General features: G+C 64.1%; 49 protein-coding genes (1 of these 49 running past the window's edge). 27 read left to right on the forward strand and 22 right to left on the reverse strand.

Going from position 1 to position 57,248, the window contains the following annotated elements:
- The coding region (locus Q3C01_RS31200) for a peptide ABC transporter substrate-binding protein (protein ID WP_458149129.1) at positions 1–1,300 on the forward strand (1,300 nt) is incomplete at its 5' end.
- 18 nt (positions 1,301–1,318) lie between these two features.
- Here the strand turns inward: Q3C01_RS31200 and Q3C01_RS31205 are convergent.
- Complete coding sequence (locus Q3C01_RS31205) at positions 1,319–2,206, reverse strand: LysR family transcriptional regulator (RefSeq protein ID WP_458149130.1); 888 nt, start codon at positions 2,204–2,206, stop codon at positions 1,319–1,321.
- 147 nt (positions 2,207–2,353) lie between these two features.
- Here Q3C01_RS31205 and Q3C01_RS31210 point away from each other — a divergent pair, with 147 nt between their 5' ends.
- Entirely contained in the window at positions 2,354–2,746 is a 393-nt protein-coding gene (locus Q3C01_RS31210; RefSeq protein WP_458149184.1) for a tautomerase family protein, read from the forward strand.
- 76 nt (positions 2,747–2,822) lie between these two features.
- Here the strand turns inward: Q3C01_RS31210 and Q3C01_RS31215 are convergent, their stop codons facing one another.
- The 5 genes from Q3C01_RS31215 to Q3C01_RS31235 all read right to left on the reverse strand — a co-directional run bounded on the left by Q3C01_RS31215 (position 2,823) and on the right by Q3C01_RS31235 (position 7,733).
- Positions 2,823–3,965 (reverse strand): GNAT family N-acetyltransferase, encoded by a 1,143-nt coding sequence (locus Q3C01_RS31215; protein ID WP_458149131.1) that lies wholly within the window; start codon positions 3,963–3,965, stop codon positions 2,823–2,825.
- A 374-nt stretch (positions 3,966–4,339) separates the two neighbouring features.
- Positions 4,340–4,822, reverse strand: a complete 483-nt coding sequence (gene greA / locus Q3C01_RS31220; protein WP_458149132.1) for a transcription elongation factor GreA — start codon at positions 4,820–4,822, stop codon at positions 4,340–4,342.
- A 66-nt stretch (positions 4,823–4,888) separates the two neighbouring features.
- Complete coding sequence (locus Q3C01_RS31225) at positions 4,889–5,269, reverse strand: hypothetical protein (protein WP_458149133.1); 381 nt, start codon at positions 5,267–5,269, stop codon at positions 4,889–4,891.
- Between the two features lie 275 nt (positions 5,270–5,544).
- Entirely contained in the window at positions 5,545–6,063 is a 519-nt protein-coding gene (locus tag Q3C01_RS31230; protein ID WP_458149134.1) for a hypothetical protein, read from the reverse strand.
- Between the two features lie 122 nt (positions 6,064–6,185).
- Positions 6,186–7,733, reverse strand: coding sequence for an acetolactate synthase large subunit (locus Q3C01_RS31235; RefSeq protein WP_458149135.1), 1,548 nt, complete (start codon positions 7,731–7,733; stop codon positions 6,186–6,188).
- Positions 7,734–7,996: 263 nt separating this feature from the next.
- On the opposite strand from Q3C01_RS31235, the gene Q3C01_RS31240 reads away from it, so the two are divergent.
- The 6 genes from Q3C01_RS31240 (at position 7,997) to Q3C01_RS31265 (ending at position 14,000) form a co-directional block, all read left to right on the forward strand.
- Entirely contained in the window at positions 7,997–8,572 is a 576-nt protein-coding gene (locus Q3C01_RS31240; protein ID WP_458149136.1) for a L,D-transpeptidase, read from the forward strand.
- A 236-nt stretch (positions 8,573–8,808) separates the two neighbouring features.
- Positions 8,809–9,627, forward strand: a complete 819-nt coding sequence (locus Q3C01_RS31245) for a DUF2927 domain-containing protein (protein WP_458149185.1) — start codon at positions 8,809–8,811, stop codon at positions 9,625–9,627.
- 58 nt (positions 9,628–9,685) lie between these two features.
- Positions 9,686–10,057, forward strand: coding sequence for a cupin domain-containing protein (locus Q3C01_RS31250; RefSeq protein ID WP_458149137.1), 372 nt, complete (start codon positions 9,686–9,688; stop codon positions 10,055–10,057).
- 164 nt (positions 10,058–10,221) lie between these two features.
- A complete protein-coding gene (locus Q3C01_RS31255) occupies positions 10,222–12,402 on the forward strand; it encodes an alkaline phosphatase family protein (RefSeq protein WP_458149138.1) in 2,181 nt (726 codons plus the stop codon).
- 167 nt (positions 12,403–12,569) lie between these two features.
- The gene (locus tag Q3C01_RS31260; protein ID WP_458149139.1) at positions 12,570–12,830 is read left to right on the forward strand and encodes a DUF3551 domain-containing protein; all 261 of its coding nucleotides are present in this window, start codon (positions 12,570–12,572) and stop codon (positions 12,828–12,830) included.
- Between the two features lie 195 nt (positions 12,831–13,025).
- Positions 13,026–14,000 (forward strand): alpha/beta hydrolase family protein, encoded by a 975-nt coding sequence (locus tag Q3C01_RS31265; RefSeq protein WP_458149140.1) that lies wholly within the window; start codon positions 13,026–13,028, stop codon positions 13,998–14,000.
- 67 nt (positions 14,001–14,067) lie between these two features.
- On the opposite strand, the gene Q3C01_RS31270 is transcribed toward Q3C01_RS31265, so the two are convergent.
- Positions 14,068–14,271: a hypothetical protein gene (locus tag Q3C01_RS31270; RefSeq protein WP_458149141.1), complete on the reverse strand. Its 204-nt coding sequence runs from the start codon at positions 14,269–14,271 to the stop codon at positions 14,068–14,070.
- Between Q3C01_RS31270 and Q3C01_RS31275 the strand changes: the two genes are divergently transcribed.
- Together Q3C01_RS31275 and Q3C01_RS31280 are read left to right on the forward strand one after the other, a co-directional pair.
- Positions 14,266–15,531: a cytochrome P450 gene (locus Q3C01_RS31275; protein ID WP_458149142.1), complete on the forward strand. Its 1,266-nt coding sequence runs from the start codon at positions 14,266–14,268 to the stop codon at positions 15,529–15,531. The genes Q3C01_RS31270 and Q3C01_RS31275 overlap by 6 nt on opposite strands.
- 25 nt (positions 15,532–15,556) lie before the next feature.
- Positions 15,557–16,831 carry a cytochrome P450 gene (locus tag Q3C01_RS31280; RefSeq protein ID WP_458149143.1) on the forward strand — a complete coding sequence of 425 codons (1,275 nt, stop codon included), beginning with the start codon at positions 15,557–15,559 and terminating at the stop codon, positions 16,829–16,831.
- Positions 16,832–17,159: 328 nt separating this feature from the next.
- Here Q3C01_RS31280 and Q3C01_RS31285 read toward each other — a convergent pair whose 3' ends face one another.
- Positions 17,160–18,080: a LysR substrate-binding domain-containing protein gene (locus Q3C01_RS31285; protein ID WP_458149144.1), complete on the reverse strand. Its 921-nt coding sequence runs from the start codon at positions 18,078–18,080 to the stop codon at positions 17,160–17,162.
- 122 nt (positions 18,081–18,202) lie between these two features.
- On the opposite strand from Q3C01_RS31285, the gene Q3C01_RS31290 reads away from it, so the two are divergent.
- The 4 genes from Q3C01_RS31290 to mdlC all read left to right on the forward strand — a co-directional run bounded on the left by Q3C01_RS31290 (position 18,203) and on the right by mdlC (position 23,113).
- A complete protein-coding gene (locus Q3C01_RS31290; protein ID WP_458149145.1) occupies positions 18,203–19,381 on the forward strand; it encodes an acyl-CoA dehydrogenase family protein in 1,179 nt (392 codons plus the stop codon).
- A 9-nt stretch (positions 19,382–19,390) separates the two neighbouring features.
- The gene (locus Q3C01_RS31295) at positions 19,391–20,494 is read left to right on the forward strand and encodes a CaiB/BaiF CoA transferase family protein (RefSeq protein WP_458149146.1); all 1,104 of its coding nucleotides are present in this window, start codon (positions 19,391–19,393) and stop codon (positions 20,492–20,494) included.
- 15 nt (positions 20,495–20,509) lie between these two features.
- On the forward strand, positions 20,510–21,361 hold the full coding sequence (locus Q3C01_RS31300; RefSeq protein WP_458149147.1) for an HTD2 family dehydratase: 852 nt from the start codon (positions 20,510–20,512) through the stop codon (positions 21,359–21,361).
- A 129-nt stretch (positions 21,362–21,490) separates the two neighbouring features.
- Positions 21,491–23,113, forward strand: a complete 1,623-nt coding sequence (gene mdlC / locus Q3C01_RS31305; RefSeq protein ID WP_458149148.1) for a benzoylformate decarboxylase — start codon at positions 21,491–21,493, stop codon at positions 23,111–23,113.
- A gap of 193 nt (positions 23,114–23,306) precedes the next feature.
- Here mdlC and Q3C01_RS31310 read toward each other — a convergent pair whose 3' ends face one another.
- Positions 23,307–24,101, reverse strand: a complete 795-nt coding sequence (locus tag Q3C01_RS31310; protein WP_458149149.1) for an SDR family oxidoreductase — start codon at positions 24,099–24,101, stop codon at positions 23,307–23,309.
- Positions 24,102–24,136: 35 nt separating this feature from the next.
- On the reverse strand, positions 24,137–24,832 hold the full coding sequence (trhA, locus tag Q3C01_RS31315) for a PAQR family membrane homeostasis protein TrhA (RefSeq protein WP_458149150.1): 696 nt from the start codon (positions 24,830–24,832) through the stop codon (positions 24,137–24,139).
- A 183-nt stretch (positions 24,833–25,015) separates the two neighbouring features.
- On the opposite strand from trhA, the gene Q3C01_RS31320 reads away from it, so the two are divergent.
- Entirely contained in the window at positions 25,016–26,485 is a 1,470-nt protein-coding gene (locus tag Q3C01_RS31320; RefSeq protein ID WP_458149151.1) for a YcjX family GTP-binding protein, read from the forward strand.
- Entirely contained in the window at positions 26,482–27,510 is a 1,029-nt protein-coding gene (locus tag Q3C01_RS31325) for a YcjF family protein (protein ID WP_458149152.1), read from the forward strand. The genes Q3C01_RS31320 and Q3C01_RS31325 overlap by 4 nt, the downstream gene beginning before the upstream one ends.
- A 42-nt stretch (positions 27,511–27,552) precedes the next feature.
- Here the strand turns inward: Q3C01_RS31325 and Q3C01_RS31330 are convergent, their stop codons facing one another.
- Positions 27,553–29,061: a glycosyltransferase family 39 protein gene (locus Q3C01_RS31330; RefSeq protein WP_458149186.1), complete on the reverse strand. Its 1,509-nt coding sequence runs from the start codon at positions 29,059–29,061 to the stop codon at positions 27,553–27,555.
- A 428-nt stretch (positions 29,062–29,489) separates the two neighbouring features.
- Between Q3C01_RS31330 and Q3C01_RS31335 the strand changes: the two genes are divergently transcribed.
- From Q3C01_RS31335 to Q3C01_RS31350, 4 genes are all read left to right on the forward strand, one after another.
- Complete coding sequence (locus Q3C01_RS31335) at positions 29,490–31,220, forward strand: adenylate/guanylate cyclase domain-containing protein (protein WP_458149153.1); 1,731 nt, start codon at positions 29,490–29,492, stop codon at positions 31,218–31,220.
- A gap of 140 nt (positions 31,221–31,360) precedes the next feature.
- A complete protein-coding gene (sorA, locus tag Q3C01_RS31340) occupies positions 31,361–32,560 on the forward strand; it encodes a SorA family sulfite dehydrogenase catalytic subunit (RefSeq protein ID WP_458149154.1) in 1,200 nt (399 codons plus the stop codon).
- Positions 32,561–32,566: 6 nt separating this feature from the next.
- Positions 32,567–32,875 carry a SorB family sulfite dehydrogenase c-type cytochrome subunit gene (sorB, locus tag Q3C01_RS31345; RefSeq protein ID WP_458149155.1) on the forward strand — a complete coding sequence of 103 codons (309 nt, stop codon included), beginning with the start codon at positions 32,567–32,569 and terminating at the stop codon, positions 32,873–32,875.
- 210 nt (positions 32,876–33,085) lie between these two features.
- On the forward strand, positions 33,086–33,286 hold the full coding sequence (locus Q3C01_RS31350) for a cold-shock protein (RefSeq protein ID WP_027527932.1): 201 nt from the start codon (positions 33,086–33,088) through the stop codon (positions 33,284–33,286).
- Positions 33,287–33,459: 173 nt separating this feature from the next.
- Here the strand turns inward: Q3C01_RS31350 and Q3C01_RS31355 are convergent, their stop codons facing one another.
- The gene (locus Q3C01_RS31355) at positions 33,460–33,921 is read right to left on the reverse strand and encodes an Lrp/AsnC ligand binding domain-containing protein (RefSeq protein WP_283039853.1); all 462 of its coding nucleotides are present in this window, start codon (positions 33,919–33,921) and stop codon (positions 33,460–33,462) included.
- Between the two features lie 113 nt (positions 33,922–34,034).
- Here Q3C01_RS31355 and putA point away from each other — a divergent pair, with 113 nt between their 5' ends.
- The 3 genes from putA (at position 34,035) to Q3C01_RS31370 (ending at position 39,227) form a co-directional block, all read left to right on the forward strand.
- Positions 34,035–37,034, forward strand: coding sequence for a bifunctional proline dehydrogenase/L-glutamate gamma-semialdehyde dehydrogenase PutA (putA, locus tag Q3C01_RS31360; protein ID WP_458149156.1), 3,000 nt, complete (start codon positions 34,035–34,037; stop codon positions 37,032–37,034).
- Positions 37,035–37,143: 109 nt separating this feature from the next.
- Positions 37,144–38,349 carry a CaiB/BaiF CoA transferase family protein gene (locus tag Q3C01_RS31365; RefSeq protein WP_458149157.1) on the forward strand — a complete coding sequence of 402 codons (1,206 nt, stop codon included), beginning with the start codon at positions 37,144–37,146 and terminating at the stop codon, positions 38,347–38,349.
- 230 nt (positions 38,350–38,579) lie between these two features.
- On the forward strand, positions 38,580–39,227 hold the full coding sequence (locus tag Q3C01_RS31370) for a glutathione S-transferase family protein (RefSeq protein WP_458149158.1): 648 nt from the start codon (positions 38,580–38,582) through the stop codon (positions 39,225–39,227).
- Positions 39,228–39,237: 10 nt separating this feature from the next.
- Here the strand turns inward: Q3C01_RS31370 and Q3C01_RS31375 are convergent, their stop codons facing one another.
- The 3 genes from Q3C01_RS31375 to Q3C01_RS31385 all read right to left on the reverse strand — a co-directional run bounded on the left by Q3C01_RS31375 (position 39,238) and on the right by Q3C01_RS31385 (position 42,132).
- Positions 39,238–39,405 carry a hypothetical protein gene (locus Q3C01_RS31375; protein WP_458149159.1) on the reverse strand — a complete coding sequence of 56 codons (168 nt, stop codon included), beginning with the start codon at positions 39,403–39,405 and terminating at the stop codon, positions 39,238–39,240.
- Between the two features lie 23 nt (positions 39,406–39,428).
- Positions 39,429–40,964, reverse strand: coding sequence for a hypothetical protein (locus tag Q3C01_RS31380; protein WP_458149160.1), 1,536 nt, complete (start codon positions 40,962–40,964; stop codon positions 39,429–39,431).
- 94 nt (positions 40,965–41,058) lie between these two features.
- Positions 41,059–42,132: a hypothetical protein gene (locus Q3C01_RS31385; RefSeq protein WP_458149187.1), complete on the reverse strand. Its 1,074-nt coding sequence runs from the start codon at positions 42,130–42,132 to the stop codon at positions 41,059–41,061.
- 284 nt (positions 42,133–42,416) lie between these two features.
- Here Q3C01_RS31385 and Q3C01_RS31390 point away from each other — a divergent pair, with 284 nt between their 5' ends.
- Both Q3C01_RS31390 and Q3C01_RS31395 read left to right on the forward strand, forming a co-directional pair.
- Positions 42,417–42,788 carry a Crp/Fnr family transcriptional regulator gene (locus Q3C01_RS31390; protein ID WP_458149161.1) on the forward strand — a complete coding sequence of 124 codons (372 nt, stop codon included), beginning with the start codon at positions 42,417–42,419 and terminating at the stop codon, positions 42,786–42,788.
- The gene (locus Q3C01_RS31395) at positions 42,785–43,597 is read left to right on the forward strand and encodes an MBL fold metallo-hydrolase (RefSeq protein ID WP_458149162.1); all 813 of its coding nucleotides are present in this window, start codon (positions 42,785–42,787) and stop codon (positions 43,595–43,597) included. The genes Q3C01_RS31390 and Q3C01_RS31395 overlap by 4 nt, the downstream gene beginning before the upstream one ends.
- Positions 43,598–43,791: 194 nt before the next feature.
- Here Q3C01_RS31395 and Q3C01_RS31400 read toward each other — a convergent pair whose 3' ends face one another.
- From Q3C01_RS31400 to Q3C01_RS31425, 6 genes are all read right to left on the reverse strand, one after another.
- Positions 43,792–44,289 carry a TPM domain-containing protein gene (locus Q3C01_RS31400; RefSeq protein ID WP_458149163.1) on the reverse strand — a complete coding sequence of 166 codons (498 nt, stop codon included), beginning with the start codon at positions 44,287–44,289 and terminating at the stop codon, positions 43,792–43,794.
- Positions 44,290–44,292: 3 nt separating this feature from the next.
- Positions 44,293–45,198: a TPM domain-containing protein gene (locus tag Q3C01_RS31405; protein WP_458149164.1), complete on the reverse strand. Its 906-nt coding sequence runs from the start codon at positions 45,196–45,198 to the stop codon at positions 44,293–44,295.
- 133 nt (positions 45,199–45,331) lie between these two features.
- Positions 45,332–45,940, reverse strand: a complete 609-nt coding sequence (locus Q3C01_RS31410) for a LemA family protein (RefSeq protein ID WP_458149165.1) — start codon at positions 45,938–45,940, stop codon at positions 45,332–45,334.
- A gap of 208 nt (positions 45,941–46,148) precedes the next feature.
- Complete coding sequence (locus Q3C01_RS31415) at positions 46,149–48,470, reverse strand: xanthine dehydrogenase family protein molybdopterin-binding subunit (protein WP_458149166.1); 2,322 nt, start codon at positions 48,468–48,470, stop codon at positions 46,149–46,151.
- Positions 48,471–48,678: 208 nt separating this feature from the next.
- Positions 48,679–49,554 carry a dihydrodipicolinate synthase family protein gene (locus Q3C01_RS31420; RefSeq protein ID WP_458149167.1) on the reverse strand — a complete coding sequence of 292 codons (876 nt, stop codon included), beginning with the start codon at positions 49,552–49,554 and terminating at the stop codon, positions 48,679–48,681.
- Between the two features lie 256 nt (positions 49,555–49,810).
- On the reverse strand, positions 49,811–53,110 hold the full coding sequence (locus Q3C01_RS31425; RefSeq protein WP_458149168.1) for an autotransporter outer membrane beta-barrel domain-containing protein: 3,300 nt from the start codon (positions 53,108–53,110) through the stop codon (positions 49,811–49,813).
- 61 nt (positions 53,111–53,171) lie between these two features.
- Between Q3C01_RS31425 and Q3C01_RS31430 the strand changes: the two genes are divergently transcribed.
- On the forward strand, positions 53,172–53,879 hold the full coding sequence (locus Q3C01_RS31430) for a tetratricopeptide repeat protein (protein ID WP_458149169.1): 708 nt from the start codon (positions 53,172–53,174) through the stop codon (positions 53,877–53,879).
- Between the two features lie 173 nt (positions 53,880–54,052).
- On the opposite strand, the gene Q3C01_RS31435 is transcribed toward Q3C01_RS31430, so the two are convergent.
- On the reverse strand, positions 54,053–54,883 hold the full coding sequence (locus tag Q3C01_RS31435) for a VOC family protein (RefSeq protein ID WP_458149170.1): 831 nt from the start codon (positions 54,881–54,883) through the stop codon (positions 54,053–54,055).
- A gap of 916 nt (positions 54,884–55,799) precedes the next feature.
- On the opposite strand from Q3C01_RS31435, the gene Q3C01_RS31440 reads away from it, so the two are divergent.
- A protein-coding gene (locus Q3C01_RS31440) for a TOMM precursor leader peptide-binding protein (RefSeq protein ID WP_458149171.1) crosses the window boundary here: on the forward strand, positions 55,800–57,248 show its 5' portion. It continues 798 nt past the right edge of the window; 1,449 of the gene's 2,247 nt are visible here — the first part of the coding sequence; its start codon is at positions 55,800–55,802; its stop codon lies beyond the right edge, outside the window.

Consider the following 57,248-nt stretch of genomic DNA (forward strand, 5'->3'; position numbering starts at 1 on the left):
GGCATACACCACGGGATCCTACAAGGACATCACAGTCGAGAAGATCGACGACCACACCGTCAAGGTGAAGTTCAAGAGCCCGACCCCGTTCTGGGCCGACCCCTTCGTCGGCGCGGTCGGCCAGATCCTGCCGAAGCATCACTTCGGCGACTATGTCGGCGCGAAGTCGCGCGAAGCGCCGGGCAATCTGAAGCCGATCGGCACCGGCCCGTACAGGTTCATCGAGTTCAAGCCGGGCGACATGATCCGGGCTGAACGCAACCCCGACTATCACGTGAAGAACCAGCCGTATTTCGACACGCTCGAGGTCAAGGGCGGCGGCGACGCGGTCTCTGCCGCGCGCGCGGTGCTTCAGACCGGCGAATACGACTATGCCTGGAACCTGCTGGTCGAGGATGAGGTCCTCAAGCGCATGGAGACCAGCGGGAAGGGCAAGGTCGACGTCACGCCCTCCGGCAACGTCGAGTTCATCATCCTCAACACGACGGATCCGTGGACCGAGGTTGACGGCGAGCGTTCGAGTGTCAAGACGAAGCACCCGACGCTGTCCGATCCGGCCGTTCGCCAGGCGATCAACCTGCTGATCGATCGCGAGGCGATCCAGAAATTCATCTACGGCCGCGGCGGCATCGCGACGGCGAGCTTCGTCAACCAACCTGCGCAGTTCAAGTCGGGCAAGCTCAAATACGCGTTCGACGTCGACAAGGCGAACAAGATCCTGGACGAGTCCGGCTGGACAAAGGGCGCGGAGGGCATCCGCGAGAAGGACGGCAAGAAGCTCAAATTCGTCTTCCAGACCTCGATCAATGCCCCACGCCAGAAGACGCAGGCCATCATCAAGCAGGCCTGCCAGCGCGCCGGCATCGAGATCGAGCTCAAGTCGGTCGTCGCATCGGTGTTCTTCTCGTCGGACGTCGGCAATCCCGATACCTACTCGAAATTCTATGCTGACATGGAAATGTTCAACACGACGCAGCCGCAGCCAGATCCGGAGCGGTTCCTGAACCAGTGTGTCTCCTGGGAGATCGCCAACAAGGAGAACAAATGGCTCGGCCGAAACATCTCGCGCTGGTCCGATCCAGAGGCCGACAAGGCCTACAAGGCTGCGCAGAATGAGCTCGATCCGGTCAAGCGCGCCGCGCTGCTGATCAAGGTCGACGAGACCTTCTGCGAGGCAAACGTGTTCCTGCCGCTCCTCTCGCGCAACATCGTCGGCGGCGCCGTCAATGGCCTCATGGCCGATATCTCGGGTTGGGACGTCACAACGTGGAATCTGGCGAGCTGGTATCGTAGCGAGTAGCTCGAGCCAGCATCGCGATCAGTCCAACTCAAAGGAGGACTTGGCTGCCTTTACCGACGAGGTGATGAACCGGTGCACCTCCTGAACCCTGCGCGTTCCGTGCGTGTCAGGATGTGACGTCAGCCAATAGCTGCGAACGAAGCGGACATCAGGAAGCAAGCGCCGCAACTCTGGGTAACGCCTTGCAGCATAGTCATGTAAAATGCCGATGCCATGCCCGGCTCGGACTGCCTCCATCTGGGCAATGACGCTGCCGCACTCGTAGCGGCGAGACATCAGCCGGCCGAGAACGGAGGCGTAGTCGAGAGCCCGGCTGTAAGCGAAGTCCTCGATGTGCGTCACGAACAGACGACCTGCCAAATCGGAATGAGCCTTTATCGTCCCCTCGCGCTCGAGATAGCTCTTTGAGCCGTAGACGCTCAGCGTGTAGTCGGTCAGCTTGGACAGGATGAGCCGGCCCTGCTTCGGCCGATCCAGTGTGATCGCGATATCCGCCTCCCGACGCGACAGCGAGAACGTGCGCGGGAGTGGCACGAGTTGAATGATCAGTCCCGGGTGGCGCGCGGCCAACGCGCCCAGATGCTCGGCCAGGAAGTAGTTGCCAAGTCCATCTGGTGCTCCAACTCGCACCGTGCCGGTGATGGCATCTGCACTGCCGCCGATGCTGGCACCGACCTTGAGAAACTCGCTTTCCGCGCGCTCTGCGGCTTGGACCAGTGCCTCCCCTGCGGCAGTTAGCGTGCAGCCGGATGTGTGGCGCTCGAGCAGCTGCGCCTTGAGGCTCTTCTCCAGCGCGGTCAACTGACGCGCGACCGTCGCGTGATTCAATCGAAGATTTTTTGACGCTTTCAGGATCTGCCCTGCGCGAGCGACTTCCAGGAATATCCTCACCCGCTCCCAATCCATTTCCTACACTTCCTGCACAATGGAGCCGCAATTTGGTTCGTTGATGTGCAATTTTATGCATGTCATATGATCTGCGATCAAGCGTTCAATGCAGGGATGCCCCACCCTAGACCGTTGCTTCCCGAAATCAGAGAAAGGAAAGTCCAGATGCCGCTGCTTCGATTCAATATTCTCGAAGGCCGAACAGACGCCGAGATCGAGAAGCTCCTCGATGCGGCTCACGCCGCCGTCGTCGCCGCATTTCACGTGCCTGATGGCGATCGCTATCAGCTCGTATCGGAATATCGTCCCGGCAGGATGATAGCCCTGGACACCGGTCTTGGAATTGCGCGTACCGACAAGGTTGTCCTGGTCGAGGTCAGATCCCGAAGCAGGCCCCAGGAACAGAAGCTGCAATTCTACAAGCTGCTCTGTCAGATGCTCAAGGATGCCTGCAGTCTCGAAAGCTCGGACATCATCGTTTCTTTCGTCGAAAATGGAGACGCTGACTGGTCGTTCGGATCAGGCCGCGCTCAATTTGTGACTGGCGAACTTGCGTGAGGCTTAGGGGCAGCCGCGTGCGCTGGGGGTCGCATCGGATGCCACGACGGCGGCGAGGCGAAGACGGTCAAAGAAATCAGCGATAAGTCGACAGACGCGGCCGCAAGGGTGCTGACCACTGGACCCAAAGCTGCCTGGCCACGGCGAAAGTGCGTGGATGTCGCTTCAGCTCCCGCACGGCTTGGGCGCGCAGCACATGGGGCATGCCGCGCCAGGACAGGGCGATGCGGACATCCGTCAACCAGAGCGGCCTGGCGCCGAAACGCCGCTTGTAATCGGAATTGCCGATGCTGAGATCGAAGTGCCGCACGCCTTGCCGATGCAGGGCCGCCATCGTCTGTTCGATGCAGAGCTGACCCGGCGAGCAGTTCGACCATTGCCCGCCGGCGTTGGTGTTGCGCAACAGCGAATAGTGCGCGCCGTGCCTCAGTCCCAGGGTGGTGGCCACGACCTCGTCGCCGCAGACCAGCGCCGAAACAATGGCGTAGCCGTCTCCGAGCCCGCGGCGGACCACGTCGCGGTAGAACTTCGCGTTACGGGGCTCGTCGAGGACGAACTTCTCTCCCAGCTCCTTCATGCGCTTGTTCTGCTGGCGATCCATCACGTCGAGAATGCGCAGCGCCTCGTCGACGTCCGTAACCATCTCGAACCTCGCTCCGCGATGGCGGGCGAAGACGCGCCAGCGGCGCGCCAACTGGATCTTGGCGATTGAGGCGCGATAGTCCTCGAAACCGTCGCCGAACTCGACGAGATTGCCGTTCACCGAACAGAGGGTCGCCCGCTGGGTCGCCGCCAGCGGGTTGGGGCGCCCACGGATCTCGATCGGCATCTTCTCCAGGTTGATCAGATCGGGACGCTCGGGCAACCCGCGCAACGCTGTCAGGAAGTCGGAAGCGATCATACGCAGACTCGCGGAATCGCGCGGCGAGTCGGATGCCAGGATCGGCGCGTTGTAGTCGCTGCGGCCGAAATCGGCGAATTCGACGACGCGCGCGGGGCCGCGCCTGCCGCACACCAGCGGAACCAGCGCAACGTCGCGCCGCGTGTCGGCGGCCACGATGAAGGCGATCAGAGGCGTGAACTCGAAGGTGCGGTACCATGCATCGAGCCAGTGCCTATGCTGGAAGACCGTGGCGCAGCCGCCGTCACCCCACCGCGCGGAGGCTTCAGCCCAATCACGGACGAACTCAACCCCGAAAGCCGATCCGGCCTGGTCCATAGTGTTCACTCATCGTCAAACCGATTGTGCTCGCCCCAGTGGCTCTGTCGCGTTTCACGGGCGAGGATTGCTATGGCAGACCGATGGCCAACCATTTGAGCGCAAAGAATGTTTGAAATGTAAGGGCGATGCCGACCTCGATGTCCTCCTGCCTGTGGCAAAGAAGCTCGGCTCTCCGGTCACACTGAAGCGCTGCCGAAACGGATCAAACCGCCAGAGACTAACGTGAGCCAGCAGCTCCATCGCGACGAAGAGCGGCTGCGTATACCATCCTCAAATGGGCGCTGGTAGAACGCGCGATGTCGCACCTCTTTAGGGTTATTGGGAACTGTTAGGCCGCTGCAATTCCCACACACGGCTTGCCGCACATGCCCTTATGCGATCGACAGAATCTCGATCTCCTGACTGCTCGCACCGACGACGTCTCCGACCGCCTTCCCGATCAGCGATTTCGCGACCGGAGCCACGAACGAGATCGACCCGGCCTTCGGATCGGCTTCGTCCTCCCCGACGATGCGATAAGTCTGCACGCGGCCGTCGGCCCGGCTGAACGTCACCGTGCTGCCGAAGGCGACCGTATCGGTCGACGCCGGATTGGGAACCAATTGGGCCGTGCGCAGCCTTTCGGCGAGGTAGCGGACGTCGCGCAAGGGAACCGCCGATTGCCGGCGCTTTTCGTTGACATCTTCGATGCGCTGCGCGGCCTCGTAGGCCTCGCGCGCTTGCCGAAGCTGCAACTCCAGAGCCTGCAATCCTGATTGGGTCACCAGGTTGGGATGCGGAGAAATCGGGCGATCCGGCAACAACGTCTCGGACGCGGTTTCGGCACTCTCTTCTTTGGTAAAGGCGACGCTCAATCCAGGACCTCGTCGATGTTGAGGGGCGGCGTAACGTGGTCACGCCGCGCCTGCCGCGAACATGCGCTACTTCTTATCGAACGGGATGTAATGCTGATACTCCTTTGGCACCGAGCTGCGGTAGCGCGAGGGAACCGTGCCGGTGTCGATCGAATGATCGATCTCCTGCTGCCGTGTCATCTGCTTCTTCTTGGCCGGCTTTTTCTCAGTGGTTTTCTTCGAATCTGCCGATGGGGTCGTTGCGGTCGCGCCGGCCGCGGGCGTCGCTGTCGCGGGCGCGGCGGTCTGGGTCGTGCCGGCCGGCGCAGTCGTGGTTGCGGCAGGCGCAGGGGTCGTGGCTTGAATCGGCGGCGTGGTTGCCGCGTCGGTGCCCTGAGCCAGCGCGATCGGCGTCTGCAACATGAGGGCGAATGCGATACTCGCAGCGGGCAAATATGACCTTTGCATCAGAACCTCCAAAGTTCCTGATCCGAATGTCGAAAGCTAATCCTGCGCGCTGGGCGTACGCAAGTCACCGAGCATAAGCCGAAAGGCGGGCGCGCACTGTGGCCGGATTCACACAACAGGCATTGCCATACCGCGCGATGAGATCAGGAAGAATTGTCATCGCGTCTAGGTTGTTGTTCGAGCATGATCTCCGCACAAATGCGTTCCGCGTTTGTCGCGAGGGAAACCGCTTCACACGTTGCGCTAACGCGGCCCTTTCGGGTCCGGATCATGCTCTAGTGCGGCGCGCCGGGCCCGGTCTCCTTCAGCCGTTCCGTGAACCAGATGGTCTGCGTCCGGTCGAGCACGCCACCGACATAGATTTCCGCGGTCGTTACCTTCGCCCTGGCAAGCACGAGCAGCACGCCGATCTGGTAGGCGAACCAGATATCGGGATTGGTGAGCGCCTTCAGCTTCTGCTGGTCGTGCTCGATCGCGGTGTGATTGCTCGCATTGCGGATTTCGACGGCGAGCAGGTTGTTCGGGATCTCGCGCTGATGCACGACGACGTCGGGGTAGATCGATTTTCCCAAATGATCGTCGGTCGAGATGATCGTGCCGCGCGGCAGGTGCAGCGTGCGCTCGCCGAGCCGGTCGTAGTTGCAATCGACCGCCCAGCCGGAAAACTGCTTCTCCAGATAAACGGCAAAGCGGTGGGTCACCGCGCGCTCGCCGACATCCCTCTCGAACAGGAAGTCTTCGTGGACGTAAAGTTCCCGGAGTGCCGCGATCAACTTGTTCAGCTCGGTCTGCATCGTGCTCCCCGCCCCAAGCGCTCTCATATTTCTGCGTTACGAGACCTCATGGTGAGGTGCACGGAACGCGCGTCTCCGGACGATGCTCCGCATCGCCGAGCGGGAAGCAATCGAAGCTTACCTCACATCACGACTTCGATCAGCCGCGGCCCTGGCTCGGCGACGGCTTCGGCAAGCGCCTTGTTGAACTCGTCGGCGCCGGTGACGGCGCGGCCCGGCACGCCCATGCCCTTTGCCAGCGCCACGAAGTCGAGGGTTGGGCGATCGAGCCTGAGCATGTCGGTCGCGCGCTGGCCGGGCTCGCCGGCGCCGACACCGTCGAACTCGCCGCGCAGGATCTGGTAGATGCGATTGGCGAACACGATGGTGACGATGTTCAGTCCTTCGCGGGCCTGCGTCCACAGCGACTGGATCGTGTACATCGCACTGCCATCACCGACCATGCACATGATCTTGCGGTCAGGACAGGCGATCGCAGCACCGATCGAGAGCGGCGTCGAGAAGCCGATCGAGCCGCCCATGTTCTGGATCCAGTCGTGCGGCGCCGCCGCCGCCGTCGGCGGGAAGAAGCCGCGCCCCGTGGTCAGGGATTCATCGATCAGGATTGCATTCTCGGGGATCGCATAGGCGATCGCCTGGGCGATGGTGGTGAAATTGAGCGCGCCGGTCGGCTTCACCAGCTCCTGGAGCTGCTGCGGCTTGACGTCGTGCGAGGTGGCATGCAGCGCGCCGGCAAGCGCTTCCAGCGCCGCGACCGAGTTCTCGCCCCATTCGGTCATGCGATGAACCTCGCAGCCCTCGGGCTTGAGCAGGCTCGGCTTGTTCGGATAGGCGAAGAAGGCGACGGGATCATTGGCCTCGACCAGGATGATGTGACGAAAATCCTTCAGCAGGGGCAGCGCCTGGTCGATCACATAGGGGATGCGGTCGATCGAGAAGCGGCCGCGGCCGCGCGCCATGCGCGGACGGAAGGTCGGGCCCATCACCTGACATCCGGTCTTGCCGGCAATGCGCTGCGCCAACGCCAGCCCCTGCTCGCTCAACGCGCTGCCGACCATCAGCATCAGCGTACGGCTGCCGTCATTGCGCAGGATTTTGGCGGCAAGCTCGACCGCCTGCGGCGAATAGGACGGGCGCTGCTTGTCCGCCGGCACCTCGGCGATGTCCTCGGCCTCGTTCCAGGCGGTGTCGGCAGGCAGGATCAGGGTCGCGATCTGCCCCGGCGCGCTTTTGGCGGCGGCGATCGCCGCGGCACCATCGGCGGCGACCGACTTGGCGTCCGGCGAGGTCCGCACCCAGGACGACATCGGCCGCGCCAGGCCCTCGATGTCGGAGGTGAGCGGCGCGTTGTAGCCGATGTGGTAGCCGGCGTGCTGGCCGACGATGTTGACGATGCCGGAATGCGCCTTCTTGGCGTTGTGCAGGTTCGCAAGACCGTTGGCGAGACCGGGGCCGAGGTGCAGCAGCGTCGAGGCGGGCGCGCCCTTCATGCGGTAATAGCCGTCGGCCGCGCCAGTCACCACGCCCTCGAACAGGCCGAGTACACAGCGCATGCCGGGAACACGATCGAGCGCCGCAACGAAGTGCATCTCGGACGTCCCGGGATTGGTGAAGCAGATGTCGACCCCGCCCTTGACCAGCGTCCGTACCAAGCTTTCCGCACCGTTCATCGTTTCAGCTCCCGCGGCCTTTTTACGTTGGATCTGTATCGATCAACCATTGTTCGCCGTCCCCGTCAAAGCAATAGCGGACATTGCTGCCCTGCCGGGTGCCACGACGGGGTTTCTTGCCTAATGCGGCTTTGCGATCCTGCGCGCTCTCCGCGTTTGGCAATCGTTAAGGATTGTGCCTGCTCACGCTGCCGTGGCTTGCGAAACGCCGGCAAATATGGCCTGTGGTCGTCCATTGAATCGATTTTTTGCTGGGGGAAAGAATGAACCGGTTTTTTGCCGCACCGATCGCCGCCATCGCGGTCCTGACCATCAGCGCAGGCGGGGCGTATGCGGCGGGTATGTTTGACTTCACCGGCACCGCCTCCACCGGCTATCTCGGCGGCGGGGCGAGCCCGATCCCCCGCACCACCGTCATGTATCCCACCAACTACGCCCCCGGCACGATCGTGATAAACACCGGTGAGCGGCGGCTCTACCTCGTGTTGTCGAACGGCCAGGCACTGCGCTACGGTATCGGCGTCGGCCGCGACGGCTTCCGCTGGGGCGGCGTGCATCGCATCTCCGCCAAGAAGGAGTGGCCGGAATGGACGCCGCCGGCGCAGATGATCGCCCGCCGGCCCGATCTGCCGCGCCACATGCGTGGCGGTATCGAGAACCCGCTCGGTGCCCGCGCGATGTATCTGGGCTCGACGCTCTACCGGATCCACGGCTCCAACGAGCCGGAGACGATCGGACAAGCGGTTTCCTCCGGCTGCTTCCGCATGACCAATGACGACGTCACCGACCTCTATGGCCGCGTCTCGGTCGGCACCACGGTGGTGGTGCTGAACAACTAGGGTCACTTCGTAGGGTGGGCAAAGACGCGAAGCGCCGTGCCCACCATTTCTCCATCATCTCGGGAAAAGAGGTGGGCACGCTTCGTGCCCACCCTACGCGCGCTGCAACCGCTATCGCGTTGAGATGGCGGGGCACGGCGCTGTCGCGCCTTTGCCCACCCTACGCAGTTGGAACCCGGACCCGCGACCGCTGCGCTCTTGTGCGCGAGGTGCGAATACGGCAGCGTTGCATGACGATGAACGCTTGTCGCCCGCTTTCGCCCTTTTGTCGCACCGCCCTTCTCGCGCTGGCGGTTTTGACCTGCGCCGGCGACGTCTGCACCAATGCCACCGCCGGCGAGCTGCCGGCGATCGCATCGCGCCAGCGCAGCGAGAAGAAGAGCTTTACCGACGGCGAGATCGTCGACGGTTTCCTCAAGACCGCGTTCGGCGCCGAATATCACCTCGCCGGCCGCGTCGACCGCATCCGCAAATTCGACGCCCCGGTGCGCGTCTTCGCCGAGAGCGAGGGCCGCGCCGACCGCAGGGCGCAGCTCGCCAAGGTCGTCGCCGACATTGCGCGACGCGTGCAGCATCTGGACATCGCCATGACCGACGATGCTGAAGCGGCCAATGTCCGCGTCAAGATGGTGCGCGACCGCGACCTCTATCGCACCATCTCGACGTTCTATGGCGCGGACAAGGCGCGCGAGATCCGCTCCTCGCTCGATCCGCAATGCCTCTCCGGCTTTCGCAAGAACGAGAAGTTCGAGATCGAGCATTCCGACGTCATCCTGACGGTCGACAATGGCGACTTCGTCTTCCTCGACTGCGCCTATGAGGAGCTGTTGCAATCGCTCGGGCCGATCAACGACACCGCGAGCGTGCCCTGGACCATGTTCAACGACAATGTGTCGATGGGCTATTTCGATGTCTATGATCAGTACATCCTCAATCTGCTCTACGATCCGCGCATCAAGGCAGGCATGACGGTGCCGGAGGTCCGCAGCGTTCTGCCCGAGGTGATCGCCGACGTGCGGGCCTGGGTGAAACAGGTGAATAATCTTGCGGAGTGACAGGCCAGCGAGTTCGCTGCGCCCTCTCCCCTGGATGCTGACGAGAAAAGGACATCGGATGAGTGAGAGCAGCGGCGGTCAGGCAAGCGAGCAACAAGCCGGCTTTGCGGGTGTCACACGCAAGGTTCTCGAACGCCTTGCATTGCCGGGTGATCAGCGCGAGCTCGTCGTGGTCGAGGTGACCTATCCACCCGGTGGCGTCGCGCCGCTTCACCGGCATCCGGTCGGCGGCGTGATCTTCATTGTCGAAGGCGTTGCCGAGTCGGCCTATGGCGACGATGAGCCGCGACAGTATCGAGCCGGCGAAACCTTGCAGGATCGCTCCGACAGTCCCCACACTCTGTTTCGCAATTGTGACCCGGGGCGCCCGCTCCGCTTTCTGACTATCTACGCTCTCGAACCCGGGCGCTCCTACACAACGAGTCCCTGAGATCGAGCTGAGCAGAACCACAAGCCGCCCTCCTCGCGCGCTGTCGCCGAATTTTACGCGTGTCGCGCGAGCGTCACATGTGCGTCAGCCAATCGCGATAGTCGGTACGTCCCTCCCGAGAAAACTCGCGCAAGTTGCGCCAGACATAATGATGGGGCGTCCATATGAAATCGAAAGGCTTTCTTTTCTCGATATCCGCGATGTCGCTCGCCGCATCGCTGGGCGTTGTGGCGCCAGCACGCGCCGGACAGGACAATGATCATGGTCACGACGGGAACCGTCACGGCCGCAAGTCACCGCAGGTGGTGTTGATCTCGCTCGACGGCGCCAAGCCCGACTTCATCCAGAAGTTCATCGAGGAGGGTGTGCTGCCGCGCGACGGCGGACTGGCGCGGCTCAGCCGCCACGGTGCGGTGGCGATGCAGAACGTGACGGCCTCGCCGTCGCTCACCGCGGTGTCGCATATCGCGATCGCGACCGGATCGACGGCCGTGCACAATGACATCCCGTCGAATACCTTCGAGGCCGTCGTCGCGCCGATCTCATCGAGCCTGAGCGGCTTTGCGGCTCCGATCGGCGGCTATCAGGAGAGCCCGCTCGGGCCCTCGCCGCAGCCGACAGCGTTGCCGCTGTGGGTGCAGCTGCGCCAGCAGGGCAAGAAGGTCGCCACCGCGACCTGGCCGGGCGGCGATGGCGCCGACATCTCGATCAACAACACGGTGGTGCAGCCGGCCCAGCCGATCCGCGTCACCAACTACACCGTGCCGTTCGGGGCGTTCGGCGGCATCGGGGCCCAGGGCTTCTCGCTGTCCAAGGGGGATTTTGCGCCCGATCCGACCGTCGCCACGGCGCTTCAGGCGGCCGGCCAGTTCTCGTACAGCCCGGTGCTGGCGACGTCGGCGCCGATCGAGACGTTCTCGTGCGCCTCGGCGGCGCCCACAACCTGCACCAGCGCAGCGACGCTCGACGTCAAATATGCGATCCGGGCGGCGGCCATCGACACCAGCAACGACGGCAAGGTGAACTACGACACGCTGGTGTTTTTCGACGCGACACGCGGCATCACGTCGGGACCATTCCACGCGCCGTCGACCGGACCGGCCTATGCCAAGTTCGGCGGCGAGAACGCGCCGTTCTTCTTCGAAGGCAGCGGAGCCAAGGTCGGCGCCGCCTACTTCGTCTCGCAGCTCGCGCCCGATCTCTCGGTCGTGCGCTTCGCCCGCTACGGCGCCAACTACATCCCGCGCAACACGCCGGTGCTGGCCGACGTCGACGACATCAACAACAATATCGGCTTCTGGCGTCCGCAGGGCGACTTCCGCATTCCGGAGCGGCTGAGCCCCGGCTTCACCAACTTCCCCGACGTCGAGATCGAGGCGATGTACGAGGACATGGTGAAGACCTTCGTGCGCTACCAGGCCGATATCGGCGAGCGTGCGATCCTGAACCATCCCGATGCCGACCTGGTGATGGTCTATATCGAGGAGCCCGACGGCTCCGAGCATCAGTTCCTGCTCACCGACCCCCGCCAGGGTACCAGCCCGAACGACCCGAACTCGATCGGCGCCAACCAGGATCCGGCCAAGGTCGCGCGCTACGCTTCGTACATCCGCTTCGCTTACCAGGCTGCCGACAAGGCCGTGAAGAGAATCGCCGACGCTGCGGACCGCGACAGCAACGTCATCGTGGTGTCGGACCACGGCTTTGCGCCGTTCCACACCTCGGTGAGCATGCTCAACATCCTGCGCAATGCCGGTATCGACACCACCAAGGTGGGAGTCCGCACGTCCGGCCCGGCGGCCAACATCTATGTCAACCTCCAGCAGCGCGAGTCGGGCGGCACCGTCGATCCCGCGGCCTATAACGCCCTGGTCGCACAGATCGCCGATGCGGTGAAGAACGCGGTCGATCCCAACCCGCGGTTCAACTACTCACTTCAGGACGGGCGCATCTTCACGGTGGTCGAGAGCCGGCCACTGCAATGCGAGGCCACGACCGGGCAGTGCACCAGCAAGACCATCGGTCAGGATTTCGGCGACGTATTCGCGCTGATGGCCCCTGGCTACAACTTCGACGGCATCCAGAGCCCCGGCGTCGCCCGCCTCGGCGATGCGCCGTTCAATTCGGCCTCGACCACGCTGTCGATGCCGAATTTCTACGGCGCCCATGGCCATGATCCCGAGCTGCCGGTGATGAGCGCGACCTTCATTGCCTCCGGCCCCCAGATCCGCAACGAGACGATCCGGCGCATGCGCAATGTCGACGTGGCGCCGACCATCATGCAGATCCTGGGCGTGAAGCCTCATCACGTCGACGGCGAGGTGCTGCGCGAGATCCTGCGCTGACAGGCCGGCGATCGCACAACAAATCCGATGGGACGCCCGCCGGCGTCCCATCGGAACCGGCATGGTGGGAGCTTGCGGAGAACTCCTTCATCGCCTGAGTGTCATGATGTCAGACATCTGCTACATTGCCCGATGCCTGCACGTCGCAGGTTGAAAGACGTCACATCATGCGCATGCTTCATCTGCTGATCCTGGCGGGCGCAGCGATGCTGGTGGTCGCACCAGCCGCGGCGCAACGCTACGACCCGCGCTACCCGGTGTGCCTGCAGACATGGCATGTGCGCGGCCTCACCATCATCGACTGCAGCTATGTCTCCATGGATCAATGCCGGGCGACGGCATCGGGACTTGCGGCCATGTGCCTGCAGAACCCGTATTGGCAGGGAGTGCCGGTGCGCGGTTCGCGGCGGCAAGGCCGCGGCTATTAGGCCGCGATGAGGATCAGCGCGCAGCCCCAGCGAAACCCATGGTTTACCGACGTTGCGAGAGACGTGATGGGGCATCGCCCCTCGCGTCCGAGGCACCCCTTCCGATCGGCGTCGACTTCGTCGGGATGTAGCGCACGATGAGAAACGGGCACATTTGACTTCATCGAAGCGCCAACCTCCTGGGCCCATAGGATCATGATGCATCAGCCTACGTTCGTCTTCGCCATCTTGTTTTTCTTCGGAGTGACAACCTCGCAAGCTGCCGGCGTAAGAAACTTCGACATTCCTGCCAGCCCGGCCGGACCGGCGATCAGATTGTTGGTTTGGACCCCTTGTGCCGAGCCGCCTCAAGAGATGGATGCGCGTGGAGCTACCTTTTTCGCTGTGCCCGGATGTCGGATCACTGGAGAAAAGCTCCCACTCATCGTGATGTCACATGGCAGGAGAGGATGGTTCGGCGGTCACCACGACACCGCAGCTGCCTTGGCGGATGCTGGGTTCGTTGTTGCAGTGCTCAACCATCCTGGCGATACCTGGCGTGATACGAGCCGCACGGACAGTCTCTCGGTTCTCGTCGAGCGACCCACAGACGTCAAGCGGTTGATCGACTATATGCTTGATGGCTGGCCGGATGCGTCACGCATCGATACCCAGCATATAGGGCTCTATGGTTTTTCATTTGGTGGCTACACGGGTCTCGTCGTCATCGGCGGCAATCCCGACCTGCGGAAAGGCTTGCCTAACTGCGCGACGTCGAGCCTGAAGGCATGCAAGCAGCTCGAAGACGGTGAGCTGGCCGATCAACCGATCACCCATGACCCGCGAGTCAAGGCCGCCGTCATCATCGATCCCTTTCCCACATTCCTCTTCGCTGAGGAGAATCTCAAAGGAATAGCGGTGCCGGTCCAGTTATGGAGTTCTGACCCGGCGCAGAGTGGCGACGGCCTATCTGGGTGCTGCGCGGCAGCTATCAATCAAAGGCTTCCGACGAAGCCGGACTACCATTTCGTGGAAAATGCGAAACACTATTCGTTCCTCGCCACGTGCACCCCGAAGGAGACACAAGAGACTTCTGCAATCTGTACCGATGCGCCGGGTTTCGATCGCGCCGGCTTCCATAGACGGCTTCACGCAGATGTCGTCGAATTTTTTCGCAAGGCATTTCACTGAAAGCGTCAAGCCATAGAGTTCTGACCCTAGACCTTACCCCCGCCCCATATGCCCTTCAGCGCCGCGGTCAGCAGCGTCGGAGCCGCTGGCGGGGGGAGCCGGTCAGCGGGTAGCCGGCGAGATTCGCCGCTTCCGCCTGCTCACAAATCCGGATGTGGCAAAACTCGCCCTTGCCCCGACGCACGCAACGGGTTGTAATTGCGGGGACAAATACCGCAGCGCAGAATTCAACAATAACGCGCGCGGCTGCAAGGGAGAACAGGTCATGCATGGGACCATCGAGAGCCCAGTCACGCGCGAGGGCTTACACGAGCGCGCCGCATCGCTGCCGCTGGAGCAGTTCGATCCCGGCCATCCCGAACTGTTCAGGAGCGATGCGTTTTGGCCCTATTTCGACCGCCTGCGCCGCGAAGACCCCGTGCATTATTGCAAGGACTCGATGTTCGGCCCGTACTGGTCGGTGACACGGTACAACGACATCATGGAGATCGAGACCAACCATTCGGTGTTCTCCTCGGCCGCTTCGCTCGGCGGCATCACCATCCGCGATATCGATCCTGACCTGCGCCGCGAGAGCTTTATTGCCATGGACCCGCCGCGTCACGCAGCCCAGCGCAAGACCGTGGCGCCGATGTTCACGCCGACGCATCTGGACGAGCTCGCGCTAAACATCCGCAAGCGCTCGGCCGAGTGCCTGGACAATCTGCCACGCGGCGAGGAATTCGACTGGGTCGACCGCGTTTCGATCGAGCTCACCACGCAGATGCTCGCGGTGCTGTTCGACTTCCCCTGGGAGGACCGCCGCAAGCTGACGCGCTGGTCGGATGTCGCGACCACCATTCCCGGCTCCGGCGGCCTCGTCGCCACCGAGGACCAGCGGCAAGCCGAGCTCCTGGAATGTGCGACTTACTTCGCGCGGCTGTGGAAGGAGCGCATCGAGCAACCACCGAAGAGCGATCTGCTCTCGATGCTCGCGCATGGCGCGGCGACGCGCGACATGGACGCCAAGAACTTCCTGGGCAACCTGATCCTGCTGATCGTCGGCGGCAACGACACCACGCGCAACACCATGTCGGGCTCGATCTATGCGCTCAGCCAGCATCCGGAGCAGTATCGGAAGCTACGCGAGAATCCGGCGCTGCTCGACAGCTTCGTCCCCGAGGTGATCCGCTGGCAGACGCCGCTCGCCCATATGCGCCGCACCGCGCTCGCCGATTTCGAATTCCGCGGGAAGGAAATCAAGAAAGGTGACAAGGTCGTGATGTGGTACGTCTCGGGCAACCGCGACGAGGAGGCAATCGAAAAACCCTACGAATTCATCATTGACCGCGCCCGGCCGCGCACGCATCTCTCCTTCGGCTTCGGCATCCACCGCTGCGTGGGCCTCAGGCTTGCAGAGCTGCAATTGAAGATCATCTGGGAAGAGATTTTGAAGCGCTTCGATCATATCGACGTAATCGGCGAACCCAAGCGGGTGTACTCGAGTTTCGTGAAGGGTTACGAGACGCTGCCGGTCAGGATTGCGGCGTGATTCACGAAAACTGGAGCAACCAGCCATGAACATCCAAACTCCAGTCAGGACCGACAACGCCGCACGCATGCGCCGGGCCCACGAGGAAGCCTATGCGACACCGTTGAAGGATTACCACCCCGGTGCGCCCAGGCTGTTCCAGGACGACACGCTATGGCCGTGGTTCGAGCGGCTGCGCAAGGAAGAGCCGGTGCACTACTGCACCAACGCGCCGATCGAGCCGTACTGGTCGGTGGTCAAATACAACGACATCATGCATGTCGACACCAATCACGGCATCTTCTCCTCCGACTCGACGCTCGGCGGCATCTCGATCCGCGACGTGCCGGCCGGTTACGACTGGCCGAGCTTCATTGCGATGGACCAGCCCACGCACTCGGCGCAGCGCAAGACGGTGTCGCCGATGTTCACGCCGACGCATCTGGACGAGCTGGCGAAGCTGATCCGCCAGCGCTCGCAGTCCGTGCTGGACAATCTGCCGCGCAACGAGACCTTCAATTTCGTCGAACGCGTCTCGATCGAGCTGACGACGCAGATGCTGGCCACCCTGTTCGACTTCCCCTGGGAGGAACGGCGCAAGCTGACGCGCTGGTCCGACGTCTCCACCGCGCTGCCAAAGAGCGGCATCGTCGCATCCGCCGAAGAACGGCGGAAGGAGATGGACGAGTGCTACGCCTACATGTCCAAGCTGTGGAACGAGCGCGTCAATTCCGCGCCGCGTAACGACCTGCTGTCGCTGATGGCCCATAGCGACGCCACGCGCTTCATGGACCCCGACAACCTCATGGGCAACATCATCCTGCTCATCGTCGGCGGCAACGACACCACGCGCAACACCATGACCGGCTCTGTGCTGGCGCTGAACGAGAACCCCGAGCAATACGACAAGCTCCGCGCCAATCCGGCGCTGATCGATTCCATGGTGCCGGAGGTGATCCGCTGGCAGACGCCGCTCGCGCACATGCGGCGCACGGCGCTGCAGGACACCGAAATCGGCGGCAAGGAGATCAAGAAGGGCGACCGCGTCGTGATGTGGTACGTCTCGGGCAATCGCGACGAGGAGATGTTCGAGAAGCCGAACGACTTCATCATCGACCGGCCGCGGCCACGCACTCATCTGTCCTTCGGCTTCGGTATCCACCGCTGCGTCGGCATGCGGCTTGCCGAGCTGCAGCTCCGGATCGTCTGGGAGGAGATGCTCAAGCGCTTCGACCGCATCGAGGTGGTCGGTGAACCCCGGCGGATCTATTCGAGCTTCATCAAGGGCTATGAGACGCTACCGGTGAGGATTCCGGGGTAGCGTGCGCGAGGAGTGGCAAGCGCTTGCCGAATCTCCGCTGTCATGCCACGCGAAAGCGGAGCATCCAGTACGCCGCAGCTTCCCCGTAGTTTTCACCGCCTCTGGAATACTGGATCACCCGCTTTCGCGGGTGATGACAGCAGAGAGTGAGGCAATGAGCGGATCGCTCCTGACCCTCATTGCCAGGCTATAAAATTCCGGCATGACAGGTCGCACAAGATGCGAAGTGAGGACAACGCGCTTCCGGTCTAAATCCCCGTGAGATGTCGAACGGAGCGATCGGTGCGCTCCCTCTCCCCGCACGCGGGGAGAGGGAGAAAGCACGCGCTCAGGCGAGTTTGATATCCCAGACGCCGTCCTTGCGGCAGGCGGCCACTTCCTCGCGCAGGAGCGCGGTGATGGCAACGGTCGCCGTCGACGCCGGACGATCGATCGGAGAGGCAACAATGAGCTCGCGCGTCATCGGCTTCGAGACACCAGCGGTTTCAAGCCGTCCGTCCGAGACCTCGCCGTGCAACGAAGAGGGTGGCAGCAGGGCGAAGCCGAGGCCCTCCTCGACGAGGCTCGTCAGGACACGGAACGAATCCGCCTCGAGCTGGACGTTGAGCTTGATCTTGCGCTGCGCGGCCGCGTGCTCGATCAGCGCCCGGAGCCCATGCGAATGACTGGGCAGCACCAGCCGCTGCCTGAGCAGCCAGCCGATGTCGACGCTCTTCTTGCGGGCGAGCCCGCAGCCGCGCGGGCCGACCGCAACGATGTTGTCGCGCCCCAGGCTCTGCACGGTGAGGTGCAGATCAGCCGAGCGGCCGTAGAGGATCGCAAGATCCATCTCCCCGCGATGCAGCCATTCGACCAGATGGCCGCTGTAGCTCTCGACGATGCGCAGCGTGATGCCCGGATAGGTCTCGACGCAGCGGCGGGCGAAGCGCGCCGACAGCACGCAGCTCACGGTTGGAACCAGGCCGAGCACGACGTGGCCCGAGAGCGGGCCCTGCGCCGACTGGATGTCGTCGCGGATCTGGTCGATCTGGCGAACGATGCCCGAGGTGCGCGCGAGCAAGAGGCGTCCGGCCTCGGTCAGCACCATGCCGCGGCCGTTGCGGGTGAACAACTCGGTACGCAGCTCGTGTTCCAGGAGCTTGATCTGCCGGCTCAGCGCCGGCTGCGCCACGCGCAATGTGTCGCTCGCCTTGGAAAGGCTACCGAGCTCGGCCACGCAACTGAAGGTCCTGAGCTGACGGAAATCCATGCTTGCCAATCTTTGAACGCTACTCCATACGCTATAGCAAATGAGCATAGGGGGTTGGCGTTGTTTTCACAACGCCGGACGCTTGGCCGGCGTTATCTTCAACGCGACCGACGGGAAACGCCATGAGCCAACAAAAACACGACGACCATCACACCGATGACCACGCCGATATCCGCGAAGCCGTCGCAAAACTCTGCGCGCAGTTTCCCGGCGAATACTGGCGCAAGCTCGATCGCGAGATGGCCTATCCAAAAGCCTTCGTCGATGCGCTCACAGAAGCCGGCTACCTCTCGGTGCTGATCCCCGAGGAATATGGCGGCGCGGGATTGAAGCTGTCGGCGGCCGCCGCGATCCTCGAGGAGATCCAGCGCGCGGGCTGCAACGGCGGCGGTTGCCACGCCCAGATGTACACCATGGGCACGGTGCTCCGGCATGGCAGCGACGCGCAGAAGGCGAAGTATCTGCCGAAGGTCGCGACCGGCGAGTTGCGCCTGCAAGCCTTCGGCGTCACCGAGCCGACCAGCGGCACCGATACCTCCTCCCTCAAGACCTTCGCGCGTCGCGAGGGCGATCATTACGTCGTCAACGGCCAGAAGATCTGGACCAGCCGCGCCGAGCATTCCGACCTGATGATCCTGCTGGCGCGCACCACGCCGAAGGAGAAGGCCAAGAAGCGCACTGACGGCCTCTCGGTCTTCATCGTCGACATGCGCGAGGCCAGGGGCAAGGGTCTGGAGATCCGCCCGATCCGCACCATGATGAACCACGCCACTACCGAAGTGTTCTTTGCGGACATGAAGGTACCGGCGGAAAACCTGATCGGCGAGGAAGGCAAGGGCTTTCGCTATATCCTCTCTGGCATGAATGCCGAGCGCATCCTGATCGCGGCGGAATGCGTGGGCGATGCGAAGTGGTTCATCGCAAAGGCCTCGAATTACGCCAAGGAGCGCGCGGTGTTCGGCCGGCCGATCGGCCAGAACCAGGGCATCCAATTCCCGATCGCGAAGGCTTACGCCTCGATGCGCGCGGCTGAGCTGATGGTGAAGGAGGCGACCCGCAAATACGAGGCCGGACTCGACTGCGGCGCGGAGGCCAACATGGCAAAGATGTTGGCGGCGGATGCGTCTTGGGAAGCGGCGAATGCCTGCATCCAGACGCATGGCGGCTTCGGCTTCGCCGAGGAGTACGACGTCGAGCGAAAATTCCGCGAGACGCGGCTCTACCAGGTCGCACCGATCTCGACCAACCTGGTGCTGTCCTTCATCGCCGAGCACGTGCTCGACATGCCCCGCTCGTACTGAGGTCGCATCATGAGAGCACTTGACGGGATCAGGGTGATTGCGGTCGAGCAGGCGGTCGCAGCGCCGTTCTGCTCGTCGCGCCTGGCGGATGCGGGCGCGGAAGTCATCAAGATCGAGCGTCCCGAAGGCGATTTCGCCCGCGGCTATGACGCGGCAGCAAAGGGCCAGAGCAGCTACTTCGTCTGGCTCAACCGCGGCAAGCAATCGGCCGTGGTGGACCTCGCCACCAAGGAAGGCCGCGCAGAGCTTGAAAAGCTGATCGCGAGCGCCGACGTGCTCATCCAAAACCTCAAGCCCGGCTCGATGGACAAGCTCGGTTTTTCGCGCGAGCGATTGCTGCGCGACTATCCGAAGCTCATCTCCTGCACCATAACCGGCTACGGCGACGAGGGTCCCTACGCGCATCGCAAAGCCTACGATCTCCTGATCCAGGCCGAGAGCGGGCTCGCCTCGATCACCGGCAATCCCGACGGAGCCTCGCGCGTCGGCATGTCGATCGTCGACGTCGCGACCGGCGCCACCGCCCATGCGGCGATCCTGGAAGCGCTGATCGCACGGGGACGCACGGGTAAGGGCTCCGACATCCGCATCTCCATGTTCGACGTGATGGCGGACTGGTGCACAGTGCCGCTGCTCAATGCGGAAGCCGGCAATCCGCCGAAGCGGATGGGCCTGCGCCATCCCTCGATCGCGCCGTACGGCGTGTTCACCTCGAAAGACGGCAAGGATATCCTGATCTCGATCCAGAGCGAGCGCGAATGGAAGACACTGTGCGCGGAGGTGCTGGACCAGCCGAACCTGCCGGGCGATCCGCGCGTCGCCAACATGGTCGAGCGCGTGCGCAACCGCGATTTCACCGACAAGACGGTTGCAGACAGCTTCGCGAAGATGACGCGCGATGAATTGTTGAGGCGGCTGTCGGATGCCGACATCGCGTTTGCCGAGGTCAACACCATGGCTGACCTCGCGACCCATCCGCATCTGCGCCGCATCGAGGTCGATACGCCGAACGGGCGCGTCAGCTATCCGGCGCCGGCGCCGATCGTCGTCGGTGAGACGCGCAGCTACGGTGCCGTGCCCGCCATCGGCGAGCGGTCCGGTCAGAAGAAGTAACAAGAGCGAGGCGTCATGACCGAAAAGCTCGACATCGATCATTTGCGGCAATGGATCGGCCGCACCCAGGAGGCCACCGACACCGTCACCGCGCAGCTCGTCAAGGGCCTGCGCGCGACGCTGTTCCAGGACGTTGGCGAGCCGCGACCGGGCGACGCAGCGCCGTTCACGGTGCATTGGTGCCTGGCGCAGCCGGTGTTTCCGATGTCGATGCTCGGCCCCGACGGCCACCCCACGCGGGGCGGTTTCCTGCCGCCGGTGCCGCTGCCGCGCCGGATGTGGGCCGGCGGCGAGATCGAGTTTTTCGAACCCTTGCGCGTCGGCGATGAAACGACCCGGAGCTCTCGCATCGCCGACGTCACGGTGAAGACCGGCTCGACCGGCACGCTATGCTTCGTCGCGGTCGAGCACACCATTACCTCGCCGCGCGGGGTCGCCGTCCGCGAGCGGCAGGACATCGTCTATCGCGAGATCACGAGCAACCAGCCCGGAGGCGCAAAGGCCCCGCCTCCGCCGCCCAAGTCGCAGCATCGCGAGACGCATGTCTCGGATCCCGTATTGCTGTTCCGCTACTCCGCACTGACCTTCAACGGCCACCGCATCCATTATGACCGCGACTACGTCACCAAGGCCGAGGGTTATCCGGGGCTGATCTTCCATGGCCCGTTGCAGGCGGCGCTGATTATCGAGATGGCGGCAAGGCTGCGCGGCGGCAAGGCGCCGAAGGAGTTCAGCTACCGCGGCGTGCAGCCGCTGTTCGAGGGGACGGAATTTTCGGTGAACGCGAACGAGACCGATACCGGACTGGAGCTGTGGACGGCGAACGCGGAAGGGCAGCCGACGATGAAGGGGACGGCGGTGTGGTGATTATCTAGTGCCGTCATTCCGGGGCGGTCCGCAGGACCGAACCCGGAATCTCGAGATTCCGGGTTCGATGCTTCGCATCGCCCCGGAATGACGCTACCCTAAGCAATCAAGAAATCGGGGACGGAGACAATGCCAAAGAACGGAAAAACCGGCAGCAAATCCGTCTCCGTCAAGCAGGCAACGCTCGACCTGCTGCGTGGCTTCGGCATCAGACGCGTGTTCGGCAATCCCGGCTCGACCGAACTGCCGTTCCTGAGCGACTGGCCCGACGACATCGACTACGTGCTGGCGCTTCAGGAGGCTTCCGCCGTCGGCATGGCCGACGGCTACGCGCAGGCAACGCGCAACGCGGGCTTCGTCAATCTGCATTCGGCGGCCGGCGTCGGCAACGCGCTCGGCAATATCTATACCGCGCATCGCAACCAGACGCCGCTCGTCATCACCGCGGGCCAGCAGGCGCGCTCGATCCTGCCCTTGCAGGCGTTCCTCTATGCCGAGCGTGCGTCCGAATTCCCGCGGCCTTACGTCAAATACAGCGTCGAGCCGGCGAGGCCTGAGGATGTGCCGGCCGCGATCGCGCGCGCCTATCACACCGCGATGCAGCCGCCCTGCGGCCCCACCTTCGTCTCGATCCCGATCGACGACTGGACCCATGCGACGACGCCGGTCGAAGCGCGCAAGGTCAGCCGCGAGCTCGGGCCCGAACCTGAGGCAATGAAGGCGCTGGTCGCGGCGCTCAATGCGAGCAAGCACCCTGCCCTCGTCGTCGGCCCCGGCATCGACCGCGCAGGCGCCGTCGATCTGATGGTGCGCGTCGCCGAAAAGGCCAAGGCGAGCGTCTGGGTCAGCCCGTTCTCGGCGCGCTGCTCCTTCCCGGAGCGCCACCCGCAATTCGCAGGCTTCCTGCATGCCTCGCCCGGCCAGCTCTCGGATGCGCTGCGCGCACACGACCTCGTCGTCGTGGTCGGCGCGCCGGTGTTCACCTTCCATGTCGAAGGGCACGCCTCGATCTTCGACGGTGGCACGACCATCTTCCAGATCACCGACGATCCGGATGCCGCCGCGGTGACGCCGGTCGGCACCAGCATCGTCACGACCATGAAGCCGGCGCTAAGCATGCTGCTCGACATGCTGCCAGAGAGCAAGCGCGCGACGCCAAAGGGTCGTACGCTGCCACCATCACCGAAGGCGGCCGATCCGCTGCCGGTCGAATTCCTGCTGCATTCGCTGTCCGAGGCGATGCCGGAAGGTAGCTCGCTCGTCGAGGAAGTGCCCTCGCACCGGCCGGCGATGCAGAAATTCATGCCGATGCGCGGCCAGGACAGTTTTTACACGATGTCGAGCGGCGGCCTCGGCTACAGCCTGCCGGCTGCGGTCGGCATGGCCCTGGGCAAGCCGAAGACCCGCACGGTGTGTTTGATCGGTGACGGCTCGGCGATGTATTCGATCCAGGCTCTGTGGACCGCCGCGCAGCGCAAGCTGCCGCTCACCGTCGTCGTCATCAACAATTCCGGCTACGGCGCGATGCGCTCCTTCAGCCAGGTCATGCAGGTGCGCAACGTGCCGGGGCTGGAATTGCCCGGCATCGATTTCGTCAAGCTCGCCCAAGGCATGGGCTGTGACGCCGTACGGGTGACCAAGGCGGCGGAGCTTGGTGAAGCGCTGAAGCGCGGGATGTCGTCGAAGGGCACGAGCCTCATCGAGGTCGTCGTGGATTCTGCGGTGCCGCTGCTCTACGCGCAGAAGAGTTAGGCCGCGAGGTGCCTAGACGGCACCACACACTCACTCGTCGTCCCGGGGCGCGCATAGCGCGAGCCCGGGACCCATAACCACAGGATGCGGTTTGGCGAAGACTGGCAACCCCGATCTCGCGCCGCAACTACTCCCTGGGGTTATGGGTCCCGGCCTTCGCCGGGACGACACCGAAGGTGTGGCGGCGCCTGCCCTACTTCCCAAACTCCTCGCGCATCTTGGCCTGGATCTTGGCCATGCCGCCGATCCAGCGGTCGTAGTTCTCGGTCTTCTTGCGCATGTAACCGAGCACCTGCGCGTGCGGCAGGATCAGAAACGTCTCCTGCGCGATGCCGGCGAGCGCGTCTTTCGCGACCTGCTCGGGCGCGAGGTCGCCGTCGCCACTTTGCGGGCCCTTGGGGATCGAGCGCAGCATGTTGGTGTCAACGCCCTGCGGGCAGAGGATGGAGACGCGGATGTTGTGCGCCTTGTGCGAGATCGCGAGGTTCTCGGCAAAGCCGACCGCGGCATGCTTCGTCGTCGAATAGGCGGGGCTGCCGACCTGCGAGAGCAGGCCCGCGGCCGAGACCGTGTTGAGGAAATAGCCGCCGCCACGGGCTTTCATACGCGGGACGAGGTGCCGCGCCGCGTAGACGTGGGCCATGACGTGGATCGCCCAGCTCCGCTGCCAGGGCTCATCCGAGGAGCCGCCGGCATTCACTGACAGGGGATCGAAGCCGCCGCCGATGCCGGCATTGGAGCAGAACAGCTCGATCGGGCCGAACTGCCGCTCGGTTTCCTCGATGACGTGGGCGATGTCCTTTTCCTGGGCGACGTCACATTTGAATGCGGCGCCGTTCACGGTCGCCGCCACTGCTCGCGCGCCGGCGGCCTCCATATCCGCGACCACGACTTTGGCCGCGCCTGCCTGATGAAACACCTCGCACAGCGCCTTGCCGATGCCATTGGCGCCGCCGGTGACGACCACGACTTTGCCGGCCACCTGCATCCGACGTCTCCTCTCATACCGCGTGTTGTTCGCGCTCAGCTCAGGACGAGATCGAGCACCGCGGTATAATGGCACGCCGCGCCGGCCAAGACAAAGCCGTGCCAGATCGCATTCTGGAAACGTAGGCGCCGCCAGGCGTGGAAGATCACCCCGAAGGAATAGAGCGCGCCGCCCGCGACCACGAACCACAGAGCCATGGTCGGCAGCGCGTTGACCACGGCGTCGTAGAGCATCAGGCCACTCCAGCCCATGGCGAGGTAAATGCCGACGGCGACGCGGTCGAAGCGGCCGGGCCAGCCGAGCTTGAGCACGATGCCGAGGATCGCCACGCACCAGACACCGACGAGCAGCGCCAGCGCGAAGGTGCTGTCCTTCAGTTCCAGGATGAACGGCGTGTAAGTCGCAGCGATCAGGAGGTAGATCGCGGAGTGATCGAACCTCCGTAATATCCATTTGGCCGGCGACACCGGCCAGAGATTATAAGTCGCAGACAGCACCAGCATCGAGAGCAGGCCGGCGACGTAGATCGAGACACCGACGATGTCGACCGCGTTCGCATTGACTGCCGCCAGCACCACCAGAACGGTCGCCGCGACGACGCCCAGAAGCACGCCGATGGCATGGATGACGCCGTCAGCGATCAGCTCGGCGCGGTCATAGTCCCAGCCGATCACGTCGGCTGCGGCATGGACGGAGGTCGACGCGAGTTGTTTCAATCTGAAAACGGTCATGGCAGTCCGAAGGCGACGCTGTGGCACTCTTACGTGGGTCTTTCGTGGTCGGCGAGCCGTTCAAAGGCTGGTTCACCCCAAAACGCGGTGGAAGTATGAAGCTTGATTTTCGTCAGGCAGTTGCCACTTTTGTGACTAGTCCAATTTGCCTATTCCGCCGGCACGAGATCCCTCGCCTTCCCCATGGCATTCAGCATTCAGGATATGGTCGAAGAGGCGCGCCTGTCGGCCCGGGCGCTGCTCGACTATGGCGGGCATTTCTTCAACCCCACCGTCCGGCTCGGCGTCACCGGCCTGTCGCGCGCCGGTAAAACCGTGTTCATCACCGCGCTGATCCATGGGCTGACGCGCGGCGGCCGCTTTCCGGTGTTCGAGGCCTTTGCCTCCGGCCGCATCGCACGTGCGAAACTCGCGCCGCAACCCGACGATGCCGTGCCGCGCTTCGACTACGAAAACCATCTCCGCGCGCTGACCGAGGACCGGCGCTGGCCGAGCTCCACCGTCGACATCAGCGAGCTCCGCCTCGTCATCGACTACCAGCGCCAGAACGGCGCGGACCGCAACCTGACGCTGGATATCGTCGACTATCCCGGCGAATGGCTGCTCGACCTGCCGCTGCTGCAAAAGAGCTACGAGCAATGGTCGGTGGAGAGCCTTGCGCTGTCACGCGCGGCGCCGCGTGCGCATCTGGCGGCCGCCTGGCACGAGCATCTCGCCACTCTCAAGCCCGAGGCGGCCGAGGACGAGCAGGCGACGCTGACCTCGGCAAGGCTGTTCACCGAATATTTGCGCGCCTGCCGCGACGAGCGCTTTGCCATGAGCCTGCTGCCGCCCGGCCGGTTCCTGATGCCCGGCAGTCTCGCCGGCTCGCCAGCGCTGACCTTTGCGCCGCTCGACGTGCCCACCGAGGGACAGGCGCCGGAGGGATCGCTCTGGGCGATGATGGTGCGCCGCTACGAGGCCTACAAGGACGTCGTGGTGCGCCCGTTCTTCCGCGACCACTTTGCCCGGCTCGACCGCCAGATCGTGCTGGCCGATGCGCTCGCCGCGTTCAACTCCGGCCCTGAAGCACTGCATGACCTCGAAGCGGCGCTGGCCGGCATTCTGGATTGCTTCCGGATCGGACGCAGCACCTTCATCTCCAGCCTGTTCCGTCCGCGCATCGATCGCATCCTGTTCGCGGCAACCAAGGCCGACCACCTGCATCATTCCAGTCACGATCGCCTCGAGGCCGTGTTGCGGCGCGCGGTCTCGCGCGCCGTCGCGCGTGCCGAAAGCACTGGAGCCGAGATCGACGTGGTGGCGCTCGCCGCCGTCCGCGCGACGCGTGAGGCGCAGGTTGCGCGCGGCCGCGACAGACTGCCGTCCATTCTCGGCACGCCCTCGGCCGGCGAAAGCGCCGGCGGCGAACTTTTTGACGGCAATACGGAGGTAGCGACCTTTCCGGGCGATCTGCCTGCAGACCCGGAAGCGCTGTTCAACGGCGCCGAGTCCTTCCGCGGGCTTTCGACTGCCGCTGCCGAAACGAGCGACTTCCGCTTCCTGCGCTTCCGTCCGCCAACGCTCGAGCGCGAGGGAGCTGAGGAGCCGGCGCTGCCTCACATCCGCCTTGACCGTGCCTTGCAGTTCCTGATCGGAGACAGGTTGGAATGAACGAGCGACACCAGCAACGGCGGCCCGCGACGTTCCGGCTGGATGACCCCGGCGTCGTCGTGACTGAAGCCGATGAGTCCGGGCGGCTCAGCCGCGCCGCGATCCAGATCACGCCCGAGCCCGATCCCTTGGCGCTGCCCGTGCCGGTCGAGACGCCGGTCGTGGTGCGGCGCGGCTTCCCCTGGGGCACGCTGTTCTGGTCCGGCCTTGCCGGGCTGACGCTGCTCGGGGTCGGACTTGGCGTGGTCCATTTGATCGAGGATCTCTTTGCGCGGAGCGAGAGCCTGGGCATCGTCGGCCTTGCGCTGGCCTTCATCACCACGCTGGCACTCGCGGTCGTGATCGGACGCGAGGCGTTCGGTCTTGCCCGGCTGGCGACCATCGAGAAGCTGCACCAGCGTGCGACAAGCGTGCTCGCCAGCGACGACCGCGCCGAGAGCCGCGTCATCGTGCAGGATCTCCTGCGCATCGCGCATCAAAACCCGCAGCTCGCACGCGCCCGCGCGACGCTGCAGAACCACGCTGGCGAGATCATCGACGGCGCCGACATGATCCGCCTCGCCGAGCGCGAACTGATGACCCCGCTGGATGCGGAAGCGCGGCGGCTGGTATCATCGGCCGCGCAGCGGGTTTCGATCGTCACCGCGGTGAGCCCTCGTGCGCTGATCGACGTGCTGTTCGTGTTCGTGGCTTCGCTTCGCCTGATCCGGCAGCTGGCGCGGCTCTATGGCGGCCGCCCCGGTGCGCTCGGCATGATCCGGCTCTTGCGTCACGTCATCGCCCATCTCGCCATCACCGGCGGCATGGCCGCGAGCGACAGCCTGGTGCAGCAGATGCTCGGCCATGGCATCGCGGCAAAACTGTCGCAACGCCTCGGCGAAGGCGTGCTCAACGGACTATTGACGGCGCGGCTCGGCCTCGCCGCCATCGACGTCACGCGCCCGTTGCCGTTCGCAGCACTGCCGCAGCCGAAGCTGTCGGATCTCGCGACGGACCTGTTGCGAAAGAAAGAGGACGAGGAGTAGTGCTTCGCGCCACGCGCACGCTGCCCCCTCTCCCCTTTTTAACTACGCAAGCCGAGAGAGCGAGAAAAAATCCCCCGCCAGCACACGCCACTGGAACAGCGGCGAGTCCTTTGGCGGAGAGAGCTCAGGCGTCCAGCCGGTAAGCTTTTCCAGCGCGTAGGTATCGATCACGAGGCCGCGCCAGCGGCGGTCGACCTGTTCGAGCGGCTCGCGCGTGACGGTCAATGAATTCCACAGCGGCAGATGATTGTCGGGCTCGCGTCCGACATAGAGGCCGGCATGGCCGCGGATCCGGTCGATGCCGGGATCGCGAAAATCCTGGAAGCGGCCGCGCTCGTTGATCTCGATGACGGGCACGCGGCCGCGAAACAGCCAGCGCAGCATGGCGTAGGTGCGATAGTCGGTGGTTGCAATCCAGGTCGCACCGGTCTTGTCGAGTTGCGCTTCGGCACGCGTCGCGACCTCATCATAGCCGGCTTCGGCGCCGATCGGATCGATCCTGCCGAGGAGATTCCAGGGCGCGACCATGTAGTAGAGAAACACTATGATGACGAAGGCGATGCCGGTCGCGACGGCAGTGTTGGCCCAGAAGGTCGCCGACCTCGTCACCCGCTCGGACCAGCCCTCGCGCGGCAGCGTCACGAGATTGATGGCTGCAGCGACGAACCCGACCGGCCACATGAACATCGGCCAGGTGTCACCGACCCGCAGAGTGAGGGATTTCCAGAGGAAGTAGAGGAACGGCACCAGCACCGCGGTCGAAAGCAGGATAGCGACCGGCTCGCGCGTGCGATAGCCACGCCATGCGGTCAGCGTCAGGCCCGACAGCACCACTGGCAGCATGACGAAGCCGACGAGCCCGAATTGCAGGCCGATGTAATCGCCGATTGTGCGCCAGGAGACGCCGTAATTCGCGGTGGCGCGCACGCCCTGGAAGCGGAACGAGGCCCAGTCGTGCTGCACGTTCCAGATCAGGACCGGCGAGAACACGGCGATCGCGATCAGCACTGCGAGATAGGGATAGGGGCTGCGCAACCAGCGCCAGCGCCAATCCGGCACCAGCACGAAGGCGACCACTGCAGGCAGGAACATGATGGCGGTGAACTTGGACAGCAGCGAGAGGCCGGCGAAAAATCCCGCGGCGAGCCACCAGCGGCCATCGCCAGACTGGGTCAGCCGCACCAGGGACCAGAACATCGCGACTGCGACGGGGATCATCGCGACATCGGGCGCGACCTTGGACATCAGCAGCCCGTAGTAGAGCGCCGCCTCCGGCATCAACAGCGCGAACACGATCGCGCGCGCGTCGTGGGTGACACGGCGCACGATATCGGCGAGCAGACACTGCGTGACGAACATCGCCACGATGCCGCCGAAGCGGACGCCGAGCTGGGTGTCGCCGAAGATCGCGGTGCCGAAGCGGATCAGCCAGGCAATGCCCGCGGGATGGTCGAGAAAGCTGAGCGCGCCCTCCTTGGACCAGGTCCAGTAATAGGCCTCGTCGGTGCGCAGCTCGAGCATCGAGGCATAGACGATGCGCAAAGCCGTCATCGCCGCGATCACGAGTACGGCAATGATCAGGTGCCGGCGCGCGGCGTCGTTGGGCTCGGCTGTCTTGTCGGGGGCGATCGTCACGGGCGGCTTTTCCCCGACTTGGGAGGGTGAGTCAATGCGGGGGATGTTGCCTTTGGTTTCTGCGTCGTCCCGGACAAGCGCAGCGAAGCGGAGCGCAGATCCGGGACCCATAGCCACAGGGAGCGGTTGTGGCGCGAGATGGTGGTTACGAGTCTCCGCCAAACTGCTCCCTGTGGCTATGGGTCCCGGGCTCGCGCTATGCGCGCCCCGGGACGACGGCGGAATTCGGGACGAGAGTGGAGATACGCTGCCCCATGCCGCGCACGTGATCAGGCAAGCTGTTTTCGGCTGGAATTAAACTCTACGATAGCTGATCTACATGATGAGCTGATACAAACCGAATCATGGCAACCGCTCTCGCACGATTTTCCGAACTGTTCCGCGGCACCGGCATTCGACAGGTGCGGCTCGTCTGCGGCGTCATCCTGTTTGCCTATGTGGTCAGCCATTTCCTCAACCATGCGCTTGGCAATATCTCGGTCGAGGCCATGCAGGCGGGCGTCTACTACCACGTCCTGTTCTGGCAGTTCCTCCCGGTAGCGATCCTGTTCTACACCGCGGCACTGCTGCATGCCGGGCTCGGCGTCTTCGCGCTCTATCAGCGCCGGCAGTTCCGCTGGAAGACGGTCGAGCCGCTCCAGCTCGTGCTGGGTCTCAGCATCCCGGCACTGGTGATGGCGCATCTGATCGGCGTGCGGCTCGCCCACACGCTGTATGGACATGAGAAGCTCTATCCGCAGGAGCTCTATCTGTTCTTCGTCGCGTCCTCCACCCGGTTGTGGCAGATGACGATCCTGCTCGTCGTCGCCTGGATCCATGGCTGCATCGGGCTCTATTTCTGGCTGCGCATGAAGCCGCTCTTCCAGCGCGCCGCGCCCTGGCTGCTCTCCGCGGCCGTGCTGATCCCGACGCTGGCGATGCTCGGCATCTACCAGGGCGGACGCAGCGTCGCGGCCGACAGCGACGATGCGGACTGGCGCGCGGCCAATCTGACCCAGCGCCAGGTCGGCACCGTCGCGCAGGACCGCACGCTCAACCGCATCACCGGCGGGCTGACGTTCGGCTATCTCGGCCTGCTCGGCATCGTGCTGCTCGCACGCGGCGTGCGGGGCCTGCGCGAGCGGCGCGGCGGCATGATCGCGCTGTCCTACGGCAACGGCAAGACGGTGCGCGTGCCGAAGGGCCTCAGCGTGCTCGAGGCAAGCCTGCGCCACAACGTGCCGCATGCCAGCGTTTGCGGCGGCCGCGCGCGCTGCTCGACCTGTCGCATCCGCGTGATCGGCGATCATGGCATCCTTCCCGAGCCCTCGCAGCGCGAAGCCTTCGTGCTTGCGCGCGTCGGCACCACCGATCCTTCCATTCGCCTCGCCTGCCAGCTGCGGCCGACCTGCGATCTTTCCTTCTTCCAATTGTTCACGCCGCACACCACGGCGAGCACTGAAGGTTCAGGGCCGGCGCGGATCGGTCAGGAGCGCTATCTCGTCAGCCTGTTCGTCGACATGCGCGGCTCGACCCAGCTCGCCGAGAAGCGGCTGCCGTTCGACACCGTCTTCATCGTCAACCGTTTCTTGGGAGCGGTCTCGCAGGCGGTGATCGAGAACGGCGGCCAGCCCAACCAGTTCGTCGGCGACGGCATGCTCGCGCTGTTTGGCCTGTCGGCCAATCCGCAAACCGCATGCCGCCAGGCGCTGCGCGCGGCAGGCAGCATCGCCAGCCATGTCGACGAGCTCAACGAGCTCCTGAGCCATGACCTGCGCCAGCCGATCCGCTTCGGCATCGGCATTCACGGCGGCGAGGTGATCATCGGCGACATCGGCTATCGCGATCACGTCGTGTTCACCGCGCTCGGCGATGCCGTCAACGTCGCGGCGCGCTTGCAGGACATGACCAAGACGCTCGCCTGCGAAGCCATCGCCTCCGACGAGGTTCGCCACACCGCAGGCCTTGCCGAGGACGCGCTGCCGCAGCAGGAGGTCGCGATCCGCGGCCGCGACGAGCCGATGACCGTGCGCGTCATCGCCGATGCCAGGCAATTGTCCGGCCTGATCGATCGCGACGAACGCGCCGCCGCCTGACAACACGCGCTCGTGCTGCGATGCAGCGTCATGGTCACGCTGCGAAAGCACGAATTGACTTCGTGCCCGCCCATGCGACAGATGATCGCGAGGTCGGCGGTGATGACCGCGACTCAACTGAAATGCTCCGGAGGGAGACAATGATCGACAGACGCGACCTGCTCAAGGGAGCGGGACTTACCGCTGTGGCGGCCACACTGAGCTCGACCAAGGCGCTGGCACTGGATACCGTGACACTGCCCTTCGCCAATGGCGAGCGGCCGCTGGTGAAATATCCGCAGAAGCGACCGCTGATCGGCCTGACCAGCCGGCCTCCGCAGCTCGAGACACCGTTCGCGATCTTCAACGACGGCCCGCTGACGCCAAACAACGCGTTCTTCGTCCGCTATCACCTCTCCGACCTGCCCTACAATCTCGATCCCGACAAGTTCACGCTTGAGGTCAAGGGCAAGGTCGACAAGCCGCTCAGGCTGTCACTCAACGACATCCGCAAGATGAAGGCGACCGAGATCGTCGCCGTCAACCAGTGCTCTGGCAACAGCCGCGGCTTCTCCGATCCGCGCGTTGCCGGCGGTCAGCTTGCCAATGGTGCGATGGGCAATGCGCGCTGGCGCGGCGTGCCGCTGAAGGCCGTGCTCGAGATGGCTGGCGTGCAGGCGGGCGCCAAGCAGGTCACCTTCAACGGCATGGACGGCCCGGTCAGCGACAGGACGCCCGACTTCGTCAAGGCGCTCGACCTTGATCACGCAACCGACGGCGAGGTCATGTTGGCCTATGGCATGAACGGCGAGGACCTGCCGTTCCTCAACGGCTTCCCGCTGCGCCTCATCGTGCCCGGCTACTACGGCACCTACTGGGTCAAGCACCTCAACGAGATCACCGTCATCGACGATGTCTACGACGGCTTCTGGATGAAGTCGGCCTATCGCATCCCCGACACGGCCTGCAATTGCGTCGAGCCGGGAACCGCGCCGAAGGCGACGATCCCGATCAACCGCTTCACCATCCGCTCCTTCATCACCAGCGTCGCCGACGGTGCCAAGCTGAAGGCTGGCCGCACGTCGCTGCGCGGCATCGCCTTCGACGGCGGCACGGGCATCAAGGAGGTGTCAGTTTCGATCGACGGCGGGAAAAACTGGACCCAGGCCAAGCTCGGCAAGGATCTCGGCAAATACTCCTTCCGCGAATGGAAGCTGCCGGTGAAACTCGCGGCCGGCGCGGTCGAACTGAAGGTGCGCGCGACCAGCAATGGCGGCGAAACCCAGCCAGACACGCCACGCTGGAACCCGGCCGGCTATTTACGCAACGTCGTCGAAACCGTCCGTATCACGGTCGCCTGAAGGAGAATGACGATGAAGCGCACCATTCTCCTCACGCTCGCTCTCGGGGCCGGCATTGGCGCCGTCAGCGCCGCCCCCATCGGTTACCAGAATCCGGACGAGGTCGCCGCCTTCAAGCCTGGCCCCAATCTCGACGTGGTCAGGAACAACTGCACGGCCTGCCATTCGGCCGACTACATCAATACCCAGCCACCGATGAAGGACAGGAAAGCCTTCTGGCAGGCCGAGGTAACCAAGATGATCAAGGTCTATGGCGCGCCGATCGACGATGCCGATGTCGGCAAGATCGTCGACTATCTCGCCGCGACCTATTGAGGGGCTGCCCACCGCAGGCCCGCCAAATGACCGCGAAACGGGCAAAAGTGGTAAAAACGCCGCGAAGTTGAGCGAATTTCCGCAAGAAACCGGCATGGTTTGAGCTACCAACCCCGTAACATTCCGGTGTATCCTGCTTCGACCGAGCCGGCCGGTTTGCGGGGACTGGCGGCTCGTGCTTGTGGAGGAAAGTCCCGCGGAGAAGACGTGATGCCCAAAGGTACGGTCAAGTGGTTCAACCCGACGAAGGGTTATGGGTTCATCCAGCCTGCGTCGGGAGGCAAGGATGTGTTCGTGCATATCTCGGCAGTGCAGAAAGCCGGTCTGTCCACCCTGAACGAGGGTCAGACGGTGGAGTATGAAGAGATCGCAAACCGGGGCAAAACGTCCGCAGAAAACCTCAAGGTATAAGCCCTCCGGCATTTAGCCGCCTCCCGGATCGGATCCGGGAGCACGGGCCAAAAAAATTTAGAAGACGGTCAAGTGCATTCGACGACAAGCGTTGCGATTGCGCGAAGGGTAAGCTTTTTTGCGCGCAAAGACCCTGATCGGCGCGGCCTCCATGACAATCGCGACGGCACGTTTCAGCCGACCGGCAAAGGTGCGTCGCGCTTGATCTCCTCCATCACCGCATAGGTGCGCGTCTCGCGCACGCCCGGCATCGACAGCAAGGTCTCGCCGAGAAAGCGCCGATACGCGGCCATGTCGGGAAGGCGCGCTTTTACGAGATAGTCGAAGCCACCGGCAACCATGTGACACTCGAGCACTTCGGGCGCGAGCTTCACCGCGCGCGCGAACCGCTCGAAATTGTCCGGCGTGGTCTTGTCGAGCAGCACCTCGACGAACACCAGAAGGCCGAGCCCCAGACGGTGCGGATTGAGCCGCGCGCCGTAGCCTTCGACGAAACCTTCGCGCTGAAGCCGCTTCAGCCGCTCGCCGATCGAGGTCGGCGACAGGCCGATGCGCTCGGCGAGCTCGACATTGGCTATACGCCCATCCTCCTGCAAAATTGAGAGGATTCTCCGGTCGATTTTATCTAGATCCATATTTTCTACGGAATTTTTGCCATTGTGCTTCATTATCTAAGGCAATATCGCTATCTTGTCTATCGAACTACGGCGATGTGCGGATTAAGTTTGAACCCGACACAGGACACGCCATGCCAAACATTTCCTCCCCCTTCAGCGCGGACTACGCGCCCGATGATGCCGAGATTGCCGCCCCGCTGTTGCGCAGCGCGCATCTGCCCCCTCCGCAGGAGGCGCGGATCGACCGCACCGCCACGCGGCTGATCGAGGCGGTCCGCAAGCGCGACGACCGGCTTGGCGGGGTCGAGGACATGCTGCGCGAGTTCGCGCTCTCGACCAAGGAGGGGCTGGCGCTGATGGTGCTGGCCGAAGCCCTGCTCCGCGTGCCCGACGCCCGCACCGCCGACCAATTCATCGAGGACAAGCTCGGCGAGGGCGATTTCGTCCACCACGAAACGAAATCCAGCGCCTTCCTGGTCAACGCCTCGGCCTGGGCGCTCGGCCTGTCGGCACGGGTGATCCAGCCCGGCGAGACGCCGGACGGCACCATCGGCCGGCTGGTGAAGCGGCTGGGCGCGCCTGCCGTGCGCGCAGCGACGCGGCAGGCGATGCGGCTGATGGGCAACCATTTCGTGCTGGGCGAGACCATCGAGCAGGCGCTGGAGCGCGCCCGGCCCCGCTCGGGCGAGCAGCCGCGCTACTCCTTCGACATGCTCGGCGAAGGGGCGCGCACCGCTTCTGACGCCCAGCGCTATTTCGACGCTTACGCGAGTGCGATTCGGACCATCGGCAAGGCAGCGGGTGAGCGTCCCCTGCCCGACCGTCCCGGCATTTCCGTCAAACTCTCGGCGCTGCATCCGCGCTTCGAGGCGATCAGCCGCGATCGAGTGATGAAGGAGTTGGTGCCGCTGCTCCTGGAGCTCGCCCAGCGCGCCAAGGCCTATGACCTCAACTTCACGGTCGATGCCGAGGAAGCCGACCGGCTGGAGCTGTCGCTCGACGTGATCGCCGCGACGATCGCCGATCCCTCGCTCGCCGGCTGGGACGGCTTTGGCCTCGCGATCCAGGCCTACCAGAAGCGCGCGGTCGCCGTGATCGACTATGTCGACGGCCTGGCCCGCGCGCACGATCGCAAGCTGATGGTGCGACTGGTCAAGGGCGCCTATTGGGACACCGAGATCAAGCGCGCGCAGGAGCGCGGACTCGACGGCTATCCGGTCTTCACCCGCAAGGCGATGACGGACCTCAACTACGTCGCCTGCGCCTCGAGGCTGCTCGCGTTGCGGCCGCGCATCTTCCCGCAATTTGCGACCCACAACGCGCTGACCGTCGCGACCGTGCTGGAGCTTGCCGGCGATAGCGGCGGCTTCGAGTTCCAGCGGCTGCACGGCATGGGCGAGGCGCTCTACGAGCAGCTCGCACAGGATCACCCAAGACTCTCATGCCGCACCTATGCGCCGGTCGGCAGCCATCGCGACCTGCTCGCTTATCTGGTGCGCCGGCTGCTGGAAAATGGCGCCAACTCCTCCTTCGTGGCGCTGGCCGCCGACTATCGCGTGGCGATGACCGCCCTGCTGCAACGCCCCGCTGACATCATCGCCAAGCCGCAAGCGGCGCATCACCCGAAGATCCCGCTGCCGCGCGAACTGTTCGCGCCGGAGCGGCGCAATTCAGGTGGTGTCGAGTTCGGCGAGCGGGCCGCGCTCGATCGCCTGCTGGCCGACATCGCGGCCGAGCCAACCGATCTCAAGCCTATCGACGACTCCACACCGGAGCAGGCGAACGCAGCGGTCACAGCAGCGCGTGCGGGGTTTGCGGCCTGGAGCCGGACGTCCGCTGGCACCCGCGCGGCAGCGCTGGAGCAGGCCGCACATCTCCTCGAGCAGCGGGCACCCCACCTCATCGCGCTGCTCCAGCGCGAGGGTGGCAAGACGCTCGACGACGCGCTCTCGGAGCTGCGCGAAGCCGCCGATTTCTGCCGCTACTACGCCGCGCAGGGCCGAAAGCTGTTCGGCAGCGGCGAGGCGATGCCGGGTCCGACCGGCGAGAGCAATGTGCTGGCCTTGCGCGGCCGCGGCGTGTTCGTCGCGATCTCGCCGTGGAATTTTCCGCTCGCGATCTTCCTCGGCCAGGTGACGGCGGCGCTGATGGCCGGCAACAGCGTGGTGGCAAAGCCCGCCGAGCAGACGCCGCGGATTGCACGCGAGGCCGTGCTGATGCTGCATGAGGCCGGCGTTCCCGCACATGCGCTGCAGCTCGTCACCGGCGATGGCCGGATCGGCGCCGCACTGACCGCACATCCCGACATCGCAGGCGTCGTGTTCACCGGCTCGACCGAGGTCGCAAGATCCATCAACCGGACGCTCGCGGCCAAGGATGGCCCGATCGTGCCGCTGATCGCGGAGACCGGCGGCATCAATGCCATGATCGCGGATGCGACCGCGCTGCCCGAACAGGTCGCCGACGACGTCGTCACTTCTGCGTTTCGCTCCGCCGGCCAGCGCTGCTCGGCGCTGCGGCTCTTGTTCGTGCAGGAGGACGTCGCCGACCGCATGATCGAGATGATCGCAGGCGCCGCGCGCGAGTTGAAGATCGGCAACCCCGGTGACGTTGCGACCCATATCGGCCCGGTGATCGACCGCGAGGCCAAGCAGCGGCTCGACGCGCACATTGCCCGGATGAAGACCGAGGCGCGGCTGCATTTTGCAGGCAGCGCGCCCGAGGGCTGCTTCGTGGCGCCGCATATTTTCGAGCTCGCTGATAGCGGACAGCTCACCGAGGAGGTGTTCGGTCCCGTCCTGCATGTCGTGCGCTACCGCGCCGAAAACCTGGAGCGGGTGCTGGCCGCGATCGAGCGCACCGGCTATGGGCTCACGCTCGGTGTCCACTCCCGCATCGACGACACTGTCGATGCCATCGTCGAACGGCTGTCGGTCGGCAACGTCTACGTCAACCGCAACATGATCGGCGCCGTGGTCGGCGTGCAGCCGTTCGGCGGCAATGGCCTCTCCGGGACCGGCCCCAAGGCCGGCGGCCCGCATTATCTGGCACGCTTTGCCACCGAGCAGACCGTCACCGTCAACACCGCCGCAGCCGGCGGCAACGCTGCCCTGCTCGCGGGGGAGGAGTAGCCGCTGCCTGCGGCGTTGCATCCCGCCAAAACATCGGTCAAATGATCGGCAGATCAGCGCGCGCGAATTCCAGCGCGCGGGAAACGACAAGAGCGGGAGCGGCGGCACGATGCAGAAGGGCATTTTCGACGGCCTGAAGGTTTTGGATTGCGCCAGCTTCATCGCGGCGCCCGCTGCCGCGACCGTGCTGTCGGATTTCGGCGCCGATGTCATCAAGATCGAGCCGCCCGGCATGGGCGATCCTTACCGCAATTTGCCGAACCTGCCGGGCTATCCAGCGAGCGAGCACAATTTCGCCTGGCTGCTGGAGGCGCGCAACAAGAAGAGCCTCGCCCTCGACCTCACCAAGCCTGACGCGCAGGCCGTGCTCTACAGACTGGTCGCCGAGAGCGACGTCTTCATCACCAACATGCCGCCGCAGGTGCGCTCAAAGCTCGGCATCACCTATGACCATCTCGCGCACCTGAACGAGCGGCTGATCTACGCCTCCTTCACCGGTTACGGCGAGAAGGGCGAGGAGGCCAACAAGCCCGGCTTCGACAGCAACGCCTATTGGGCGCGCTCCGGCCTGATGGATCTCGTCCGCGCCGACATTCACACCACGCCGGCGCGCTCGGTCGCCGGCATGGGCGATCATCCCTGCGCCATGGCGCTCTACAGCGCGATCGTCACTGCGCTCTATCAGCGCGAGAAGACCGGCAAGGGCGCGCATGTCGCCTCCAATCTGATGGCGAACGGCGTGTGGGCCGCGAGCGTGCTGGCGCAGGCGAAACTCTGCGGCGCCAAGTTCGGCGAGCGGCGGCCGCGCGAGCGCGCGCTGAACGCGGTGACCAACCACTATCAGTGCAAGGATGGCCGCTGGATCATCCTGTCGCTGCTGAACGAGGATCGGCAGTGGCCGACGCTCGCGCGCTGCATGGATCGCGAGGATCTGGTCGCCGACCCGCGCTTTGCCACCAAGCCGGACCGCCATGCGCGCTCGGTCGAGCTGATCAAAATCTTCGACGAGGTATTCGCCACCAAGGATCTCGCCGAATGGCGCAATATCCTCGACGGCAACGGGCTGGTATTCGGTGTCGTCGGAATTCTCGACGACATCCCGAACGACCAGCAGATGCTCGACAACGAAGTGCTGGTGCCGTTCGAGAACGACACCATGCTGACGATCAACAGCCCGATCTGGATCGACGGCACGAGAAAGGTGCAGCCGCGCAAGCCGCCCGCAGTCGGTGAGCACAGTGACGCGATCTTGCGCGAGGCCGGATACGACGAGGCGACGATCAAGACGCTGCGCGCATCGGGGGCGGTGGCGTAAGGGGCGCGACACAGGCGCCGCATACTCCGCTTGTCGTCCCGGGGGCGCGCATGGCGCGAGCCCGGGACCCGTAACCACAGGCGGATGTGTGGCACACGGTGGTGGCCACTAGCCTTCGCCAAACTCCTCCCTGTGGTTATGGGTCCCGGATCTGCGCTCCGCTTCGCTGTGCTTGTCCGGGACGACGTTGGGGAGGTAACTCGCTTCAACAAATCACATCGTGAGGTCCCATGCCCAGCTATCGCCTGCACTACTTCCCGGAATCCGGCAACAGCTACAAGCTGGCGCTGATGCTCACACTGTGCAGTGAGGACTTCGAGCCGGTGTGGACCGACTTTGCCGGCGGCGTCACACGGACGGCGGAGTGGCGGCAGACGATCAACGAGATGGGCGAGATCCCCGTGCTCGAGATCGACGGCGTGAAGATGACGCAGACCGCGCCGATCCTGCTGAAACTATCCGAGCAATATGACCGCTTCGGCGGCGCAACGGCCGCGGAGAAATTCGAACTGCTGCGCTGGCTGTTCTGGGACAACCACAAGCTCACCGGCTACATGGCGACCTACCGCTTCATGCGGACCTTCACGCCGAATGGCGACCCGCAGGTGCTGAAACATTTCCGCCGACGGCTCGACGATTTCCTCGGCATTCTCGAGCAGCATCTCGCGCGCAACGCGTTCGCGATCGGCGAGAAGCCGACGGTCGCCGACATCTCGATGATGGCCTATCTGCACTATCCGAGCGACGAGCACGGCTACGATTTCGGAGAAAGCCATCCCGCCATCCATGCCTGGCTCGGCCGCATGGCCGCATTGCCCGGCTGGCGATCGGCGTACGATCTGCTGCCCGGGAAGCGGCTGACGCATTACGCGCCCTAACTGAAAGAGATTACGAGCGCGCCGCAATCCAGATCAGTGCGAACACCACTGCGCCGATTACGACGGCGACCACGATCGCCCAGGTGCTGACCCGGATGCTGCCGGTGATCTGCTTGGCTTCCTCGTTACGCGCGATCTGGCGATTGCGCTCCTTGTTGGCTTCGCTGCTGTCCGTCATCGGTCATCCAAATGTCGTTTTGGCTAGCGCGTCTTCACAAAGCACATGCCGATGCGGGTCGAAGTCGCAGCGGCCTGACAGGCAAGACCTTTACCACAGGTCCATGACGTAAAACTCTTGTCGATGCCGGCTGATCCCGACGGCTGCAAATAACAATGGGCGCCCCAACCATCCTGATATTCGGTTCCCGCAAGCTCGGTGCTGCCGCGAAGCTGCGGCCGGCTGGCGAAGCCGTGCGAGAAGTCGGGGCGCCGGCCCTCGGCGAATGCGGTCAGGATATCGCGGCGGCGGACCTGGTCGCCGAAGAAATGCGGCGAGGCCGGCACGAAGGTCGACGGCTTGTCCGCGAGCCAGTCGACGCCCGGGAAATGGAAGCCGCCGATGCCGCGGGTCTGGTGGCAGCCGGCGCAGGTGATGTCGTTGAGCCGGCGCTGGAATCCCGCCACCGAGCGGATGTTCTGCAAGCCGATGCCTCGCTCGGCGGCAGCCTTCAGCGCGCCGACCACGTCGCCGTCGGTGAAAACGCCATCGCCTTTGCCCTCGCCCTGCATCAGGCCGAATTCCGGCTGCAGCGCCGATGTATCGAGGCCCGCCGGCGTCGCCGCGATCGCGGCTTTTGCGAGGTATTTTTCCGGGATCAACACCGTGCCGCGATCGAACTCGCCAAAATGCTCGGGGGCAAGCAGCCAGTCCCGGAAGTCGCGCTTGAGCGTGTCATCGCTGAGGATGCGATCGCGATCGATCTGGTTCTCCAGCGTCGACTCCTCGAACAGTCTGGTGTCGTGATTGTATTTGAACACCTTCAGGAGATAGTCGGTACGGAACTCGTGGCTCGCCGATTTCGGCATCACCGCGATCTGGATGTTGGTCTCGATGCGATCGACTAGCGCATCGTAGGGAAACGGAAGCTGCTCGATGAGCTCGAGCGGATGGTCGTTGGCGAGCCAGCGCCGCGCGATCTCCGCGCAAGCGAGTTGCTTTCCGCTCGGCACGGCCTGCCGATCGTCCCGCGCCTTCAGCACCAGGTTGAACGTCATCGGCAGGCGCGATGCGGTCTTGCCGCCATCCGGATTCGTCTCGAACCGGGCAAGACGGTAGATCAGCCGGATCTCGCCGCAGGAGGCCTCCGACACGTAAGCGCGATCCATGCGGTTGACGATGCCCGCCAGCACGAAGCGTGTATCGCGGGAATTGAGATTGCTGCGGTCGAACAGTTGAACGTCAAAACCTTCCCCCACGCCGACGGTCTCATCAGGCGCCTCCGCCTTGTGCCGCGCGATGTAGCGATCGAACTCCGCGTCGATCGCGGGGCGGATCTGCGCAAGCTGCGGCAACGATGCGAACAGCATGTCCGATGTGAGCGGGAAATTGGCGTTCCGTTCCGGCCACAACAGGCGCGAGATCGTCAGTACATCGTGCTGATCGAGCTTGCCGAGTTGCTGCGGATCGGTGATCGCCGCGCCGCGCTCCAGGCCTGCGTTCCCCGCGGCCGGCAGCGGCAGCGCGCCGCCACACAGTACGAGGAGGGTAACGAGAATTCGCAAGCAGCGATGGCTCATGCCTCCACTAACACCGCCGCGATCGGCCTATTCAAGCAAAAAGGCGCTTCACATCGCGGTGAAGCGCCTTTCCTCAAGTTCGGAATCGCGCGGCTCAGCGCGCGACGATCAGGCCCTTGCTGGTGACGACGACCCAGCGGCCATCCTGGCGGCGGATCGCATCGACCCGGCCGAGACCCGGCACGGGGTCACCGGCATAGACCTCATAGAGGCCCGAGCGGCCCTCGATCAGCGCACCGCCATTGGCGATGTCGCGCAGGTGCCAGCCCTCGACCGTCGGCAGCCGGCCGATTTCGGGCTTCGGTTGTGCTGCGGCCAGCGCGGCCGCCTGTGCCGAGAGGGTTTGTGGCGGCGTCGCCGGCGCCGGTGCTGGCGTCGCGGCGGCGACCTGAGCCGGGGCGATCGAACCCGTGGTCTCCTTCGTAGCAGCGGTCTGCGCTGGCGCAGGAGCCTGCGCCGAGCGCAGCTTTTCTACGGCCTCGGACAGTTTTGCGAGCCTGGCGGCAGGCTCGGCTTGCGCCTTCTCGAGCTTGTCGAGGCGGTCGCTGGTCTTGTTGAACTGGCCGGTCGCGGACTTCGAGGTATGATCGAGGCCCGTCTTGAGCGCGACGACGTCGGCATCGATCCGCGCGACCGAGGCTTCCAGCGCGCTGGTGTCGGCAACCGGCGCCGGCGCAGCAGCCTGGTTCGCAGCGAAGTGCATGACGCCGGCGGTCGCGAGCGCGCCGCTGATCGCGCCGACAACGGCTGCAAGCGCCACGACGGCAGCCATCGCCGAGAACCGGCGCTTGCCGCCCGTATCCCTCGCCTCCGGCTTGACCTCGGGCTCCGCGCGATCCCAGGCGCGGTCCGAGGGCGCCATGACGATCAGCTTGCCGGGCTTCAACTCAGCCTTGGATTCGTGCGGCTCGGGTTCCTGCAGCTTGGGTTCGTGCAGCTTGGGCTCTACGTCCGGCTTGGGCTCTTCCGGATTGGACGCGTCGAGCTTGGGCACAACCAGCCTGGGCGGTTCAACCTTCGGCGCCTCAGCCTTGGGGGCGTCCGGCAGCGGGGCATCCGGCCCCGGCGCCTCATGGTCGGGCGCGATCGACGGGACGTCGGCGCGCGTCTCCAAGCTAGCCTCCGACGAAACCTCGGCGGGCTGCGGTTCAGCGGCCTGTTCGGGCATTGTTTCGCTCACGGCTCAAATACTCCAGTCAAGGTTGACCTTTTGGTAACTTTCATTGCTTGCGAAATCCTTACCCTTGGACCCGCTTACCGAAATTTTAGGAACTCATCCGGGGCCGAATTGGGCCGGGATCATGGAACCGGCGTGGCAGGCCAAGCGCAAAATTGCGTTCGGTACCGACGGGACGGCCCTCGACACCGGGCGAAGGTCTTGTTTGCCTGACGAAATTCCCCGGTTAACATGGCCTTAACCGTCCCATCAGCCACATGGCGCAAGGGGGTGTCATGGCGATTGAGAAGTGCATCAACGAGTTTGGCGTTGATGACGTCATCTTCGAGGAGGGCTCGACGGGTCGCGAATTGTTCGTCGTGCTCGACGGCCAGGTTGAGATCGCCAAGCTCAGCGGCGGAGCCCGGACTACCATCGTCAAGCTCGGCAAGGGCGAGTTCTTCGGCGAGATGGCCGTGATCGACGGCTCGGCGCGTTCGGCGACCGCGATCGCGGCCGCGCCGAACACCAGGGTGATGAAAATCAACCACGCCCGCTTCGTCTACCTCGTCAGCCAGCAGCCGGCGTTTGCGCTGATGGTGATGGACGCGCTCTCAAAGCGTCTGCGCGCGTCCAACGCAGTCACCTACCGAGCGGCGCAGCCATGAGCGATCGCAAGCCGTCTGCGTTTCCGATCCTGATGAAGAACGATACCTGTTCGCTGATCCAGGCAGCGGACGACGTCTACCAGATCCGCTTCAATAATCGCGCCGCCAACGCTCATCTGGTGCGCGGCTCGGCGCGCACCATTCTGATCGACGTCGGGCTCTCCACGAACTATCCGGCACTGGTCGAGTGCCTGAACTTCGTCGAATGCCCGCCCGAGAAGATCGACATGGTGGTGCTGAGCCACGAGCATCTCGACCATATTGGGGCGGCCTGGCACTTCAACGAGCGCCGCACCTATGTCGCCGCGCATCGGCTGGCCGCCAACAAGATCATGCTGCGCGACGATTTCTCGATGCTGCGAAAGATGTTCAACGAGCCGAACGTGCCGATCAACATCGACATCTGGCTCGAGGAAGGCAATCTGATCGACCTCGGCAATTTCCGCCTCAACGTGATGTACACGCCGGGCCATACCTCGGCCTGCATCACGCTGTTCGACCAGGACAAGGGCCTGTTGTTCGCCGCCGACACCCTGATGCCTGGCGGGGTGATGGGCGGCGTGTTCGGCTCCGGCAGCATCGCCGACTACATCCAATCGCTCGAGCGCATCAAGGGGTTGAACACGAAGATTTTGCTGTCAGGCCACGGCCGCCTCTCCGACACGCCGCAGGACGACGTCCGCATCGCGATTGCGCGTTCACACGCGCTGCTGGAGGACACCGCGCAACTGTTCGACGCGCTGGACGCGCGCTCGAACTTCGAGCCCATCATGCAGTCGGTGCGGGATCTGAACAAGCTGGACGATTAGAGGGGCTCGCGAAGCACCATGCATTCATAATGTCGTCCTGGCGAACGCCAGGACCCATACCGCGTGATCTATCGATAGAACTCCCCGGCCAGTTCCGCCCGCCTAACCAAACCCTGGGGTAATGGGTCCTGGCCTTCGCCAGGACGACCTCGGGGAGAGTCCGTCGCTTCGCGACGCCCCGGAATGACGGAGTGCTACATCACCACCGGCTTGTCCGGCAACTCGTTGGGATGCGGGCCATGCGGCGGGAAGTGTTTTGCGAGTTCGCGTGATACCGCTTCGATGCCCTTGACCACGCCATGCTCGAACCGGCCGGCGCGAAAATCGGCTTCCATCTCACGGCAGATCTTTTCCCAGCCCGCAGCGCCGACCTTGGCATCGATGCCGCGGTCAGCAACGATCTCGACGTCGCGATCGGCGAGCAGGAGATAGATCAGGACGCCGTTGTTGTGCGCGGTGTCCCAGATCCTCAGATGGGAAAAAACATCGAGCGCGCGCGCGCGCGCCGGCTGATTGCGGAACAGCGGCCTGCCATCAAGCGCCCCTTCGACGACGAAGCGGACCTGACCGGAATGGGTGGTCTCGCTTGTCTTGATCGCCTGCTCGATGCGATCGAGCACTTGTGGCGTGAACACCTGCTTGGCGCGCCAATGGTGCTGAACGAGATGTCTGGTGATGCGCTTGATGCTCATGGCCTACCAGCTCCCCGAGGCGCCGCCGCCACCAAAGTTGCCGCCACCGCCGCTGAATCCGCCGCTGTCGCTCGAAGAGCCGCTGCTCCAGCCGCCGCCCGAGGAGCCGCTCGACCAGGAACCACTCGACCACGAGCCGCCGCGCGAGTAGCGCCTCCCCGAACCGGATGTCGGAGCGAGATCGGCGATGAACGCCAGGATGAAGGCGATGGCACCGGCGCCGATCGCGAGGGCCACAGAGCTGGCCATGAACCAGACCGCCGCCGCAAACACGCCGCCTGTTACGACCGAGCCAAGCAATCGGCCTAGCATCGCGTGCAGAATGTTGCCGACAAACATCGAGGCAAACAGGACGAAGAAAACCGCAGGCACAAAACCTTCCGAGTCGCTGGTAAAGTTCGTGCTGCGCGCCGGCGCCGGCAACGGCTCGCCGTCGATCACGCGCATCATGCGATCAACGCCATCGGAGATGCCGCCGGCAAAGTCGCCGCTTCTGAATTTTGGCGTGATGACCTCGTCGATGATCCGCCGCGAGGTCACGTCGGTGAGCGCGCCTTCGAGCCCGTAGCCGACCTCGATGCGCAGGTGCCGGTCGTTCTTGGCAACGAGCAGGATCGCGCCGTCATCGATCTTCTTGCGGCCGACCTTCCAGGCATCCGCGACGCGGATCGAGTACTGCTCGATCGTCTCCGGCTGCGTGGTCGGCACGATCAGGACTGCGATCTGGCTGCCTTTGCGGTTCTCGTAGTCCTGCAAGCGCGAGCTCAGCGATGCGACATCGCCGCTCGACAGCGTGCCGGTCAGGTCGACGACACGCCCCGTGAGCTGTGGCACGGCGACGTCGGCGAGGGCCGACGTGAACACGAACACGAGAAGGATCGCCGCTAGCCACGACAATCTCGATGTCATCGTTCGCGAAGGCGGACGATCCAGTATTCCAGAGAAGCCAATGAGTCTGCAGAAAGGCCGCGGCGTACCGGATTCCCCGCTTTCGCGGGGAATGACAGCGGTGAGTGGGGCGCGCATCGGAGAGCCAACGGGCTTATTTCGACGGCGCAGGCGCCGGGTTGAAATCGACCTTCGGCGCGGTCGAGATTTCCTTCTCGTTCTCCACGCTGAAATTCGGCTTCGCCTTGTAGCTGAACATCATCGCAGTGAGGTTGGTCGGGAACGAGCGGATGGTGACGTTATAGTCCTGCACCGACTTGATGTAGCGGTTGCGCGCCACCGTGATGCGGTTCTCGGTACCCTCGAGCTGGGACATCAGGTCTCTGAACAATGCATCCGATTTGAGCTGCGGATAGTTTTCAGTGACGACGAGGAGGCGCGACAGCGCGCTGGAGAGCTCGCCCTGGGCCGCCTGGAACTTCTGGAACGCGGCGGGATCGTTGAGCACCTCAGGCGTTGCCTGGATGCTGCCGACCTTGGCGCGCGCATTGGTGACCCCAAGCAAAACATCCTTCTCCTGCTGGGCAAAGCCCTTCACCGAATTGACGAGATTGGGCACGAGATCGGCGCGGCGCTGATACTGGTTCACCACCTCGGACCAGTTGGACTTGATCTGCTCGTCCTGGCTCTGGATCGCGTTGTAGCCGCAATTGGTCAGGCTGAGGCAGGCGAACGCCGCCAGCACGGTCAGGATCTTGCGCATGAAATTTCTCCCGGTGGAATCGGGAGCCTAGATATCAGATTGCGCGCGCGGAGGACATGCCGACGGAGGTGGCCGGATCACCAATCAGTCAGAGCCGTAGCCCGGATGGAGCGCAGCGCAATCCGGGGAAAGCGATCACGGGCGATCACGGATTTCGCTGCGCTCCATCCGGGCTACGGGCTGGTGAAGCAACGGCGCAGACTTACTCCTAACCCGCCTTCGCCTCCCGGATCGCCTGCCAGATCTTCTGCGGGGTCAGCGGCGTATTGAGCTGGGTGATACCGAGTTCGGCGAGCGCGTCCATCACGCCGTTGGTCACGCAGGGCGGGCCACCGATCGCGCCGGATTCGCCGCAGCCCTTGGCGCCGAGCGGGTTGGTGCGGCAGGGCGCGGAGTCGTCGAGCGTCACCTCGATCGGCGGCACGTCGTCGGCGCGCGGGATGCAGTAATCCTGGTAGCTCGCGGTGAGGAGCTGGCCTTCGGCATCATAGGCAACGCCTTCATAGAGCGCCTGTCCGATGCCTTGCGCGACGCCGCCATGGATCTGGCCGGTGACCAGCATCGGGTTGACGGCAACGCCGACGTCATCGACCGTGGTGTAGCGCACGACGCGGGACACGCCGGTTTCCGGATCGATCTCGACCTCGCAGACATGCGTGCCGTTCGGCCAGCTCGGACCGTCCACCTCCCCTTCGGAATCGACGCTGAGCTTTGCGCCGCTCTCCTTCTCCGCGATCTCGAACAGGCTGATGCGGCGGTCGGTGCCGACCACGGTGAGCATGCCGGCCTGATACTCGATGTCCTCGACCGACGTCTCCAGCACGTTCGACGCCTTCTCGCGCGCCTTCTGGATCAGGTCGTTCGAGGAGACCACCACCGCCGTACCGCCGACGAACAGCGAGCGCGAACCGACGCTGCCGAAGCCGGTCGCAAGATCTGTGTCGCCCTGCACCACGTCGATCTTGTCGAGGGGAATGCCGAGCGTATCGGAGATCATCTGGGTGTAGGTGGTCTGCAGTCCCTGCCCCATCGCCATGGTGCCGGAATGCAGAATTACGCGACCCTGCGAGGTCGCGTGCAGGCTGACCTTCTCGGTGTGCGCGCGGCCGCCAGTCCATTCGATGTAGGAGGTTAGCCCGCGGCCGTAGAGCAGCCCCTTCTTCTTCGCAGCGCGCTTGCGCGCAGCAAAGCCATCCCAGTTCGCGAGCTTCGCGGCGCGGTCGAGCATGTGTGCGAAGGCGCCGGAATCGTAGACCTGTCCGGCGGCATTCGTATAGGGCAGCTGCGCCGGCTTGATGTAATTCGCTTTGCGGATCGCGCGCGGGTCCATGCCGATTTTTCGCGCAGCGGCGTCGAACAGGCGCTCGACGATGAACACCGCCTCGGGGCGGCCCGCGCCGCGATAGGCGCCGACGGGTGCGGTGTGGGTCATCACCGTCTTGATCTCGAAATGCACCAGCGGCAGATCGTAGACGCCGGTCTGCACGAAGGGACCGAGCACCAGCGGGATGATGTTGCCCGTGCCGGAGGAGTACGCGCCGGTGCAGCCGATCGACTTGACGCGATAGGCCAGCACCTTGCCCTTCTCGTCCAGCGCGAAGGATGCGGTCGAGGTGAGATCGCGGCCATGGGTGCCGCCGACGAACTCGTCGGTGCGATCGCCGCGCCAGCGGATCTTTTTGTTCAGCTTGGTCGCGGCATAGGCGACGATGCCGTCCTCCGGATAGAGGTTGGTTTTCTGGCCAAAGCCACCGCCGATGTCGCCGACCAGCACGCGCACGCTCTCGATCGGCCGCTTCAGCACCGCACCGGCGAGCACGTCGCGGGTCGATGCCGGCGTCTGCGACTGCACATGCAGGAGAAGCCGGCCGGATTTCTTCTCGATCTCGGCGATGGTCGAGCGCGGCTCCATCGCGGACGGCACGAGCCGCTGGCTGACGAGATCGAGCTCGACGACATGGGCGGCTTTCGCGAAGGCTTCGTCGACCTTGGCAGCATCGCCATAGGCAATCGCGCCGACGATGTTATCGGGCGCCTCCGGCCACACCACGGGCGCACCTGGCTTCACCGCCTCGACGGGATCGACGACCGCAGGCTGCACGTCATAGTCGACCACGATGGCTTCGGCCGCGCTCTGCGCCAGGACGCGCGAGGTGGCGACCACGGCCGCAACGGCCTCGCCGGCATAGCGCACGACCTCATGGGCGAGCAGCCGGCGTGGAGGCACCGTCATCGGCTTGCCGTCGGGACGCTTGAAGATGTTAAGCGTGGGAATCTCGCCGATATTGTCCTGGATCAGATCGGCGCCCGTGTAGATCGCGGCAACCCCAGGCATCGTCGCAGCCGCGCTGGTGTCGATCGATACGATCTTCGCATGCGCATGCGGCGAGCGCAGCACATAAAGCCACAGCGCGCCATCCTCCGGCTTGTCGTCGATGAACTGTCCCTTCCCGGTGAGTAGCCTCTGGTCTTCCAACCGCTTGACGGGCTTGCCGGCCCCGAAACGCAAATTGCCGGGAAGAATGTTCATTCCGCTTGTCCTCTAGGCCTCGAAGTGCGGCCGTCTTTTAGCGGATCGATCCGGGGCAGACCAGCCGCGGTTTTGGGCGGGACATCAACGATTCCGTCATGCCACCCGGCCGTCATTGCGGGGGGCGCTCCCGAAGGGAGCGAACCCGGAGTCTGGAGGTTGTGGTGCGGGATTCCGGGTTCGCCCTTCGGGCGCCCCGGAATGACAACTATGAAAGATCGCGCAACGCCGCCTCGACGATCCTGCGCTGCTCGGGCGATAGAGCCGCCTGCGGCGGGATGGGGTCGCCGACGTCGTAGCCCTGGATCGCCAACCCTGCCTTGATGCAGGCGGCGAGGTTGAAGCGGGCGAAGGCTTCGTTGATGCGCCATAGCTTGCGCTGGAGCGCCATGGCCGCATCCCAGCGCTCCTCCTTGCAGAGATCGTAGAGAGCGACACTCTGGCGCGGGATGATGCAGGCCGGACCCGCCATCCAGCCAAGGCCGCCGATCAGCATCACCGCGGCCGGAATATGTGCGGAAGCCGAGAACACGCTGATCTTGTCGCCGCAGCGGTTCATGATCGAGAGCAGCCGGCCGGTGTTGGTCGAGGCATCCTTGATGTAGCCGATGCGCGGATGCTCGGCGAGGCGCGCGATGACGTCGAGCGTCAGGTCAGAACGCTGGAATTGCGGATTGGTGTAGATGACGACGGGAATGTCCACGGCATCCGCGATGCTGCGGAAATAGGATTCGACCTGGGCCTCAGCGAGCGGGAAGTACGCTTCCAGAATCGCCAGAATGCCGTCGGCGCCGAGCTTCTGGTACGCCCTCGCCTGCGCGACCGCATCGACGGTCGAGGTCGAGGCAACGCCGGCCACCACGGGCACACGGCCCTTCGCGGCCTCGATCGTGGTCTGCACGATTCTCGCGCGCTGTGCGGCGTTGAGGTAGGCGAATTCGCCGGTCGAGCCGAGCGGCGTCAGCCCATGCACGCCGGCGCCGATCAGGTCGTCACAGACCCGGGTAAGGACGCCGGTACGCACCGTGCCGTCCGCATCGACAGGCGAAACGAGGTAGGGGAAGACGCCGTGGAAATCGGGCATGTCGGGCAACCGCGCGGCAGATGGGGCGTTACAGGTCCGCCCGTGTGGTTTCGCGGGTGCTAACACGGTCCCGTGAGGCCGACAAGCAAGCCGGCCCGCCCGACAAAAAAGCCGCAAAACAACCCCATGCAAAGTAGGTCGGCCGGCTTGAGCTCTTACGAATTTTCCGAAATATCAGTTGACACGTCGGGCAAATCACCACCAAAATGTCATCGTCGGACAATCCGCGACAGGGACCGAGCGCGCCCACTCCGCCTCACCACGCGTATCGCACCACGCCCTTGCCGGCGTAGCTCGAGGTGACGTTCGAGAACTCGCCTTCAAATGTTGCGATGGCGGACCAGCCGGTTCTCCACTTCATTTCGACCGAGGCCGTGGTCAGAGCGGAGTCGTGCGCTTGCGCGGCGCCGTTCACGACGAAGCTGGCGCCGGGGAGCGCCTGGAAGGTGGCGCCGATGGAGCGGTCCGGGTTGAAATCATAAGCCCAGGCGAGGCGGCTGCGCAGCGTCAGCTCGCCATTGAACATCGCAAACGACTTGTCGGTGCGGATGCCCAATTCGCTGCGGGCGTCAGTGACGCTCTTGGCCGCGTAGTTGAGTACAAAATTCGACGTGCCGGAGACCACGCTCTCGGCATAGGCCGGCAGATCGAAGGTCGTGAACTGTCCGGCCGCATAGGGCGTGATGCCGACGCCGCCGATGACCGGCGCAACGAAGCGATAGCCGCCTTCCACGCGTCCCGAATACGCATTGGCATTGAACTCCGCGCGCAACTGGTCGAGGCCGACGATGCTCACCGTGCGGTTGGTGGTGATGTCCTGCCAGCCGTAAGCGAGGGCGCCGGTGACATAGGCCGGGCCGTCGGTGTGGCGGATGTAGGCGCCGGCCTGGAAGAGGTCCGACCGGCCGCTGCCCATGCCGTTGACGCCAAAACTCGTGCCGCCGCCGGCGAGCGCAAAGCCCGCGAGCGTGTTCGGCGAGAACAGATAGTCGGCGCCGACCGCCGTGCCGGCGATGCGGCTCGTGGTGTCGTTCGAGCCGACGAGCGCGTTGCCGCTGGTGGACTGCGAGCCACCAAAGCCCGCCGCCCACACGCTCCAGCGCTGCGCGAACGGCACCGACGGCGCCTTGGTGAACATCGCGAACGCGTCGGTGGTCCTGCGCTCGGCGTAGGCGCTCGCCTGATCGTCCTCCTCGGCATAGCCCGTCGGCGACGTCGCGCCGCCAGAGCCGCTGCCTCTTCCCGCAAAGGGATCGGTGAGCACGCCCATGAACTGGCTCATCGCCTGGAACGTGGTCTGCTGCGAGCCGGAGGCGCTCTCGCCGGCGGCTTGCGTCAGCCCGCCCGCGGAGAGCGTGCTGTAGAGCAGCGGAATGCCATTGGAGTTGAAGAAATTGATCAGCCCATTTGCGACCGCCTGCTGGTTGCCATTGAGACCACCGGGACTGGCGAAGTTCAGGATCAGGGTGAGATAGGCGTCGTTGGCATCGTAGCTCAGCGTGGCGCGGAAGTTCGTCGGCAGGTTGGTGTCGACGAGCGAGCCGAACGTGCCCGAGACGCCACCGGTCGCGGTCAGGATCTTGTATTGCTTGCTGATCTGGCTGCCGCTGGCAAACACCGCGCTCACCGTGGCGCCGCCGAGTGTCGCCGTGCCGGTGACGGTTGTGAACGAGGCGGTCGATGGATTGACCTGCACGAGATAGAGCGCGCCCGATTGGAACGCGAGATTGCCCATCACCGTCATCGATGTGCCGGGCGTGCCATCGCCGGGCGCGAAGATACCGCCGGCATTAACCTGCGTGGCGCCGACGCTGCCGGTGCCGGTCAGCGTGCCGCCGGAATTGACGAACACGCCGCTGCTGCTTGCGATCGAGCCGTCGACCTCCAGCGTGCCACCGTTGATGGTGGTGCCGCCGGCATAGGTGTTGGCGGCCAGGAAGGTCAGCGTGCCGTCACCGGTCTTGGTGACGCCGCCGGCGCCGGACAGGCCAGTGCCGAAGCTGACATTGTTGCCGTTGGTGTCGAAGGTCGCCCCGTTGCTGCCGATCGCGGTCAGGCGCGACGAGATATCGGTCGACGTCCCGCTCGCCCATTGCAGGCCGCCGCCGTTGAGCGTGATCGTGCCCGAGCCGAAACTGCTGGCCGTGTTAAAATTGATCAGGCCGCCATTGACGGTCGTGCCGCCGCCATAGGTGTTGACGCCCGACAGCGTCAGCATGCCGGTGCCGATCTTCACCAGCGAACCGCCCGTGGTGGTACCGAGCCAGGCGGTGCAATCCCAGCCGGTCGCGCCACAGGCGCTGATCACCCCGCTCACCGTTGTGCTTAGATTATTACCGCCGACGGTGAGTTCGTTCAGGCCCAGATAGACCTCGCCGGCTCCCGCGATCGAGCCGGCAGTGAGCTTGTGGTCGCCGAGCGGGCCGGTACTCCCGGAGAAATCGAGCTTGCCGCCGGCATCGTTGGTGATGGCGGCGTTGCCGGCCGTGCTGGTGTTGTAGAAATACAGGTAGCTGTTGTTCGTGATGGCGGCGCTGCCGGCCGTGCTGGCGCCGAAGAAATACAGGTGGCTGTTGTTTGTGATGGCAGCATTGCCGGCCGTGCTGGCGTTGTTGAAATACAGGTAGTAGTTGTTGGTGACGGTGGCGCTGCCGGCCGTCGACGTATCGTTGAAAATCAGGATACCTCCGGAGTTGGTGATCTGCGCGCTGCCGGCCGTGCTGGTGTTGTTGAAATACAGGCCCCCGCCGGTGGAGTCGTAATTGACGATCGTCGCGTTGCCGGCGGTGGACGTACCGTTGAAGATGACGTCGTGATAGTTGGTGATCGAGGCATTGCCCGCGCTCGCCGACTGGTTGAAGGTCGTATGATCAAAGTTGACGATCTGAGCGCTGGCTGCCGTCGACGTATCGTTGAAAGTGAGTTGGCCACCCACAACATATATCTGGGCGGTGCTGGCGGTGGCCGAATTGTTGAAATTGATCGTGCCCGTGCTGCCGATGACGGCGCTGCCGGCGCTGGACGAATTGTTGAAATTGAGCTGGTTTCCGATGCCGATGTTGGCATTGACCGCGGTCGAGGAGTCGTTGAAATTCACGATGCCGCTGGCGCTGGAGATGTTCGTTGCGGCTCCCGTGCCGCCGCTGGCCGAAGCACTGTTCTGAAAAGTCAGAGTCTGACCGGCCGAGACGTTGAAGGTCTGTGCATTGGTGGAATTGTTGACGACGCCGGCGCCGTTCAGGGTGAAGGCATTGTCGATGGTGAACGTGTAGGCTTGCGCGCTCGGCGTGAACAGGATCTCGCCGAGCGTGACGCTGCCGCCAGTATTCGAGACCGTCGTGGAGCCGGTATCGACGAAGGTGGCCGTCCCGGTCGGCAGGCTCCCCGTCGACCAGTTGGTAGACGTTGTCCATTCGCTGGTGGTGCCGGTCCACGTCGCGTCCTGGGCCGCCGCCGTCGAGCTGGCGGCAACCAGCGCCGTCGTGGCGAGCAGCGCGCTCCAGGAAGTCGGAGAGGACGGCGACTCCTCACCGGCCAGCGCAGCCAAAATCGTCATCGAGCAAGCCCTCGCCTCGAACAGTCAAACCTCGCGCGAGCGTTTTGCCATTTCCCAGACGATGCTGCAGAATGCGATCGTCGCCGAACCCGACAACCTCGACCTGAAGCTCGCGCTTGCCACGCTCCAGCTCCGCGGAATTCAAATGGTCTGGTACGGCCCTGCCGGGCACACCTCCATCGAGAATGGCATCAAGTCCATCAGATCGCTGCTGGAGCCCGCGTTGCGGGCAAAGCCCAACTACATTCCGGTGCTGGATGCCCATTGCCGCTTCCTGAACACGACGAACCAGTTCGTCGAAAACCTGATCGCGTGTGCGAGAACGCTCAGCTTCGATCCCTGGAATGGAGTGGCCCTCTACCATCTTGGTCTCGCGCAGCTTCACCTCGGCCGCTTCGAGGACGCGCTGGCGACGTTCGATCAAGCCTATCGCTTCGATACGCCCGCCGCCTCGCGATGGACATGGCCGCTCGGCACCGGCTGGGCCTGCACGCTGATGGGCCGCTACGAAGATGCCCTGCCCTGGCTGCAAACATCGCTCGCGATCACATCCGGCAGCGGACGCACACATATGCTGCTTGCTGCCGCCTATCAGCATTTGGGCCAAACCGGCGAAGCAAAAGCGGCCCTGGCAAAGGGCCTGGAGCTGAGACCCGGCTCGACGGCCCGCAATGTGCCGACGACCCGCGAAAACACGAGCACGGTTTTTCTCGCGGCTGCCGACCGCGTCATGCAACTCATGGTCGACGCCGGACTGCCTGAAGGGTGAGCGGGCACAACGTGCCGGCGGCGGCACTCGGCAAAACGCTTCGGCCTAAAGCCCGATGAAATCAGGATGAATCATCATCGCGCTTTAGGTTGTTGTTTCCGCATGATCTCCGCGCAAACGCGTTCCGCGTTTGTCGCGAGGGAAAACCGCTGCACACTTTTCCGGATCATGCTCTAGCGCTTCGTCTTGGGGAGCACCACCCTGCCCTTTGAAGCCATGCCACCCCACGTGGCAGACCAGCCGACTTCCGAGGCGGAGGGTCGCTCGTCGTCTTTCTGACCTCGGGCACCCTGCAGGGCAAACAGGGCGCCTTGGGGATCGGCACATCGCACGATCCAGCAACCATCGGGCAGCTCGCTTGGGCCCTGAAGGACACGGCCCCCGCCAGCATGAACGCGCTTGGCGGCCGCCCCGATGTCGTCGACATTGAAGTAATAGAGCCAACACGGCTGCGATACGCTCGGAAGCTTGGTAAGCATGCCGCCGATCGTCTGCCCAGCCGCCGAAATCAATTCATACAGATCTGCAGGATCGGTTCCTGCGCGGGCCTTCTGCCAACCGAGGAGCTCGCCGTAAAACGGAAAGATCTTGTTCCGGTCTTCAGCCAGCAACTCGTGCCAGCCCACGCGACCCGGCTCGTCCAATCCGCTGGGGTGCCGTGGGCCATATGTCAGTCCGGTGACCAGCGCAAACGTTGCTCCTTGCGGATCGGCGACCACTGAAATTCGACCGATGTTGCTGTCGGTCGGCGATACCAAAATGGCGCCCCCACAACGGCGGATCTGCGCGGCCTTCGCATCCATGTCGTCGACGGCAACGTAGCCGACCCACCTCGGTGTCGCCCCCAATCGCCGTCCCTCTTCCGGCAGTTCCATGAGACCACCGACCGGACCGTCGCCGGCAGTCACCACCGTGTAAGCGAACCCTGCCGTCGAGACGTCCTTCGCGCCCCAGCCGACAACCTTACCATAGAAGGCGCCCGCCGCCGTGACGTCGGTCGTCATCAGCTCGTACCAAACGAAGTATCCGGGTTGATCGACCAAGGCAGTTTCTCCGTTCAGGCGGGAGACAGTTGCGGCACTGCATCAGCCGCGCGCAGCGCAGACAAGACAAGTGATCGAAGGTGAACTCGTTCATGAAGATGAATGCAATCTGAACGAGCGCCACTGCATTTTCGTGTGTTCGTGAATCTTGCCTGCCTTGTCGGCTCGGCGTAGACTTTCTTCCGAGGATATCCTTCCCGCAACATTCGGAGGATGCGACCATGCAGCGGGTGAAGCAAGCTTCGAAAAAGAAGCGCGTAGCCAAGGCCGCCGTGCCGGCGTTGGGAGCCGCCGGACTAACTTTTTCGCTCGCCGGCAGCGCATCAGCAGCGGCGGTGCCAACAGGTGACGTTCAGCAGAGACTGAACTTTTCACCGGGGCATGCGATCATGCTCGGTGAAGAGGAAATGACTGACGTCAGCTTGGCCACCTTCCATCTGTTCGACAAGGAAGACGCCAGCGACCGCGTACAACTCGCCTACCGCGGATGCGGCGGTTGCCGCGGCTGCAGAGGCTGCAGAGGCTGCGGCTGCAGAAGTTGCCGATGCGGCGTCGGTTGTCGGTGTGCCGGATGTGCCGTGGTAGGTTGCGCTGTCGTATCCTGCGCGGGCTGTTGTGCATCGTGGGGCCGCTGCCGCTGGTGCTAGGCGACGCGCGGTTCGATCGTGTATCGACAAGCCTCTTATTGGCCGGGCTCGAAAGCGACCCGGCCGTTTTCTCGTTTTCGTCGCAAGGTTCGCCGAACCTGCCTTGGACGGCTTGCCGGGGACGAGCGGGTGTGTTCCAAATCAAACGAAGACTTCCCGTGGGTGAGCCAACGGCTCGTCGCGCACGGGCGGTCTGAGATGACGGACAACACCATCCGCGTGCCGCCCCGATGACAGCCAATCGCAAGATCCGCGTTGCGAGACCGGCCCGCAAGGATATCTTGCGGTTCGCACCAAATTACACCGCCTACACGCTTCCTCCCGATGCGGTCTGCCTCTATTCCGAGGATCGCAAATACTTCCTGCACGGCGAGCTCTATTGTGCGCTGGCCGCAGCGATCGGAAGCAACGGACGGGCGGTTTCGGAAATCATTCGCCAGCTTTCGAAAAACTTCCCGACGAACAAGATCGAGGAAGCGATCGGGCGGCTGGTCGAACGCCGCTATGCCACCACGGCAGGATCGGCCGCATTCACAGGCGCCGTCGCTGGCTATTGGGCGAGCCTCGGCCTGCCTCCCGAGACTGCAGAACAGAACCTGCGCGCCTGCCCGGTGAGGGTGGAATCGATCGATGTCAAAGGCGCCAAGGAACTGAGCGCGGCCTTGAGCAAACTCGGCGTTCAAATCGCCAAGCGTTCGCCCAGGCTCGTGATCACGCTGGTGAACGACTATCTTGACCGGCGGCTCGCCGAGCTGAACGGCGAGCGCGTGGCCAATGGGACGCCCTGGCTGCTGGTGCAGCCGTCCGGCGTGTTTCCGCTGGTAGGCCCCATCTTCAAACCGGGCGAGAGCGCCTGCTGGACCTGTCTGTTCGATCGCATGATACGCAATCGGGAAATCAAGGGATTTCTCGACCGCGGACTGGCGCAGCCGGTCGCCGTATCGCCCCTGGCCCATGACACCGTTGGACAGACCGCCATCCACTTCGCTGCCATCGAGACTGCGAAAGCGATTGCCTCGGGTTTTCGCACCGACCTGCGCGATCACATTGCAAGCTTCGACCTGACTGGTGCGGTCATCGCCAAGCACTATGTCGCGCGTCGCCCGCAATGTCCGACCTGCGGCAGCAAGAAGCTGCAGAGTCCGCGCCGGGCGGAGGCGCCTGTCGAGATTGCCGAGGGCCGGAAGCTCATCATGACCAGCGGCGGATATCGCACCGTGACGTCTCGCGCCACCGTGGCGCGCTTCCGCAAACACGTAAGTCCGTTGACCGGCGTGGTCTCGCGGCTCGAGCGGATCGAGGCTGATCTGCCGATGAACACCAATTTTTTTGCTCACCACAATTTCTCTGCGCCAGCCTTGAGCGTCGATGAGCTCAGGTCGGGACTGAGCGGCGGCAGCTTCGGCAAGGGCTCCACCGCCGAGCAGGGCGAAGCCAGCGCGCTGATGGAGGCGATCGAGCGGTACTCTGGCATTTTTCAGGGAGACGAAATCAGGACGAAGCGCCGCTTCACCGATTTCGCTCCCGGTGATGCCCTTCTTCCCAACGACGTCCAGCTCTTCAGCGACACGCAGTTTCAAAACAGGCATGCCCCGCAGCCGGATGATTCACATCCGGTTCCTGAGCCGTTTGATCCCTCGACCAAGACCGAGTGGTCGCCGGTCTGGTCGTTGCGCGAC

It is taken from the genome of Bradyrhizobium sp. UFLA05-109, from assembly GCF_054185165.1.

Excerpts from the sequence above, each read along its gene's own strand:
- Q3C01_RS31205 (WP_458149130.1), bottom strand. The coding sequence starts at position 2,206 with ATGGATTGGGAGCGGGTGAGGATATTCCTGGAAGTCGCTCGCGCAGGG.
- Q3C01_RS31210 (WP_458149184.1), top strand. The coding sequence starts at position 2,354 with ATGCCGCTGCTTCGATTCAATATTCTCGAAGGCCGAACAGACGCCGAG.
- Q3C01_RS31215 (WP_458149131.1), bottom strand. The coding sequence starts at position 3,965 with ATGGACCAGGCCGGATCGGCTTTCGGGGTTGAGTTCGTCCGTGATTGG.
- Q3C01_RS31225 (WP_458149133.1), bottom strand. The coding sequence starts at position 5,269 with ATGCAAAGGTCATATTTGCCCGCTGCGAGTATCGCATTCGCCCTCATG.
- Q3C01_RS31230 (WP_458149134.1), bottom strand. The coding sequence starts at position 6,063 with ATGCAGACCGAGCTGAACAAGTTGATCGCGGCACTCCGGGAACTTTAC.
- Q3C01_RS31235 (WP_458149135.1), bottom strand. The coding sequence starts at position 7,733 with ATGAACGGTGCGGAAAGCTTGGTACGGACGCTGGTCAAGGGCGGGGTC.
- Q3C01_RS31240 (WP_458149136.1), top strand. The coding sequence starts at position 7,997 with ATGAACCGGTTTTTTGCCGCACCGATCGCCGCCATCGCGGTCCTGACC.
- Q3C01_RS31245 (WP_458149185.1), top strand. The coding sequence starts at position 8,809 with ATGAACGCTTGTCGCCCGCTTTCGCCCTTTTGTCGCACCGCCCTTCTC.
- Q3C01_RS31250 (WP_458149137.1), top strand. The coding sequence starts at position 9,686 with ATGAGTGAGAGCAGCGGCGGTCAGGCAAGCGAGCAACAAGCCGGCTTT.
- Q3C01_RS31255 (WP_458149138.1), top strand. The coding sequence starts at position 10,222 with ATGAAATCGAAAGGCTTTCTTTTCTCGATATCCGCGATGTCGCTCGCC.
- Q3C01_RS31260 (WP_458149139.1), top strand. The coding sequence starts at position 12,570 with ATGCGCATGCTTCATCTGCTGATCCTGGCGGGCGCAGCGATGCTGGTG.
- Q3C01_RS31265 (WP_458149140.1), top strand. The coding sequence starts at position 13,026 with ATGATGCATCAGCCTACGTTCGTCTTCGCCATCTTGTTTTTCTTCGGA.
- Q3C01_RS31275 (WP_458149142.1), top strand. The coding sequence starts at position 14,266 with ATGCATGGGACCATCGAGAGCCCAGTCACGCGCGAGGGCTTACACGAG.
- Q3C01_RS31270 (WP_458149141.1), bottom strand. The coding sequence starts at position 14,271 with ATGCATGACCTGTTCTCCCTTGCAGCCGCGCGCGTTATTGTTGAATTC.
- Q3C01_RS31280 (WP_458149143.1), top strand. The coding sequence starts at position 15,557 with ATGAACATCCAAACTCCAGTCAGGACCGACAACGCCGCACGCATGCGC.
- Q3C01_RS31285 (WP_458149144.1), bottom strand. The coding sequence starts at position 18,080 with ATGGATTTCCGTCAGCTCAGGACCTTCAGTTGCGTGGCCGAGCTCGGT.
- Q3C01_RS31290 (WP_458149145.1), top strand. The coding sequence starts at position 18,203 with ATGAGCCAACAAAAACACGACGACCATCACACCGATGACCACGCCGAT.
- Q3C01_RS31295 (WP_458149146.1), top strand. The coding sequence starts at position 19,391 with ATGAGAGCACTTGACGGGATCAGGGTGATTGCGGTCGAGCAGGCGGTC.
- Q3C01_RS31300 (WP_458149147.1), top strand. The coding sequence starts at position 20,510 with ATGACCGAAAAGCTCGACATCGATCATTTGCGGCAATGGATCGGCCGC.
- mdlC (WP_458149148.1), top strand. The coding sequence starts at position 21,491 with ATGCCAAAGAACGGAAAAACCGGCAGCAAATCCGTCTCCGTCAAGCAG.
- Q3C01_RS31310 (WP_458149149.1), bottom strand. The coding sequence starts at position 24,101 with ATGCAGGTGGCCGGCAAAGTCGTGGTCGTCACCGGCGGCGCCAATGGC.
- trhA (WP_458149150.1), bottom strand. The coding sequence starts at position 24,832 with ATGACCGTTTTCAGATTGAAACAACTCGCGTCGACCTCCGTCCATGCC.
- Q3C01_RS31320 (WP_458149151.1), top strand. The coding sequence starts at position 25,016 with ATGGCATTCAGCATTCAGGATATGGTCGAAGAGGCGCGCCTGTCGGCC.
- Q3C01_RS31325 (WP_458149152.1), top strand. The coding sequence starts at position 26,482 with ATGAACGAGCGACACCAGCAACGGCGGCCCGCGACGTTCCGGCTGGAT.
- Q3C01_RS31330 (WP_458149186.1), bottom strand. The coding sequence starts at position 29,061 with ATGACGGCTTTGCGCATCGTCTATGCCTCGATGCTCGAGCTGCGCACC.
- Q3C01_RS31335 (WP_458149153.1), top strand. The coding sequence starts at position 29,490 with ATGGCAACCGCTCTCGCACGATTTTCCGAACTGTTCCGCGGCACCGGC.
- sorA (WP_458149154.1), top strand. The coding sequence starts at position 31,361 with ATGATCGACAGACGCGACCTGCTCAAGGGAGCGGGACTTACCGCTGTG.
- sorB (WP_458149155.1), top strand. The coding sequence starts at position 32,567 with ATGACGATGAAGCGCACCATTCTCCTCACGCTCGCTCTCGGGGCCGGC.
- Q3C01_RS31350 (WP_027527932.1), top strand. The coding sequence starts at position 33,086 with ATGCCCAAAGGTACGGTCAAGTGGTTCAACCCGACGAAGGGTTATGGG.
- Q3C01_RS31355 (WP_283039853.1), bottom strand. The coding sequence starts at position 33,921 with ATGGATCTAGATAAAATCGACCGGAGAATCCTCTCAATTTTGCAGGAG.
- putA (WP_458149156.1), top strand. The coding sequence starts at position 34,035 with ATGCCAAACATTTCCTCCCCCTTCAGCGCGGACTACGCGCCCGATGAT.
- Q3C01_RS31365 (WP_458149157.1), top strand. The coding sequence starts at position 37,144 with ATGCAGAAGGGCATTTTCGACGGCCTGAAGGTTTTGGATTGCGCCAGC.
- Q3C01_RS31370 (WP_458149158.1), top strand. The coding sequence starts at position 38,580 with ATGCCCAGCTATCGCCTGCACTACTTCCCGGAATCCGGCAACAGCTAC.
- Q3C01_RS31375 (WP_458149159.1), bottom strand. The coding sequence starts at position 39,405 with ATGACGGACAGCAGCGAAGCCAACAAGGAGCGCAATCGCCAGATCGCG.
- Q3C01_RS31380 (WP_458149160.1), bottom strand. The coding sequence starts at position 40,964 with ATGAGCCATCGCTGCTTGCGAATTCTCGTTACCCTCCTCGTACTGTGT.
- Q3C01_RS31385 (WP_458149187.1), bottom strand. The coding sequence starts at position 42,132 with ATGCCCGAACAGGCCGCTGAACCGCAGCCCGCCGAGGTTTCGTCGGAG.
- Q3C01_RS31390 (WP_458149161.1), top strand. The coding sequence starts at position 42,417 with ATGGCGATTGAGAAGTGCATCAACGAGTTTGGCGTTGATGACGTCATC.
- Q3C01_RS31395 (WP_458149162.1), top strand. The coding sequence starts at position 42,785 with ATGAGCGATCGCAAGCCGTCTGCGTTTCCGATCCTGATGAAGAACGAT.
- Q3C01_RS31400 (WP_458149163.1), bottom strand. The coding sequence starts at position 44,289 with ATGAGCATCAAGCGCATCACCAGACATCTCGTTCAGCACCATTGGCGC.
- Q3C01_RS31405 (WP_458149164.1), bottom strand. The coding sequence starts at position 45,198 with ATGACATCGAGATTGTCGTGGCTAGCGGCGATCCTTCTCGTGTTCGTG.
- Q3C01_RS31410 (WP_458149165.1), bottom strand. The coding sequence starts at position 45,940 with ATGCGCAAGATCCTGACCGTGCTGGCGGCGTTCGCCTGCCTCAGCCTG.
- Q3C01_RS31415 (WP_458149166.1), bottom strand. The coding sequence starts at position 48,470 with ATGAACATTCTTCCCGGCAATTTGCGTTTCGGGGCCGGCAAGCCCGTC.
- Q3C01_RS31420 (WP_458149167.1), bottom strand. The coding sequence starts at position 49,554 with ATGCCCGATTTCCACGGCGTCTTCCCCTACCTCGTTTCGCCTGTCGAT.
- Q3C01_RS31425 (WP_458149168.1), bottom strand. The coding sequence starts at position 53,110 with ATGACGATTTTGGCTGCGCTGGCCGGTGAGGAGTCGCCGTCCTCTCCG.
- Q3C01_RS31430 (WP_458149169.1), top strand. The coding sequence starts at position 53,172 with ATGCTGCAGAATGCGATCGTCGCCGAACCCGACAACCTCGACCTGAAG.
- Q3C01_RS31435 (WP_458149170.1), bottom strand. The coding sequence starts at position 54,883 with ATGACGACCGACGTCACGGCGGCGGGCGCCTTCTATGGTAAGGTTGTC.